This is a genomic window from Rhodanobacter sp. UC4443_H10 (assembly GCF_052978325.1).
On the sequence record NZ_CM129668.1, the window covers coordinates 3,179,302 to 3,235,688 of the forward strand.

Genomic DNA, 56,387 nt, shown 5'->3' on the forward strand with positions numbered 1-56,387 from the left:
CAGGCGATGATCGACAAGGAACAGGCGGCGAAGGGCCAGCCCACGTTCGCGCTGCAGCCGTGGGATTGGGCCTACTACACGGAGAAGGTCCGCGCCGACAAATACAATTTCGACGAGAGCCAGCTCAAGCCCTACTTCGAGATGAAGAACGTGCTGGAGAACGGCGTGTTCTACGCCGCCGGCCAGCTCTACGGACTCAAGTTCAAGCAGCGCACCGACCTGCCGGTCTACAACCCCGACGTGCTGGTGTACGACGTCTACAATGAAGACGGCAGCCAGCTGGCGATCTTCCTGGCCGACATGTACGCGCGCCCGTCCAAGCGCGGCGGTGCCTGGATGAACTCCTACGTGGACCAGTCCGGGCTCACCGGCAACCTGCCGGTGGTGGCCAACCACCTCAACATCACCAAGCCGACCAGCGGCCCGACCCTGCTGACCTGGGACGAGGTGACCACGGCGTTCCACGAGTTCGGCCACGCATTGCACGGCATGTTCTCCAACGTGAAGTACCCGCGCTTCAGCGGTACCAGCGTGCCGCGCGACTTCGTCGAGTTCCCCTCGCAGGTGAACGAGATGTGGGCCGACTGGCCCAGCGTGCTGGCCAACTACGCCAGGCACTACCAGACCGGCGCGCCGATGCCCAAGGCGCTGCTGGACAAGGTGCTGGCCACCTCGAAGTTCAACCAGGGCTTTGCCACCACCGAGTATCTGGGCGCGGCGATGCTCGACCAGAGCTGGCACCAGCTCGGCGCGGACAAGATCCCCGACGCCGGCGGCGTGATGGCGTTCGAGGCGGCCGCGCTGAAGGCCAACGGCACCGATTACGCGCCGGTGCCGCCGCGCTACCGCACGCCGTACTTCAGCCACATCATGGGCGGCTACGCGGCCGGCTACTACGCCTACATCTGGTCCGAGGTGCTGGATGCGAACACGGTCGAGTGGATCAAGAGCCACGGCGGCCTGACCCGGGCCAACGGCGACCGCTTCCGCGCGACCCTGCTGTCGCAGGGCGGCAGCAAGGATGCACTGCAGCTGTTCCGCGATTTCGCCGGCCACGAGCCGCGGATCGAACCGCTGCTGGAGCGTCGCGGACTGGACGGCAGCGCCGAGTGACCGGCGTCGCCTGAGGGCGGCATGACGAAGCCGCCCGGAGCGATCCGGGCGGCTTTTTCGTGGCGGCAGCCGCCGAAACTGCGGTCGCGTGCGTGGCCGATTCAGATGCGGACTGCTACGGTGGCCACACGATGTGCCGACCCGCGAGCCGATTGCCGCCCCGTATGTCCGCTGCCTCCCACCACGCTGACGAAACGCTGCGCCTGGCGACGCTGCGCGCCATGGGTGCGCTGGATACTCGCGCCGAGCCGCTGTTCGATGCGCTCGTACGCAGCGCCGCGGCGGCGAGCGGGCGGGCGCTGGCGCTGATCGTGCTGGTCGATGCCGACGGCCGCGGGCTCGCCGTGCATGGGCCGGCGGCGGATATCGACGAGCCGAGCGTGCTGCGGGTGCTGGCCAAGGCGAGTTCCGGCGTGCTGGCGATTCCCGACGCACGGCTCGATCCGCGCTGCGCCGACGATCCTCTGGTTGCCGGCGTGGCGGGCATCCGTTGCTTCGTTGCCGTGCCGATCAGACCGGGCGAGAGCGCGAAGGCGGGCGCATTGTGCGTGCTCGATCGCGTGCCGGGTACGCTCGACGAGCGGCAACACGAGACGCTGCGGCAACTGGCCCGCGCGGTGGCACAGGTGCTGGAAACGCGGCCGGTCGCGCACCGGAACAAGCCCGCACCGGTCGGCGCGGCACCGTCGCTGCGGCAGCCGCCGGAGTCGGCCCGCGAGACGGAACCGAAGCGGCGCACCCACGCAGCGCTGCTCGAACGCACCGGATGCCTGCTCGGCGCCGGTGGCTGGGAGCTGGACCTGGCCACCAAGGCGATCACCTGGTCGGACCAGACCTGCCGCCTGCACGACGTGCCGCCGGGTTTCCACCCGAGCCTGGAAGAAGCGGTGAGCTTCTACGATGCGGGGGCGCGGCCGGTGATCGACGCGGCCGTGCGCAAGAGCATCGACACCGGCGAGGGATGGGATCTGCAACTGCCACTGACCACCGCCACTGGCCGGAGGATCTGGGTGCGCGCGGTCGGCATCGTGGAACGCGCCGAGGATGGCACCCCGCTGCGGCTGGCCGGCGCTTTCCAGGACATCACCCTGCAGCGGCGCGCGATCGCGGCGTTGGAGGCCAGCGACCGCCGCTACCGCAAGCTGTTCCAGTACAGCCCCGGCCTGATCTGCACGCACGACCACGAGGGCGTGCTGCTGTCGGTGAACCCGGCGGCGGCCAAGTCGCTGGGCTATTCGGTGGGCGAGATGATCGGCCGCCCGCTGACCGATTTCATGCGCGCCGAACAGCGCCCGCGGTTCGCCGAATATCTGCTGCGCATCATGCGCAAGGACAGCGACACGGGCATGCTGCAGGTGATCGCCAAGGACGGCAGCGAACACGTGTGGCAGTACCACAACGTGCTGGACGACGACGTCGAAGGCGACGATCCCTACGTGCTGGGCCATGCGCTGGACGTCACCGAGCGCTTCCGCCAGGAGAGCCAGTTGCGCGAGTGGTCGATCCACGACGCACTGACCGGTTGCTTCAATCGCCGCTACCTGGCCGAGCTGACGGCCGGCCCGGCCGCGGGCTGGGGCTGCATCGTGTTCGACCTGGACCATTTCAAGCAGGTCAACGACACCCATGGCCACGCGCGCGGCGATGAGGTGCTGGTGGCCATGGCGACGTTCCTGCGCAACCATGTGCGGCCGCAGGATGCAGTGATCCGCCTCGGCGGCGACGAGTTCCTGGTGTTGCTGCGCGGTGCCGGCGAGGAGCTGACGCAAGGCGTGGTCGACCGGCTCGATGCCGATCGCGCCGCTGCGCCGATCGGCTTCACCATGGGCGCGACCACGGTGGTGCCGGGCGCCTCGCTGGAAGCCGCGCTGGGCGAAGCCGACCGGCGTCTGTACAAGGCCCGCGAAGGCCGGCCGAAGCGCGCAACGTGAAGTCGTCCGATCGCGGGCAGCCGGCGGAACAGGGCGGTGGACACGACCCGCACCCCGCGCATCCCCGCCACACCGGTCTGGTGCGCTGGCTGCTGCTCATCGCCGGCGGAGTGGCGTTGTTGCTGGGGCTGATCGGCCTGATGCTGCCGGTGATGCCGACCGTGCCGTTCCTGCTGCTGACGGCCGCGTGCTGGTCGCGCGCCTCGCCGCGCTGGCATCGCTGGCTGCTCTCGCTGCCCCGGTTGGGTCCGGCGATCGCGCGGTGGGAGCGCGATCGCAGCATTTCGCGGCGCGCGCGCTGGATGGCGCTGGGCCTGGTCACGCTGTCGATGGCCGGCACGATCTGGTGGTTCCGCGGGCACGCCTGGTTGCCGTGGCTGCTGGCCGCGCTGGTGGTGCTGCTGTGGCTGCTGATCCTGCGCCTGCCGGTGACGCCGGACGAGGGCGGCGCGAGCCTGCGGCAGACTCGCGAGTGAGAGTTTCCCGCCGCGCGCTCCGCGGGGAGGGCAACCGTGCGGATGGATCAAGGCGCGCCGAGCGCGGGCGTCATCGCCAGTCCGCCGCTGCACTTGAGGTAGGGCGAGGCGCCCAGCCACCTGGCATCGGGATAATAGGAGAACACGTACTGGCCGCCCTTGAGCGCGTCGATCAGCGGTCGCGCGATCGCGCTGCGCACCGCCGGGCAACCGTAGCTGCGACCGATGCGGCCTTGCTCGCGGGCCAGTGCCGGGTTGACGTAAGCCGCACCGTGGATCACCAGCGCGCGCGCCAGTGCGCGGTCGTTGGTGCCCGGCTCCAGCCCTTGCAGGCGCAGCGAGTAGCCGTTGCGGCCGGCGTAGGTGTCCAGCGTGCGGAACAGGCCCAGGCTGGATTGCCGGCTTTCCGGCGCGTTGGAGAACCTGCTCGCCAGGTTCTCGCCGGTGTTGCGCCCGTGCGCCACCAGTTCCTGATACAGCAGCTTGCGCCGGGCCAGGTCGAACACCCACAGCCGCGGCTCGGTGGATGGCCGGGAATAGTCGATCACCGCCAGTCGCGCGGGCGGCGGCTGGCCTTGCGCCGCGGCGCAGTCGGTGGCCGCCAGCGCCAGCGCGATCACCTGCGGATTCGCCTGCGGCGCGAGTTTGCTGAGCGTGTCGCGCAGTGTCGGCGCGGTCGCGTGCGCCGTACCACAGAGCGGTAGCAGCAGGATGGCAAGGAGGCGCAGTCGACTCATCGGGACGGCTTGGGCTTGGGGCGCGAACAGGCGTCGATGCTAGCAGTCGATCGTTAAGAACCTGTCCCGTGCGACCGGTCGCCGCGCCCGCCTGCGCCGGCCGGCGGTTGTGCTATGACTGGTCGCATCCTCCCGCACAGGACTTTCCATGCCGTCCGGCTTTTCCCGCGCCGTTTGCGCTGCCGCCTTGCTGGGCTGGCTGGCGGTCGCCGCGGCGCCTGCACAGCCGGCCGCAGTCGAGTCGGTCGGCATGGAACAAGCCGTGGCCCCGCCGCCGGGCCCGGTGGCCGAGCAGATCCGCGAACGGATCGAGCAATGGCGCGTCGCCCAGGCCGATGGCGCGACGGCCGCGGCGCCGGTCGCCGCGGTGGCGGCGTTCTACGAGCAGAACCGGTTCGCGCCGGCATGGACGCGACCGGACGACCTCGACCAGTTGCTGGCCGCGCTGCGCGGCATGGCCGCCGACGGCCTCGACCCGCAGGACTACGCGCTGGACGAACTGCAACGTCGGCGCCACGTGCTGGACGACCCGCAGGCCACCGCGCAGCAACGCGCGCAGTTCGACCTGCTGGCCACCGACGCCTGTTTCACCGCGTTGCTGCACCTGTATCGCGGCAAGGTCGATCCGGCCACGCTGGACACGCACTGGAACTTCGACCCGCGCCAGCTCGATCGGGCGCGGGGCCTGCAGGCGGTGCGCGAGGCGCTGGCGCAGGGCACGATCGGCGAGCTGTTCGCGCGGGCGCGGCCGCAGCACCCGTACTACGCCCAGCTGCGTGCGGCGCTGGCGAAGTTGCGCGGGGTGGCGGCGCAGGGCGGCTGGCCCGTGATCGCCGACGGCCCCACGCTGAAACCGGGCAGCCACGATCCGCGCGTGCCGACGCTGCGCCAGCGCCTGCAACGGGTCGGCTTTGCGGTGGGCGATGGCATGGATGACCTGTACGCCCCGGTGCTGGAAGCTGCGCTGAAACAATTCCAGCGCGAACATTACCTCGCCGCGGACGGCCACCTGGGCAAGGCCACCCTGGCCGCGTTGAACGTGCCGGTCACCACGCGCATCGAGCAGCTGCGCGCGAACCTGGAGCGCGCGCGCTGGCTGCTGCACCAGCTGCAGGGCGAGTTCGTGGTGGTCGACATCGCCGGCTACCAGGTCGCCTACTACAAGGACGGCAAGCCGGTATGGCGTTCGCGCGTGCAGGTGGGCAAGCCGTATCGCAGCACGCCGGTGTTCAAGTCGAAGATCACCTACCTCACGCTCAACCCGACCTGGACGGTGCCGCCGACCATCCTGAAGAACGACATCCTGCCGAAGCTGCGCAGGAACCCGGGCTACCTCGCCGCCAACCGCATCCGCGTGCTGGACAGCCAGGGCCGCGAGCTGTCGCCGGCCAGCGTGAACTGGGCCAACCCGCGCGGCATCGTGCTGCGCCAGGACGCCGGCCCGGGCAATTCGCTGGGCCGGCTGGTGATCCGCTTCCCCAACGACTACGCGGTGTACATGCACGACACGCCGCACCAGGAACTGTTCGCCAGCGAGCAGCGCACGTACAGCTCCGGCTGCATCCGGGTGGAACATCCGCGCGAACTGGCCGAGCTGCTGCTGGACGATCCGGTGCAGTGGAATCGCGCGGGCATCGACCGCGCGATCGACACGCTGAAGACGCAGACCGTGATGCTGCCCAGGCCGGTGCCGCTGCTGCTGGCGTACTGGACGGTGGACCTGCGCGAGGACGGCCGGGTCGGCTTCCGCCCCGACGTCTACCGGCGCGACCCGCCACTGCTCGCCGCGCTGGCGCGCCCGCGCGTGTCGCCGTGGTTGCCGGCGGCCGCGACGCCGCCCTGAAAAAAAATGCCGCGCCGACGGGGGTGCCGGGCGCGGCCAAGGTCTGAACCGATCCACTGCCAATGCATCGGGCGCCGGCGACGGAGCGAGCCGCGCCGGCCCGGGCAGTTTGCCGGGCGCAGGTCTCACCGGCTGGGATTGCCCTGATCCCGGTCAGGGCGCGCGGCCGTGCCGGCCGCCATCATCGCCCCCGGCGGATGTGCCGCCTCTCAACCCTGGAGACCGTACCGATGCTGTTTCAAGTGAAGGATCTTGCCGGTGACACCGGCGCCATCGCCGCCATCCTGCGTGCCCATGACGCCAACGCGCAGGTCACCGGCGATCCCGTCGCGGGACAGATCGACGTGGCGGCGCAGTTGACCTCCGGTCAGGTCATCACCGCCCTGCAGGAGGCCGGTTACGAGGCCAGCCGCGTGTCCGAGCCGCGGCAGATCCACGTCAGCGGCGGCAGCACCTGCTGCGGCAGCTGCTCATGAGCCGCTGACGTCCCCGCCGCGCGGCCGCGTGCGCGGCTTGCGCGGCCCCGGCGCGGAATGCCGGCCCTGCGCCGCGTCGATCGCGTCGATCCAGCCCGCGCGTGAACCCGGAAACGCATCCGCGTACGGCACGTACGGCTTGATGTCGAGGATCGGCGTGCCGTCCAGCAGGTCGACGCCGCGCACGCGCAACGCGCCTTCCTCCACCGCCACCAGCTCCACTGCCGACAGCCCGATCGCATTCGGTCGGTGTGGCGAGCGCGTGGCCAGCACGCTGCGCTTGCCGCCGCCGCGCGGCGGGCGCACCTCGGCCTTCCAGCCCTCGCTGCGGTGGAACGCGAACAGCAACCAGATCCGCTCGAAGCCGGCCAGGTCGCGCCAGGCCGCCGCCGGAAAATCCGCCACGAACGCGATCACCGCGTTGGCTGCGGCCCCGCTTTCGGTGCCGGCCACCACGGTGGGCTGGTGCGGCGCGTCGATGCGCTGCGCGTAGGGCGAACGCACGAAGGCGATCGGCCGGCAGGACAATTCGCTGAAGGTATCGGCGCGGGTGTTCATTGCGGCATTATCCCTCTTCGCCCCGCCTTCCCCGCCGAGGACGCCATGAAATATCTCGTGATGATCTATTGCGACGACCAGCTGCTGGACGCGCTGCCCGAGGGCGAGTTCGACAGCCGCATGAAAAGCTGTTTCGGCAAGGCCGACGCGTTGCGCGCGCAGGGACAGTTGCTCGATTCGCAGCAGCTGGAAGCGCCGGGGACCGCGCGCACCGTGCGCGTGCGCGACGGCCGCACCAGCGTGGTCGACGGTCCGTATGCGGAGACCAAGGAATACCTGGGCGGCTTCAACCTGATCGAGGCGGCCGACATGGACGAGGCGGTGCGCATCGCGCAGTCGTTCCCGTGGTCGCAAACCGGCGCCATCGAGATCCGCCCGGTGCGCGACATGGATGCGGTACGCACGCGGGTGGGCGCCTGATGCTGCAACTGGTCGGCTTCGACGGCGACGACACGCTGTGGCACAGCGAGGGCTACTACCGCCAGGCTGGCGAGGCGTTCGCGGCGATCATGGCGCGCTACGTGGACGTGGCCGATCGCGATGTGCACGAGCGCATGCTGGCTACCGAGCAGCGCAACCTCAAGCTGTTCGGCTACGGCGCCAAGGGCATGGCGCTGTCGATGGTGGAAACCGCCATTGCGGTCTCGGACGGGCGCATCGGCGCGGCCGACATCCACGCCTTGATCGAGCTGGGCAAGACCGTGCTGCAGCATCCGGTGGAACTGCTGCCGGGCATCCGCGCCGCGGTCGAGGCGGTGGCGCAGCAGTACGAGGTGGTGCTGATCACCAAGGGCGACCTGTTCCACCAGGAGAAGAAGGTGGCGCAATCGGGCCTGGCCGACCTGTTTCGCCGCATCGAGATCGTCTCGGAGAAGGACGCCGCCGCCTACCGCCGCGTGCTCGGCGAGTTCGACCTGCAGCCGGCGCAGTTCGCGATGGTCGGCAACTCGCTGCGCTCGGACATCGAGCCGGTATTGCGCCTGGGCGGCTGGGGCGTGCACATGCCCTACCACGTGACCTGGGCGCATGAACTGGAAAACGGCCTGGCCGCCGACGAGCCGCGCATGCTCACCGTCGATGCGCCCGCGGCCATCCCCGCCGCGGTGGAACGGCTGCGCGCCCTGGCCGCCGCGGCGTAGGGCGGGCACCACCCGCCGTCCATCGCCACGAGCCGGTCCGGCCCGCCTAATCGTCGAAGCCGGTGTAGTCCTCGGGAAAGATCGGCGTGCCGTCCGCCTCCAGCCCGGTCATGTCGGCCAGCGCCTTCGCCGCGGCGGCTTCGGCCACGTCCTTGTCGCGGAAGCTGCGGTTCTCGCAGATCGCGTAATACACCGGAAAGCCGTGGCGGCGCGGCGTGATCGCCAGCCACGCCGCGTAGCGCGAGCCTTCCAGGGTGGCGCCGGAGCGGGCCAGGTAGTCGTCGAACGCGCGCTCGGCCATGGTCGTCGGTTCCGCTCGGAAAGCCCGCATTGTATCGGCTGGGTCCGGGTTTGCCGCCGATCCCGGCGCTTCCCGCGCCTCAGCGGTTGCGCGTGCCGTTCGCGGCGCGGATCTGGTCGATGCTCAACGCTTCGCTTTCGCCCGGGGGCGGCAGGCCGATCCTTTCGCAGAAGGCGATGAAGCGCGGATCGTCGCGCAGGTTCAGGATGAACGGATCGGTCGGCAGGAACAGGAGATCGGCGGCCGAAGCATGCTGCAACCATTCCACGGCGTGGCCGGCATCGCCGCGCAAGGCGTAGATCTGCGCGATCAGATGCGGATCGGCGTTCGCCTCGGCCTTGCCGGCGAGGGCGTTCGCCAGCGCGGTGTCCGCGGCGGCGCGATCCGGCCCGATCTGGGCCGCCAGCGCCGTGTACGGGTCGCGGTACTTCGCGGGCATTTGCAGCGCGCTGCCCATGGCCTTGACCGCGTCGCCACGCGCCAGGGCAACCGCCATCCGCAGGAACAAGGATGAGTAGCGCCAGTGCGCGTTCGTCTGCGGCAGGCTTTCGGCGGTGCCAAGGTATTTCTCCGCTTCGTCCAGCCGGCCGGACGCCAGCAACAGCTTCGCGTACTGCTGGTAATTGATGATGTACAGCGGCTCGATTGAAAGCAGATGCTGCCTCGACCGGATTGCCTCGCGCAGTTTCCCGACCTGGGCAAACACATAACCGCAGCCATTGAGGACGGTCCCGTCCTCCGGCGCCAGTTGCACGGCGCGACGGCATTCGGCCAGGGCGCCGCGATGGTCGAAGCTGTAGACCATCAGGTAGGCGCGGGCCGCGTGGGCCGCCCCCAGCCCGGGCGCCAATTGCAACGCCTGATCCGCTGCGCGCCTTGCCTCGTCCATGTGCTGGCGGGCGGCCTCGACGGGCTCGTTCGAGAACGTGGCGACGGTGCTCAGCGATCCCGACAGGTGTGCCCATGCCATCGCATAGCCGGGGTCGAGTTGCACGGCCTTGGCCATGTATTCGGATGCCCGGCGGAAATCCTCGTCGTGCCAATGCTTCAGGCCCTGCAGATAGGCGTTGTAGGCTTCGATGCTGCCGCTGGGCGGCCGGTCGTCATGCCTGACGGATTCGCCGGGCGACAGCAGCTTCACCTGCAACGCACCGATGACCGCGGACGCGATTTCGTCCTGCAGGGCAAACAGGTTCCGGTACGGGCGATCGTAGTGCTCGGCCCACAGCGTGCTGCCGTCGGCGGCCCTGGTCAGCGCGGCGTTGATGCGCACGACGTCGCCCACGTGCTGCACGCTGCCGCTGAGCAGGTAGGACACACCCAGCTTGCGGCCGATGGTGCGGCTGTCGTCCCTGCTGCCGCGGAACTGGAAAGCGGAATCGCGACCGATCACTTTCAGCCCGCCGAAGCGGGAAAGGGAGTTGATCAGGCTTTCCGACAAGCCGTCGGAAAAGAACTGCTGTCCCTTGTCGTTGCTCGCGTTGACCAGCGGCAGCACCGCGATGCTGCGCTCCGGCGCCGGCTTCGGCGCGCTCGGCGCATGCGGCCACCACTGCCAGCCGGCCACCGCGAGCAGCGCCAGCAGCGGCAGCAGCCACCACATGGCGCGCGGCATGCCGTGCCGGTCGCCGGCGCGCCGCCGGGCCATCGGAGGATGTGACGCGGCGGGCAGCACCGGCACCGGCATCGTCGGCGCTTGCGACGCGGGGACCGGGATGGCCCGTGACGGCGCGTCGGGCGTGGCTTCGGGAAGGTCGAAGCGGTAGCCCACGCCATGCACGGTGTGCAGGTAGCGCGCCACTTTCGCGTCCTCGCCAAGCGCATGCCGCAGCAGGGTCATCAGCCGGTTCAGCACCCCGGGGGTGACGTGGCGGTGGCCCCAGACCGCGTCGAGTATCTCGTCGCGGGTGAATACCCGGCCGGGCGTGCCGGCGAGCAGCGCCAGCACGGCGAAGGCCTTCGGTTCCAGCGGCTGCCCGATGCCCCCGCGCAACAGACGCCGGCCGGCGAAGTCGATCGTGCAGTCGTCGAAGGCGAGCGGGGCGGGCGTTGACGGGTCCATGGCGTCCTGTGGCGGGTAGCGCACGAGAGTGGACGAAAACCGGTGCTGCGGGCGACCCCAATGTTTTCCCAAGGAATCCAAGCAAAGTCCAGTCTTTCCCGAGCGGCCGCCTCAAGACCCGCCGCGCCACACCCCCGAAGCTGGGCGCGCCGGCCCTCGCCGGCACGCTCGCGTGCAGTCGCGATGCCCGCGCCTGCACAGGGTGAGCGACGCGTCGCCATGGCGCAACCAGTCCGCGGGGAAGGGTTTTCTCCGCGGTCGTCCACACCCATGCAAGGAGAGACCCATGAACCGCAAGTACCCACAGTGCGCACTGGCCATCGCCGCCATCCTGTCCGCCAATGTCTACGCGCAGCACTACGGCGCGTGGAGCAACGCGCAGCTTGCGCCCGGCGTCAACACCGCGGCCGCCGAAGGCTGTCCGATCGAGTCGCCGGACGGGGACAACCTGTACTTCATGTCCACCCGCAATGGCGGCCTGGACAACTGGCGCGCAACGTGGAATGTCGCGATGCGCAGCTGGGACCACGTCACCAACCTCGGCGCACCGGCGAATTCGCCCACGGCCGCCGACTACTGTCCCACGCCGTTGCCCGGCAAGTGGCTGCTGTTCGTCAGCTCGCGGCAGAACGCCGAGGATTGCACCGGCTGCAAGGCGATGCCGCCGCCGCCGCCCGGCAGCCCGCCGGCCGGCGACATCTTCCTGACCCGCGAGAATCCCGCGCACGGCTGGGCGACGCCGGTGGATCTGGGCGGCTATGCGGACGGTGGCCCGAACACCAAGGGTTCGGAATACAGCCCGTCGGTAGTGAAAACCGCCCAGGGTACCTTCCTGTACTTCTCCAGCGACGGCTATCCGGACAGCAAGGGCCATGACATCTACATGAGCCGCCAGCGTGCCGACGGCAGCTTCGGGCCCGGCGTGCGCGTGGCCGAGCTGAGTACCGATGCCGCCGACCTGATGCCCAACGTGCGCAGGGACGGGCTGGAAATCGTGTTCAGCAGCAACCGGGCCAGCGCCGATCCGCGCAACCAGGACATCTGGTACGCCACGCGCCCGAACACCGCTTCGCCATGGACGGTGCGCGGCCGGATCGAGAATCCCGCGGTCAACACGGCGGACGGCGCGGAAACCCGCGCCACGCTGTCCAGCGACGGCACCCGCCTGTACTTCGGCCGCAAGCACTTCGCCCAGGTGCCGGCCGACCCGGGCGATGTCTACGTCAGCACGCGCGTCAGGTTGACGTGGGGACGCGGCCACGACGAGCACCACGGGCGCGGCCGGTCCCACGATCACCACGGACACGGCACGCACTGAACCCTGCGTCGGCGGGACGGAACATGCGGTCGCGGCGGTGGTCGTCGCCGCGACCGCATGCGCAGCCGGAGCCCGCTCGTCCGTGCCGCGGGGGAGGCATCACGTGCATCGCGTGACCCGCTTGCCGCATCATGTGCCGATGATCGCCGCATTCCCGAACGTGCCCCGTGTGGTGCTCGACACCAACGTGTGCCTGGACATCTTCCTGTTCCACGATGCGCAGTCCGCCGCGCTGCACGTGGCGATGCGCGAGGGCCGCATCCAGGCGGTGACGCGCGCCGACTGCCGCGCCGAATGGCTGCGCGTGCTGCACTATCCGCAGGTGCCGCTCACCGCCGAAGCACGGCCCGGCGTCGAGGCCGCGTTCGATGCCCTGGTGCACTGCCTGCCCGACGATCAGGCCACGGCGTCGCCCGAGATGCCGCTTCCGCGCTGCGGGGATCCGGACGATCAGAAATTCCTGGAACTGGCACAGGCCGCGGGTGCGCGCTGGCTGGTCAGCAAGGACAACGAGTTGCTGAAGCTGGCCCCGCGCTGCAAGCGCGACGCGCTGTTCTGGATCGGCCTGCCGCAGGCGTGGTCGTTGCGCCACGCTTGACGATCGCGTCACCCGGAGCCGTGCTTCACTGGCCCGGCCATCCGCGGAGACACGCCATGCTCACGCCCCACACCATCGACTGCCCGTACTGCGGCGAACCCGTCGAAATCCTGCTCGACGCATCGATCCCCAGCCAGCAATACATCGAGGACTGCCAGGTATGCTGCCGCCCGATCACGCTGACGGTGGACGTGGACGACGACGGCGCGATCGCGGTGCGCGCCCGCGGCGAGAACGACGCCTGAGCGAACTTCATGCCAGCGCGCTCCTCGCGCGATGCTCTTGCGAATCCCGAATCCGTGGGAAGAGCATCGCGCACAGGGCGCTCCTACAGGGCGTCGATGTCCTGCGCGAGCAATGCGGCGCGGGTGGCTTCGTCGCTGGCCGAGGTGACCGGGCGGGTGAGCTCCCACAGCATGCGCGCGCGAAAGCCCAGCGCCACGGCGTCCTGCGCGGTCCACAGCACGCACACGTCGCGCGCCAGTCCGCACACCACCACCTCGTCCACGCCGCGCTCGCGCAGCCAGCCGGCCAGGCCGGTGCTGGGGCGCTTGCCTTGCGGGCCGTGGTTTTCGCGAAAGCCGCTGTAGGAATCCACGCCCGGGTCGCTGCCCTTGCGGATCACCGCGTCCAGCGCCGACCAGTCCACCTGCGGATGCAGCGCGGCGCCCGCCGTGCCCTGCACGCAGTGATCCGGCCACAGGGTCTGCGGCTGGCCATGCAGGGTGATCTCGTCGAACGGCGCACGGCCCGGATGCGAGCTGGCGAACGACGCGTGGCCGCGCGGATGCCAGTCCTGCGTGGCCACCACATGGCGAAAGCGGCGCGCGCGCAGCAGCGCGTCGATGCCGTCGATGATCGCGTCGCCGTCGTGGCAGGCCAGCGCTCCGCCGGGCATGAAGTCGGGCTGCACGTCGACCACGATCAGGGCCGTCGTGGCGGAAACGGCGTGAGTCATGCAGACTGCTCCGGACAGGTGGAGCGGCAGTCTAGCGTGCGCGCGCGGCAGGCGGACACGCGCGCGGCATCCCGAAGGGGCAGCGCAGTGCATTACGACCAATCATGGATGGGCAGTGGCATCGTCGGCGGCCTGCAGGCCGGCGCGATCTCGGCAGCGGCCGGGCTACTGCTGTTCCTGGCGCTGCACTGGCTGGGCCGACGCCGCGGCTGGAGCGCCGCGCGCAAGATCGGCTGGGCGTTCCTGCTGGCCTGCGTGCTCACCGTCAGCGGCGACCTGTGGGACATGTTCTATCTCAACTACGCCAACCTGCAGTCGCTCGCCCTGCTGCAAGCGGTGCTGGCCGGCATGCACGATCCGGAGCACCTCGGCCTGCGCGTGCTGTGCGAGTTGCTCGGCGTGTCGCTGGGCATCGGCGTGGGGTACGCATCGTGCGGTGGGGATCGACGCGGCCGTGGCGGCAGCGACGCACGGACGTGATGGCGAGTTGACCGTCTTTCTCCGGATGGCGAGCCTCGCTCTCGCGCGGTGGACTCAAGCCGTCGGCTGCACCCGATTTGCAAGTGATCGACGCGCCGATGGCACTCGTCATCCGGGAGTCGCCTCCGTGCGCCGGTGCGCGACGCCAGCGCCATCGCATCGCCGTCCGGGAGCATTTCATGCCGACTTCAGCGCCAGTCCTGGCCAGGATCGCCTAGAGCGACAGCATGGTTGACCCGTAGCATGGCGCTCGGTTCGTCGGTGCGTCGGGAGCGCACTCCATGCGCATCCAATGCGTGATGAACCAGGCCACGGGGGGCCTTTGCTGGAGGGGAACATGAATACTTGCGCACGCAAATCGCGTCCGCGATGCGCCAGCCTGTCGCTGTTGACGCCCGGATGCAGTCTGCCGCGCTATGCGGCACCGACAAAGGCCCGGAAAAAGGCACCGGCACCCGCCGCGACTGCCTTGCGCACCACCAGCTTGTTGCCGACGGTACGGCATCAGCAGGCCCGCCCACTCAAGCCGAGCGGGCGCCCGCCGCAATCGTCGTCGAAGGCTCACCTGTACACCGACTACGGTCGCCCGGAGCGCAATCCGTCGGCTTCGCTGCGCATGAGCGTGGCGGCCGCCGCCACCCATGATGTCAACGCGTTTGCGTCGGCCGGCGGCAGCAGCCTGGTCACCTTGGTACGCAACTCGTCGGTGGACGCTTGCATCGACACCTTGTTCAGCGTGACTGGTGCCAGCGCCGGCCAGGTGTTCAACCAGGCGAAGATGGTCACCATTGCCAACGCACTGCAATCCGGCGCACCCGGTCACACGAAATGCGGACGCGCTTCGCCGGCTTTTTGGCGTATTCGCTACTCCACGCGGGCGTTTCCGCCTATCTCCGCACACCCGACCGGTTCAATCTTTCGCAGGTCCAGAGCCGCTGGGGGTGGGCGCGGCGAAGTCGGAGATCGCCGGGAACAGGCCCTGGACAGTTTGATCTGCATGCAGGATCGGCACTCGAGATCCTGTGCTGGAGCGCGAGCGTCACCGTCTCTTGGGGAGGTGGCGTGAATGACATCCGTTCACGCCGGCGAATTCGCAGGAGTGACCGAATCCCCGCGAAATCCATCCCGGTGGCGCGCAGCAACACCAGAAGGATCAGATTTTCGTCAGTCGCCGTTGTTTGTTCCCTCACAGAGCTGGAGCAGGCTTCGAATGTCTGCTCCTCCAAGGAGATTTCAGCATGAACCGTACGCGACCCCCGACTTTCAAGACGACGTTAAAGACATCGTCACTTGCCCTTCTCTTGGTCTTGTTCTCGCAAAGTGTCTTGGCATCGGGCGTGAGCCAGCACAAGCGTTCGATGCGACCCGCTCCGGCGGCAAATGCCAATGCGGTGAAGGCGATCGTGCACGCCAAGTCCGGTACTCCCGACTTCCGCCCCAGGCCGCCTGTCGGCGCTCGGCTCCCTGAACGCTATCTGGACTACGACCACAGCCCACAGACCTCATCCGCACGGTTCATCGTCGACAACTCGACCCAGGCAAAGCATTTCGCGCAGCTCGACACCAGGAGCCATACCGCTGCAGTTGCCGCTGCAGTTGCCAGTTGCGACACGAATGCCTTCGCCAGTGCCTCGAGCAGCACGATGGGCGAGTTGGTCCGGACCTCTACACTCGATTGCCTCAATACGCTCTTCAGCGTTTCGGGAAGTACCGGCGCCTCGGTGTTCTCGGCGAGCAAGATGAGCGCGGTGGCGAACTACGCCGCCGCGTATGCCGCGTCGTATCCGGGCGATGACACCACCGGCGTGCAGCAATTCGCGTTGTATCTCCGCGCTGGATATTACGTCCAGTATTACAACTCGAGCTCGATCCCCACGTACCCGTCCAGTGTCACTTCAGGCGTGACTGCGTATCTGGATGCCTTCTTTGCCAGCTCGCACAGTTACGACGTGAATGACGCCCACGGCGCGGTGTTGAATGAGGTCATTACCCTGACGGCCAGCTCAAATCAGGAAGCCCGCTACGCAAGCAGGTACAAGGCGCTGTTGAACGATTACAACAGCAGCTACAACGCCTATTACAACATGCAGGCGGCGATGGATTCGGTTCTGACTGCATATTTCCAGGGTGCCTGGCAGCCGGACTGGGTCAGCACGGTGAACTCCGATACTTCGATGGTCACCACGTTGTACGACTTCGTCACCCATAGCAGCTTCAACGCCAACACTTCCAACGAATGGTTGACGCGTGACGCTGCCGGCGAACTGGCGCACTTCCTCGACAACACCGTCTACGCGGCCAATGTCGTCAGTACGGCCAAGCCCTTGGTGGCCGGCGTCATCTCCAGCTACAACTACACCAACAACGGTCCGTCGATCTTCATTGCCGCGGTGTCCGGTCAGGATTACTACGACAGCGCGAACTGCAGCTATTACGGGACCTGCAACACCAAGGCGGACGTCAAGGCGTATGTGCAAGGGCAGACGTATCAGTGCCCCGGCGATGCGATCAAGATCGTTTCACAGGGCATGACGGCACAACAGTTCAGCGATTCCTGCGCCACGCTCCACAATGAGGTCGCCTATATTCATGGCCTCATGCAAGACTCCGGCGCGGTTGCCGGCGACAACACGATCGGCCTCGAAATCGACGAGTTCAACTCTTCAGCTGATTACGCGACCTACGCCGGCTACCTGTATGGCATCAGCACCAACAATGGCGGCTTGAGCATGGAGGGTGACCCCTCGCAGCCCGGCAATGTCGCTCATTTCTACTGCTATCACGCCGATTGGATCACGGCCGACTGGGAGATCTGGAATCTCTGGCACGAGTTCACGCACTACATGGATGCCAAGTACGACCTGGCGGGGGATTTTTCCGCTGCACCGACGTCGAATGCCGACCTTCCTTATTCGACCGTGTGGTGGATCGAAGGCTTCGCGGAGTACGTCAGTTATTCGTATCGCAATCTGGTTGATTCGGGGGCCGTCAGCACCGCCACGAATCACTCCTACACTCTCCCGACGCTGTTCGACAATACGTACGACATGTCCAACTATGAGGACAGGACGTATCCGGGCGGCTATCTCGCTGTCAACTTCATGATCAACAACCATCGTGCGGACATCGACACGATGTTGGGGATCTTCCGCGCGGGTGCATACGGCACCAGCTACCACACGTTCATGGACGGTATTCGCAACAGCTACAGCTCGGAGTTCGAAGCGTTCGAAACCTGCTTCGCGAACAACGGTGGTACCGGCGGCTGTGGCGGCGGTGGCGGTGGCGGTGGCCCGACGGCATCGCTCAGCTCGGGCAGCCTGACCTTTGGCAGCACGAATGTGGGGTCCACGAGTGCGGCCCAGAACGTGTCGTTGATCAACAACGGTCCTGGCACGCTTTCGGTCAGCTCGGTGTCGATATCGGGCGACTACTTGCAAACCAACAATTGCAACTCCGCGCTGCCGAGCGGATCAAGCTGCACCGTTTCCGTGACTTTCAAGCCGACAGCAAGCGGAACGCGGACGGGCAGCTTGACCGTCAGCGACAATGCAACCAACGGTCCGCAGACGGCCAGTCTCACGGGCACCGGGGCCAGCAGCTCCGGCAGCGTGCTGACGAATGGTGTGGGCGTGGCGATTTCAGATGCGTCAGCCAACCATCCGCAGAACTGGACGATGGTGGTGCCTGCAGGAGCCACGAACCTGGTGTTCTCGATATCGGGAGGCACGGGCGATGCAGACCTGTACGTGAAGTTCGGTTCTGCGGCAACCACGAACAGCTACGATTGCCGCCCGTATATCAGTGGCAACAACGAAACCTGCACGATTGCCAATGTGCAAGCGGGTACCTACTCCGTGATGGTGAATGGGTATTCGGCGTACTCGGGCGTGACGCTGAAGGGTAGCTATGCCGGCGGCGGTACCGGGGGCGGTGGCAACATCAGCTTCGCGGGAACCGTCGCTACGCAGGGCGGTTACGCCTATACCCCTCAATTCACGAGTGGGGCGGGGAACGCGACGGCGACGCTCAGTGTTCCGTCGGGTACCCAATGGAGATTCGATGTGATCGACAACAGCGCCAACCAGGTGCTGAAGGAAAAGAGCGGTAGCGGCCCACTGAATCTCACGTTCACGGCGACCGCGGGGCATAGTTACAGCTTCTTCGTGGAATCCACCTTGGGATCGGGCGCTTGGTCGATTACGGGATCGCATCCTTAATCTTCGAAAGCGTATCGCTCTAAGCTCTCAAATGGATGACAGGGCCGGCCCCGCAACGGGGCCGGCCCCCTCGGCCAGCGGAAGACGCAGGTGTACTGGAGTTGACGCAACGAGCAGCGCGTCGATGACGCGCGCCCGGGGTAGCCAGTTCACCGATCGCTTCACCCGCAAGGCCAAAGCACGGACCGGCCAGCACGCGTTCGATCGCGAGTGCGCCTTGTTCGGCATCCAGCGCCGCCTGATCACCGCGCGCCATCCTCAGAACAACGGCATGGTCGAGCACTTCAGCGAGCGCATCAGCGACATACTGGCGACCACGCGCTTTCGCTCGCGTGAGAATCTCCACGCCACGATCGAGTGCCACCAGACGCTTTATAACGACCGCCTGCCGCGGCCTGAAGTGACGTAACGTCTTCGGCTTCCATACATGTCGGTTGACTACAATTTGTGTGGGGTCGTACACGGTTTTTGCTATTTCCGACGGTTACCGTCGAATCGGGCAAATCGGGGTGGGGAATGCGGGACAGATGGGAGTGGCAGGCGACCTTTCTGGGTCGCATTGCATCGCAGGGTTATGTCGAGGGCTTGTTCGATCGCCTTGCCGACATCGTGTATTCGATCAAGGATCGCCAGGGACGCTACGTATTGATGAGTGCCGCAGCGGTCGCGCGTTGCCATTTGCCGAGCAAGGCGCATGCGGTCGGCCTGACTGCTTTCGACCTGTTTCCGGCACCCATGGCCGAGCGCTACGCGCGACAGGACGAGCAGGTTTTCCGCACGGGCAAACCAGTGCTCGACAGCCTCGACCTTACGCTGTATCCGGATCACGCCACTGGCTGGTGCATTTCCACCAAGATGCCGTTGCACGACAGTGCCGGCCAAGTGGTCGGCCTCGCATGCGTCTCGCGCGATCTGCACGAACCGGGACGTTCGGCGATGATCGATAGCGCCTTCGCCGATGCCGTCGAGTACATGCACGCGCACCTGTGCGAGCCGTTGCGCGAGATGCAGTTGGAGCGTCTGAGCGGATTGACCGCCGCCCAGTTCGAGCGGCGCATGCGCAAGCTGTTCCAGCTTTCGCCAGCGCGCTATTTGCTCAAGTTGCGCATTGATTCGGCCGCCCAGTGGCTGGTTCGCACCGACAAACCCATCGGCGAGATCGCCCAGCTCACTGGCTTCTGCGACCAGAGCGGTTTGTCGCGGCACTTCCGCAATCTTACCGGCCTCACTCCTCGCCAATACCGCCAGCTTAACCGCCCCGGGATTTGAGGGGCTCCAACTCCTGAGGGGATGGAGCCATGAGCAAGTCCATGAAGTATTCCCCCGAACTTCGCGGGCGCGCGGCCCGCATGGCGCAGGAGCACCGCGGAGATTACCCATCGCCGTGAACCGCGGTGGAGTCGATGGCGCCGAAGATCGGCTGTGTGCCGGCAACCTTGCTGGGCTAGGCGCAGCGGCATGAGGTCGACACCCGTGTCCGCGGCGTCGTACCCGCGGCTGAGGCGCAGCGAGTGAAAGAACTCGAGCGTGAGGTCAAGCAGCTGCGTCGGGCCAACGAGATCCTGAAGTTGGCGACATCCCTGTGCTCTGCCGCTGAATTCAACGCACGCCATGCACCAAGCGATTGATGAGCGGCGAAATCAGCAGCAGGATACCCGCGCCGGCAAGAAGCCGGAAACTGATCGGTGCCCGTGGCGAGCTGATTCCCAAGTGTCTGATAGTCCGGTTGCCGGTTCCAAGGTCTTGGCGTCAATGCTCATGCGCGCCCTCGGCAGCGCTGGAGGCCGTCGTGCAGCAAACGCCGGACAGGTGCGCCATGTGGCGGGCGCTCAGTCGTCATCGCGGCCCAGGTCGAGCAAGTGGGCCGGCAGTCCGCTGCGCGCGCCCCAGTGGTAGATGAGCAGCGCCACGACGGTGGCGGCCAGCGAATCCCAGGGATGGCCGAGGAGGTTGCGGCCGCCGAAGCTGCCCAGGCAGGACAACGCAATGAGCAGCGCGTAGTAGGCGACCAGCCACCACGACGAATACACCTCCTGGCGCAGCCTGGAGCGGCCTTCGGGCGACGGCAGCCTGCACAGGACATGGATCGCGAACAGCACGATCTGCAGGCCCAGCAGCCATGACACGGTTTGCCAGCTCGACCAGTACACGATCAGGGTAGCCACCATGAAGGAGAGCGGCCCGAGCAGACCGAAGCCACGTACCAGGAACGGTCGCGGCAGTTCCGGTGCGGTGCGGCGCAGGGCGGCCACGGTGATCGGCGCCACGGCATAGCTCAGCACCAGGGCCGCCGACACCACGCTGATCAGTGCTTCCCACGAAGGAAACGGCAAGGTCCAGAACACCGACAGCGCAAAGCTCAGCCACAGCGCGGGGCGCGGGATGCCGGAGTCGGCATCGACGCGCGCGAACAGCTTGAAGAACGAGCCACTGCGTGCCCAGCCGTAGACCACGCGAGGCGTGGCGTTCATGTAGATGTTGCCGGTGCCGCTGGGCGAGATCGCCGCATCGCATACCACCAGCGCAGCCAGCCAGCCGATGCCCAGGGTGATGGCGATATCGTGGTAGGGCAGCGAGAACATCGCACCGATCCCGCCCCAGCCCTGCGCCAGCATGTGCGTGGGGATGCTGCCCAGAAAGGCCACCTGCAGCAGCAGGTAGATCGCCGTGGACAGGAGCACCGAGAGGATCAGCGCGATCGGGATCGTGCGCTGCGGGTCGCGTACCTCGCTGGCCACCGAGATGATCGGGGTCAGTCCCAGGTAGGCGAAGATGACGCCGCCGGCGGAGACCGCCCCCTCCACGCCACTGAAGCCGTAAGGCGCAAAACCGTGCAGGCTCATGTTCTGTGGCTGGAAGTGGGACAGCAGCACCACGATGACCAGCAGGGGCACCAGGAACTTGAAGATGCTGACGAGGTTGTTGGCCCGGGCAAAGGTCTTCACGCTGAAATAGTTGAGCGCAAAGAACAGCGTCAGCAGCGCCAGCTGCACCAGCCAGCCCAGCAGGGTGGGGGCGCCGCTTGCGTCCCGATTCAAGGCGGGAAACCAGGCGGCCGCATATTGGCGGCAGGCCACGGTCTCGATGGCGATGAGGCTGGAGAACGCGATCAGGGTGATGAAGCCCATCAGCGAACCCAGCAACCGGCCGTGCGAGTATTCCGGATAGCGCACCACGCCCCCGGCGCGCGGCAACGCCGCACCCAGCTCGCAGTACACCAGGCCCAGCAGCAGCACCGCCGCACCGCCGATCAGCCAGGACAATATCCCGGCCGGTCCGGCGATGGCCGAGACATGGCTGGCCGCGAACAACCAGCCTGAGCCGAAGATGGCACCCAGGCCGATAAAGGTGAGGTCGGTGAGGCTCAGCTGTCGATGAAACTTTCCGGTCGAGGACATGGGGCGTGATCCGGCAACGGCTTGGAGGGGCCTGCGACCGCAACGCACGGGTACAGGGAAGTGAGTGCGGGCGTGGGCGCTGCGTTGGCCTGCGGCCGCGCAGCACCGCGGTGGTCAGGGCGACTTGCAGGGCTTTTCGTCGGCGTAGGGCGACTTGCCGCCTTCGGCGATGAAATGGTCGACCTGCTGCTGCAACACCGGCAGCGGCACCGAACCGAGCGCCAGGACGGTGTCGTGGAAGGCACGCAGGTCGAAGCGCTCGCCCAGCGCCTTTCCGGCGCGCGCACGTGCATCCACGATGGCCATTTCGCCAAGGTAGTAAGCCAGCGCCTGGCCCGGCCACGCGATGTAGCGATCCACTTCTGTTTCGATCTCGTGTTCGCCCAGCGCGGTGTACTCGCGCAGGTAGTCGAGTGCCTGTTCGCGACTCCATTGCAGATGGTGGATGCCGGTATCGACCACCAGCCGGCAGGCGCGCCACATCTGGTAGCCGAGGTAGCCGAAGCGCTCCCACGGCGTGTCGTACAAACCCATTTCCACGCCGAGCCGTTCCGAGTACAGCGCCCAGCCTTCGGTATAGGCGGAGAGGTGGTTGCTGCGGCGGAATGCCGGCAAATCCTCCTGCTCGGCCGCCAGCGGCATCTGCAGGGCATGGCCGGGAGAGGATTCGTGCAGGGTCAGTGCGGTGAGGGCATACAGCGGGCGCGAGGGCAGGTCGCCGGTGTTGACCATGTAGTAGCCGGCGCCCCCGCGGCCGCCGGTATAGAACGGCGCCAGATCCGCCGGCACCGGCTCGATCACGAAGCGCTGGCGTGGCAGCCGACCGATGTACTGGCCGATTTTTCCATTGACCCGGTTGGCGATCCAGGCGGCCTGCCTGAGCAGCTCGTCGGCGCTCTTCGGGTAGAACTTCGGATCGGTGCGCAGGTCATGCAGGAACGCAGCGAAGCTCCCCTGGAAGCCGGTCTCGCGGATGGCCTGTTCCATCTCCGCGTGCAGGCGCGCCACCTCGCGCAGACCCAGCGCATGGATCGCATCGGGGCTCATGTCCAGCGTGGTGAACTTGCGGACCTGCGCGCGGTAGAACGCCTCGCCGTCCGGCATCGCCTCGGCGGCGAGGCTGTCGCGCGCCTGCTTCATGTACACGTTGCGCATGAAGTCGAGCAGCCGCGCGTGAGCCGGCGCCACGGCATCATGGATGGCCGCCAGGCCGGCGGCGCGCAGGCGCGCCTGTTCGTCCGCCGGCATGTTTGCGGGCATCTGCCGGAACGGCGTGTAGAACAGGCTGTCCACGCCTCGTGCATCGACCACCGCGGCGATCGCCTGATCGCGTCCGGCCAGGGCCACCCGCGGCACGCTGAAGCCGCGCGCAAGGCCGGCGCGCATGTTCGCGATCTGCTCGTCGAAGTAGCGCGGGATGTCGCGCAGCAGTCCGATGTAGCGGCGGTAGTCGGCGACGTTGCGCAGCGGCCGACGCGCGGTGAAGCCGAGGTTGGCCCAGAACGATGTGTCGCTGTTGAACGGCATCTGCCAGGTGCGGAAACGCTGGTCGGCCAGCAGGGTTTCGACCTGGTTGCGGTAGACCAGGTAACTGACCTGCTCGTCGCGGTGCAATGCATCGACGGGGATGGCGTCGAGCTGGTTCAGCACATCGGTCCAACAGCGTTCGCGCAGGGACTGGGTGGCGGCGTCGACGCGCGGCAGGTGATCGGCCAGTTGCGCCTGGACGTCTTCTTCGTCGGCGCCGGCGAACTGGGCCTGCCGCCACGTCCATTCCTGAGAGGAGAGCGCGCGGAAGCGTCCGGCGTGATCATGGCTCGCCGCGGTGGCGATGGAGGCGATGCCGGGGCGGTCGGTCAAGTCGGACATGGCGGCGCTCCGATGGCGTGGATCAGGGCATGCGGGTCAGGCAAACGGCTGGTCGATGGCGGGCGACAGTTCGGTGAACCAGGCGGCGCCGTCGGCGGTGACGTGGAAATGGTCTTCCAGGCGGATGCCGAAGCGGTCGGGCAGCACGATCATCGGTTCGTTGCTGCAGCACATGCCCGGCTCCAGCGCGGTGGTGTCGCCGCGCACCAGGTAGGGCGTCTCGTGGATGCTGAGGCCGCAGCCGTGGCCGGTGCGGTGGGGGATGCCGGGTAACCGGTAATCCGGCCCAAGGCCTGCACGCTCCACCACCGCGCGCGCGGCGGCGTCCACTGCCTCGCACGGCACGCCGGGGCGTACCGCGTCGAACGCGGCGCGTTGTGCGGCCTGTTCCAGCGACCAGATCCGCGCCTGCTCGGCGGTCGGGCGGCCGTACACGTAGCAGCGGGTGATGTCGGAGTTGTAGCCCTGCACTGCGCAGCCGGTATCGATCAGCACCAGCTCGTTCGCGGTCAGCCGCTGCTCGCCGGGAATACCGTGCGGGTAGGCGGTGGCCTGGCCGAACTGCACGATGCAGAAGGTGGAGCCGTTGTCGGCGCCCAGTGCACGATGCGCCTCGTCGATGAAGCGCACCAGCTCCTGGTTGCTGATGCCTTCGTGCAGCACGCCCGCCGCCAGTCGCTGCACCTGCAGCGTCATCGCGGTGGCTTGCTGCATCAGGGCCAGCTCGGCGGCGGACTTGCGCATGCGGCAGCCATCGATGATCGGGCTGGCGTCGGCGAGGCGATGCTCGCCCAGTACGGCCTGCAGGCGCGTGGCGACGGTGTACGCCGCGGCCGGGTCGAGCGCCAGATTGCCGGCGCCGCGCTCGCGCAGCGCTGCCGCCACCAGGGCATGCGGGTTTTCGTGTTCCTCCCACGCGCGCAGTTCGGCGTCGATTTGCAGCACGTGCTCGAGCGAGCCGGTCTCGAACCCGGGGCAGACCAGAATGGGCTTGCCGCGCGTCGTCAGCAGCAAGCCGACCAGTCGCTCGCTGGCGCCCCAGGCGATGCCCGTGAAGTAGCGCAGCGACGCGCCGGCGGTGACCAGCAGCGCATCGGCGCCATGCTCGCGCATCAGCAGGCGCGCGTGCAGAAGGCGCTGCTGGTACTCGTCGCGACCGATCGAAGCGGCGACGACCGGCCAGCGCGTCAGGCCGGCGCGTGCCCGGGCGAGGTCGAGGCCGCCGATCTGTCGATGGGTGTGCGCATGCGTCATGGTGCAGGACTCCGTTCGGGCTCCAGGTCGTCGTTGCGCCAGCAGCCGTCCACCTGTCGCGCGACGCCGCCGGGGTTGCGATCACGCAGCTCCGGCGGCAGCAGCGCATCGGCGACGTTGTCGTAGCAGTGCAGCGCGGCGAAGCGGCGGATCGCGGCCGGCATGCCCACCGCGGTGAAGCCCGGGTGGCTGGTGCTCGGGTATGGCCCGCCGTGGTTCATCGCGGCGCTCACGGCGACGCCCGTAGGCATGCGGTTGGCGATCAGGCGGCCGACGCGCGGGCGCAGGACTCGCGCCAGCGGTGCCATGTCGTCGCTGCCATCGGTGGCGCCGTAAAGCGTGCCGGTAAGGTTGCCTTCGAGGCTTGCCGCCAAGGCCAGCATCTCGTCGGCATCGCGTGTGCGCACCAGCAGGCTGGCCGGACCGAACGCCTCGCGCTGGAACTCGGCGGGATGCTTGAGGAACGAGCGTGCGCTGATCTGCAGCAAGGTGGGTCGGTAGCGGTAGCCCGGCCCGGCCGAAGCGCCGCCGACGAGGCAAGTGGCGCCCCAGTCGCGCAGCGCGCCCACTGCCTGGTCGAGTTGCTCCAGCACGCCACGGGAGAACAGCACGCCCGGCGGTGCGGCATGGAACAGCGCGAGGGCGGTGCTGACGAAAGCGTCGCCGGCGGCATCCTCCGGCACCACGACGAGCCCCGGGTTGGTGCAGAACTGCCCGCTGCCCGTCGTGCACGAGGCGAAAAATTCCTGCGCCAGCGCGGCACCGCGTTCGGCCAGCGCGCCTGGCAACAGGAACACCGGATTGATGCTGGACATTTCCATGTACGCCGGAATGCCCGCCTGGTCGGCGGCGGCCTTCAGGGCAAGGCCTCCCTTGCGGCTGCCGGTGAAGCCGATCGCCCCCAACCGCGCGTCGCCAGCCAGGCGCCGGCCCAGGCACTGGTCGAAGTGGTAAAGCATCTGCACCGACGCGGCGGGCAGGCCAGCCCGCAGCAAGGCCCGATGGGCGAGCTCGGCCAGTCGCTCGCTGGTCGCCGGATGCGACGGGTGTGCCTTGGCGATCACCGGGTTGCGCGCCGCGATGGCCGAGGCGAAGTCGCTGCCGGCGACGGCGTTGAACGCCAGCGGAAAGTTGTTGGGGCCGAAGATCAGCACCGGTCTGTGCAGGGGAGCGTAATGCGCGCGCAGGCCGGCGGCGGTATCGATCACCGGCTGTGTCCAGGCGAAGCTGCGCACCGCCCGTGCCGCCAGCCGCAGCTGCCGGCTGGTGCGCGGCAGTTCCACCTTGGCCAGCCGGGTGTCCGCCGGCAGCGCCGTCTCCGCATGCGCCAGCGCAACCAATGTCGTCGCGTCGTCGTCAATGGCCTGGGCGTAGCCGTCGAGAAAATCCGCGATGCCCGACGGCGGCGCCCCGGCGAGCTCGTCGGCCACCGCGCAGGCGCTGGTCAACGCTGCTTGCAGATCGCTTTCGCCACTGACCGGGAAGGCCGGCCCGATCGCTTCGCCGCTGGATGGGTCGATGGCGCGGAAGCTTTCGGCTGATTCGCGTGCGGCGCGCCATTCGCCGGCGATCAGCAACGGCTGGACATCCATCTCAGCGCCCCGGGCGGTTGGCGACGGCGGCACGGATCTCGCGCAACGCGGCTTCGCGCTCGGCGCCTTCCAGCACGAGGCGCGGCGCGCGCACGCGCTCGCTGCCCAGGCCCACCACTTCCTGCGCGAGTTTGATCAGCTGCACGAACTTGGGCACGGTGTCCATGCGCAGCGTCGGCAGGAACCAGGCGTAGAGGTCGGCGGTGTTTTCCACACCGCCCGGCTGGCTGGCGCGCTCGAACAACTGCACCGATTCCCGCGGGAACGCGTTGACCATGCCGGCGATCCAGCCGGTTGCACCCATCTGCAGGCTCTCCACGATGATGTCGTCGACGCCGACCAGGATCTCCAGGCGATCGCCGAGCAGCGCCTTGAGGCCGGCGATGCGACGCACGTCGCCGGAGGATTCCTTCACCGCCTGCACGTTGGGGTGGTCGGCCGCCAGCGCCGCCAGCTGCGCGGGCGAGAAGTCGGTCTTGTAGGCCAGCGGATTGTTGTAGATCATGCACGGCAGATCGGTGGCCGCGATCACCGCCGAGACGTGCGCGCCCATTTCACGCCAGTCGGTGGAATACACGTACGGCGGCAGCACCATCAGCCCGGCGCAGCCGGCCGCCTTGGCCGCGCGCGCCAGTTGCACGGCCTCGCCGGTGGACAGCGCGGCGATGCCGGGGACAACCGGCGCGCCGTCCGATGCCTCGACCAGGGTGCGCATGATCGCGACCTTCTCGTCGAAACTCAGCGTGGCGCCTTCGCCCAGCGAGCCCAGCGGCACAATGCCGGTGCAGCCGGCGTCAAGCATGATGCGAGCGTGCTTGGCGAGGAAGGCGTGGTCGACCTTGCCATCGACCGCGAAAGGCGTGGTGATGGCAGGAATGACGCCACGCCAGATGGACTGCTTGCTCATGCGGAAAAGCCTCGTTGGTAGTCAGGGGGTAGACGGATCGCCGGTGGCCAGCGTGGCCAGCCGTGCGGGAAACAGCGGCGGACGGGTGCCGCCGTGCGGGAAACGGTCGAGTTCGGCCAATGTCGTGCCGCAGATGCGGCCCTGGCATGCGCCCATGCCGCAGCGCGTGGCGAGCCTGGCGGCGCGAGCGTCGGTGAAGCCGTCCAGCGCCGCGAGCGTCACGTCTTCGCAGCGGCAGATGATGGTGTCGGCGCCGGCCAGCGTGCGCGTGCGCGCATCGAGCGCGAAGTGCTGCGCCAGCAGGTCCGCAAAGCGGCGTGCGCGTTGGCGCGAAGGGAGCAGGGCAGTTGCTGCTGCCGGGAATCCAGCCGCGGCATGGCCGGCCATGCTGCCCTCGATGCGTGCAGCGGCAAGCCCGGCGATGCCGCACGACTCACCCGCTGCGTACACATTCGCGGTACTGGTGCGCAGCAAGGTGTCCACCCGCACGCAGGGGTGGATCCGGGTGTGATCCAGCGCGCAGCCGAGCATGCTGGCCAGCTCGACGTTGGGTACCAGGCCGTAGCCGACGGCGAGCAAGTCGCAGGGGATGTGCAATGGACCGTGCGGATCATCGACGTCGACACCGCATAGCGCGTCGCGGCCATGCGCCATGCGGACGAACGAGCCGCAGCGATAGGGAATGCCGGCCAGTCGCGTGCGCAGAACCGCGGCCTGCGCCGCGCGCGCCGGCCAGCGCCACAGCTGCATCGCAAATGCGGCTACCGCCGCCGCCGGAGCCTGCTCGCAGATGCCGAGCACGCGAGCGCCATGCCGACGCAACGTGGCGGCGGCGGCCAGCAGCAGCGGACCGCTTCCCGCCACCACGACGCGCTTGCCGCGGACAGGCCAGCCCTGCTTGGCCAGCGCCTGGATGCCTCCGGCACCCGTCACGCCAGGCAGGGTCCAGCCCGGAAACGGCAAGAGCAGTTCGCGCGCGCCGGTCGCCAGCACCATCGAACCGCAGGACAGTCGAACCGCTGCGCGCGGCGTTTCCACCAGCAGCGTTCGATGGTCGGCGGATATCACCTGATGCTGTGGCAGCCATTCCACGTGCCCGCGGGTACGGGCAAGCAGGTCGAAGGCTATCCGTGCAGGCCGTGGCGTGCCGTGGAGCACGTCGTGGCGCCAGACCTGGCCGCCATGACGGGCCTGCGCGTCGAGCAGGCCGACCCGTGCACCATGACTGGCGGCGGCCCGCGCTGCCGCCAGCCCCGCCGGGCCGGCGCCGACGACCAGCACGTCGTAGCGCTCAGTCATCGGTGCTCACCTGCATGCCCTCCCGCGCCGGCGTCATGCACGCGCGCTGATGGGGCGTGTCGTCGATCCGCACGCGACATTCGAAGCACACGCCCATGCCGCACACCGCTGCGCGCGGCTCGCCGCGCACCGAACGCCGGAAGCGGGCCGCGGCGACGCTGGCCACCGCGGCAGCCACGCTGCTGCCGGCCGGTACGGCGACCGGCTCGCCATCCACGCTGAGCCGCACGGTGCCGGCCGCGCTCATGCGAGCGCTCTCGCCGGCGCGTAGGGCGCCGGGTCGATGGCCGGTGGACGTCCCTGCAACAGGTCGAGCATCAACCGGGCGCTGCCCAGCGCGGTGGTGACGCCCAGTCCCTCGTGGCCGGCGGCGACCCACAGGTCGGTGCTGTCCGGAACGGCGCCGAGATAGGGACGTCCATCCGGCGTGGTGGGGCGGAACCCGGTCCAGGCGCGGATCGCCTGCAGCCCGCGCAGGGCCGGCATGAAGTCGAAAGCGCGCTGCAGCATGCGCTGCAGCATCGGTCCGGAGACGGCCGGATCGGTCACGTCGAATTCGCGCGAGGAGCCGATCAGGATCTGCCCGGTTGGACGCGGCTGCACGTTGAAGGCGACGCTGCTGCCGGCCGTGCCGTGCGCGCTGCTGGCGTAGCCCAGTTCGAGCACCTGGTGATGCAGCAGCCCTGGATAGCGGTCGGTGATGAGCAGGTGCCCCTTGCGCGGGCGCAGCGGCAGTTGCGGCAGCAGTTCGGGCAGCGCGCAACCGGTGGCGACCAGGGTCGGGCCGGCCAGCACGGTGCCGTCGTCCAGCGTCACCGTGGCCCTGCCCAACCGGCGCACGGCGCGGCCGGCATACAGACTTGCGCCGCGTTGCCGGGCGCGACGCACCAGGTGCAGCGCCACCCGCGGCGGATACACCACGGCCTCGCGCGGCGCCAGCATGCCGCCGCACAGGCCGGGCGCCAGTGCCGGTTCGAGCCGATACAGTGCCTGCGCGTCGACGGCCTCCGCTTCGCCGCCGGAGGCTTCGAGCCGTGCGACGCGCTGCGCGATGCCTGCGGCTTCGGTTTCGTTGCGGGCAACCCACAAGGTGCCGCAGCGGCTGAATTCGGCTTCGGCGAGATCGGCATGATCCTCCCAGCGGCGCAGCGAATATCGCGCCAGCGCGAGTTCGGCGGGATCGTCGTCCATCGCCACGAGATGGCCCATTCCGCATGCGGTGGCACCGCCGCCGATGGGGCCAGGTTCCACGATGGCGACACGAAGACCGGCCGTCGCTGCCTCATCGGCGCAGCTGGCGCCGACGATGCCGGCGCCGACAACGATGAGGTCGTAGTGGCTCATTACGCACTGCTGCCCCAGGCAAACGGGTCGTTGTCGTCGATCAGCAGCGTCGACCGCGCTGTGACGTGCGCCGTCCCGGTGATCTGCGGCAGCACGCCTCGCCCGTCCGTCGTGTAGCGCGCTTCGAACACGCTCCCGAGGATGCTTTCCTGTCGCCAGAGTTGCCCGGGCGCCAGCTTGCCGTCGGCGGCAAGGCAGGCCAGCTTGGCACTGGTGCCGGTGCCGCAGGGCGAACGGTCGTACTCCATGCCGGGGCAGAGCACGAAGTTGCGCGCGTCGACGCCCGGGGTGGCGGATGGAGCATTGATCTCGATATGGTCGATCTCGTCGCCGTTTGCGCCGCGGATGGCTGCGGCCTCCAGCGTGTGGCGGATGGCTTCGGCGTAGGCCGCCAGCGCGCGTTGATGGCGAAGCTCCAGCGGCAAGGGCGTATCGCGGGTGATGAAGAACCAGTTGCCGCCCCAGGCGACATCGCCACGCACCGTGCCATAGCCCGGCACGTCGATGCGCAAGTCGGCCGCGTGCCGGTGGCTTCTGACATTGTCCAGGGAAACACGCCCGTCCTCGTGCAGCTCCACCCCGACCTTGCCCACGGGAGTGTCCAGGTAGTGCCTGCCGGGGGCGATTTGGCCCAGATGCGCCAACGTGCGGACGACCCCGATGGTGCCGTGCCCGCACATGCCGAGGTAGCCGACGTTGTTGAAGAAGATCACGCCGGTGCATGCGTCGGCGCTTTGCGCGGGGCGCAGCAGGGCGCCCACCATGGCGCTCGAGCCGCGCGGCTCGCAGGTCACCGCGCGTCGCCACGCGTCGTGGTTGTCGCGAAAACGCTGGCGTTGTTCGCTCAGGCTGCCCTCGCCCAGGCAGGGCAGTCCGCCGAGGACGACGCGGGTCGGCTCGCCGCCGGTGTGCGAATCGATGACGTGGATGGTGTGCATGTGCTCATGTTCGCGGCACCCCATCGGAGCGTCTAGGCAAGTCCAGCGCCACGCCATGCGGAATTGAGCACAATTGATGCGCGGCGAACAACTGCTTGCTACTGTCCAGAGCGTCATCGCACAACCTCTCGATCACGACTCGGGGAGTACGACGTATGGACGTTAAGATTCCTGCGGGCGAACTGCAGACACTGTTCGATGTCCTTCCGGATGCGGTGTTCTTCGTGAAAGATCGTCTCGGCCGCTATACGCACGCCAACATGACCTTGGTGCGGCGGCTGGGCCTCAAGCGACGCGACGAGGTGATCGGCCACGCCGTGACCGAGCTGTTTCCGCGCGTGCTGGGGGTCTCCTATGCATCGCAGGACAGCCGCGTTCTGGCCGGCGAGGCGATCGAGAACCAGCTGGAGGTGCACATACTCCCCAATCGCGTGCCGGGATGGTGCCTCACCTGCAAGTATCCGTTCCGTTCGCGCGGCGAAGTGTGTGGCGTGATCGGCATATCGCGGGATCTGCGCAAGCCTGACGGGCGGCACCCGACCTACGCACGCCTCATCCATGTGATGGAGTACATGCAGGCCCACTATGCGGAGAATGTGCGCGTGGCCACCCTGGCCGAGCTCGCGCAGGTTTCGGTGGCCCAGCTCGAGCGGCATTTCCGACGGGTGTTCCAGATCACGCCGCAGCAGGCCATGACCAAGCTGCGCATCGAAGCGGCGATGCAGATGCTGCCTGGCAAGGACAGTGTGGCAACCGTGGGGCTGGCGTGCGGCTTCACCGACCAGAGCGCTTTCGCGCGACAGTTCAAGGCGACTGTGGGCATGACCCCGCGCGCGTACCGCGCCCTGCGCGGCGGCGATCGCGCGTAGGCAGATCGGCACCGGCCGGTTTCGAGCGGCGGCATGCCGCATTGGCAGTTGTGCCGAACTCAGCGTGCGGACGACCGAAACCGATCAAGACGTGCCCACGCGACGTCTACATCATGAGGCCGGGTTCTTGGTGCGGCCATCGCTTTCGATCAATCGCCGTTGCGATGAACGGCGTCGAGGTGGGGCCCGTCCGGCAGCGGTCGGATGGGGGGAGGGCGACAGGGGGAGCAAGTCGCCATAAGCCGAATCGAAGGGCTCCAGAAACGGCAACCGCCGCCGGGCCGGCGCGTCCGTCCATGACGAATGCGGGGGCACGGCATTGGAATGATCTGGAGAAACTACTGATGAGCAAGCATGTGACGCGAGCGGCGTTGTGCCGTCGCAACGTCCTGGCCTTGGCCCTGTTCGCGGGGCTGGCCGTTTCCACCGGTGCGATCGGCCAAGCCACGACCGGCAGCATCTTCGGCCAGGCGCCGGTGGCGTCCGGCGAGACGGTTTCCGTGAGCAATGCCGCAGGCCTGACCCGCAGCGTGACGGTCGGCGCGCAGGGCCGCTACACCTTCGACAACCTGCCGCTGGGCACCTATACCGTCACCTTGATGAAGGATGGCGCGACGGTGGACTCGCGTTCGAACGTCACCCTGCGCGTGGGCGGCGGAACGGAAGTTTCCTTCGTGGCGCCAGGCGTGAAGAATCTCGATGTGGTCACCGTGAGCGCCAACTCGCTGCCTGCCATCGACGTTACCGGCGTCGACTCGCGCACGGTGATCACCGCCGAGCAACTGGCCAGGCTGCCGTTGGCGCGCAGTGCCGAGGCCATTGCGCTGCTCGCACCGGGCGTGGTCGAAGGCAGCGGCTATTTTGACGGCCCTACCGGCGGCTCGGTGATTTCCTTCGGCGGCTCCTCGGTCACCGAGAACGCCTATTACATCAATGGATTCAACACGACCGACCCCTTGAGCAACTTCGGCGGCTTTGCGTTGCCCTACGGATCGATCGACCAGCAGGAAATTCTCAGTGGTGGCTACGGCGCCGCCTACGGACGCTCCGATGGCGGCGTGATCAGTCAGGTCGGCAAGCGAGGCACCAACGCCTGGCACTTCGGTGGCCAGGTGTTGTGGACGCCCGCATTCGCCCGCGGCGACCAGAAGGACATCTATTTCGTCAGCGGCTCAGACAAGGGCAAGTTGTATGACCGCAACGCCCAGGACAAGTCGTGGACCACGGTGGCCAGTGCCTACGCCGGTGGCCCGCTGATCGAGGACAAGCTGTTCCTGTTTGCCTCGGTGGAGGCCGAGCGGCGACAAGGCAACAGCATCGGCAGCACCGATTCGCCGTATGACACCAGGTACCGCAATGATTACCCCAAGTGGTACGCCAAGCTCGACTGGAACATCAACGACAGCAATATCCTGGAGCTGACGGGTGCTTCCACCAAGCGCTCCTATTCGGCGGACCGCCTCGCATACGACTACGACACCGGCAAGACGGGCGCCCTTGCCAACCGCGCCATCCCCACCAAGACCGGCGCGGATCTCTATGTCGCAAAGTTCACCAGCTACCTCACCGACGACCTGACCTTGTCGGCCATGTACGGGCGCATGGACGGTACCTACTTCAACCAGGTGACCAATCTGTACCCGGACATCGCACGCCTCTACAGCGCCAGCAAGCAGAACCCGGCGCTGAACGGCGGCACGACCATCATCAGCCCGCAGACTCTGGGCGCGGTTGACGATCCGACCCATACATCGCGCAATACCAACCTGCGTCTCGATCTGAGCTATCGACTCGGCAGCCATACCCTTTCGGCTGGTATCGACAACCAGACCATCGAGGACAACAACGACGGCAACAGGATGGCCGATCCGGGCTATGCCTGGGAGTACAACAAGGGCGCCGCGGGCACCCCGATCATCGGTGTGCCCGGCGCTGATCCGTACGTTGCTGCACCGGGTACCTACCCGGGTGGCGCAACCGGCTACTACGTGGCGAAGTACCGCCGCTACGGCGGTGGTTCGGTACGCGTGGAACAGCGTGCGCAATACATCGAAGACAGCTGGCAGGTCAGCGACCGCTGGTTGTTCAAGCTGGGCCTGCGCAACGATCAGTTCACTAACTACAACCCGGACGGTCAGGCCTATCTGCGCCTGACCAAGCCGCAATGGGCGCCGCGCGTGGGCTTCAGCTGGGACGTCAATGGCGATTCCAGCTTCAAGGTCTACGGCAACGCCGGCCGCTATTTCCTCGCGCTGCCCGCTACCGTGGCGATGCGCCAGGCCGGCGCGCCGCTGTACACGCGTGAATATTTCACCTACACCGGCATCGATTCCAACGGCCAGCCGACCGGGCTCACGCCGATTGATACCAGTCGTGGCCCGGGGGCACCGATCTCGGCCAACCGCGAGTATGGTCAGTCGCACGACCCCAAGATGGTGACGGCCACCAATCTGAAGTCGGAGTACCAGGACGAGTTCATCGTGGGATTCGACAAGAAACTCGGTGATACCTGGGTCTACGGTGCCAAGGCTAGTTACCGGAACCTGCGCACCGCCATCGACGATTACAGCGATTCCGGCGCCATCGCGGCCAAGATGGATCGCATGGGCATCGACCCCGGTACCTATGACGCCAACCTGATTTCCGGCGCCTATCTGTTCAACCCGGGGCGCACCAATATTCTCAAGGTACAGAAGTACGACGGCAGCTACTACTCGGTGCCGATGACCACGGCGGATTTCGGTTTCTCGTCCGGAATCAAGCGTCATTACTACGGACTGGAGTTGTTCCTCGAGCATCCGTTTGACGGCAAGTGGTTCGGCAAGGTCGACTACCTGTTCTCGCGCAACTACGGCAACAGCGAGGGCCAGGTGCGTTCGGATATCGGTCAGGTGGACGTATCCGCCACGGTGGACTGGGATTACGCGCAGGTCATGGAGTACGCCAACGGCGAACTCTCCAACAGCCGTCGCCATCAGATCAAGGCGTATGGCTCCTACCAGCTGACGCCTGAGTGGATGTTGTCCGGCAACCTGGCCATCATTTCCGGTGCGCCGCGCAGTTGTCTTGGCATGTACGGCCTGGACGAGACCAACCCGGGACTTGGCTACGGCGCCTATTACCACTGGTGTGCCGGCAAGGTGTCGCGACCGGGCGACGCCGGCCACAACCCGTGGCAGTACACCGTCAGCCTGAGCGCCGAATACCGACCCTTGTGGGCCGACAAGAAGCTGGGCTTCAACGTGATGGTCTACAACTTGCTCAACAATCGGGTAACCACGCAGACCGACCCGTTCTACGGCGCGACCGGTGGCGAATACACCACCTACCGCATGGCAGTATCCCAGTCCCAGCCTCGTTACGTGCGCCTTGGCGTCAGTTACGACTTCTGACGGCGCGTGGCGCCGGCAGCATGGCTTGGCGGTATCGACAGGCCCGGCGCGTCGGACACTCCTCGGGAGCCCATGGAAAGGCGCTCCCGACACTCACGGTACGAAATGCACGTCAAGCGCGGGTTGCCGCGACAGGCCACCCGGCCCGGAGACTTTCCCCGAGGCTAAGCCGGCACAGGATGTGCCGGCTTCTTTTTCCGGTCGCGCGACGCTGCAGCCGCTCCTACAGCAACGGATCGAACAGCCGCGCCACGTGCATCGCGACGCGGCGAAGATACGACGCGTCGCGATACTCGCGCTCGTCGATCGCCACGGCACGGCTGAAGTCCGTGCGCAGCATCGCTTCGACTTCGCCGGCGAACGCCCGGTCGACGACCAGCGCGCCGACTTCGAAGTTGAGTCGGAACGAGCGGCTGTCCAGATTCAGGCTGCCGATCGCGGCGGCATCGTCATCGATCAGCAGCGCCTTCTGGTGCAGGAAGCCCGGCTGGTAGCGGAACATGCCGATGCCGGCGCGCACCGCGTGGTAGGCATGCAGGGTGGAGGCGAGGAACACGGTGTGGTGATCCGGTCGCGACGGGATCAGCACGCGCACATCGACCCCGCGCAGCACCGCCAGCTGCAAAGCCGCGCGCACCGCGTGGTCGGGCACGAAGTACGGCGTGCTCAGCCACAGTCGCCGGCGTGCGGCGTGGATCGCCGCGGTGAAGAACAGCGAGCCGGTTTCCAGGCGGTCGGCGGGCCCGGCCGCGACCACCAGCGCGCTGGCGCGGCCTTCTTCCTGCGGTGCGTCCAGCAGCGGCGGCAGTTGCCCGGTGATCCATTGCCAGTCGTCGGCGAACACCTGTTGCAGGTCGGCCACCGCCGGCCCGCACAGTTCCAGCATGGTGTCGCGCCACGGCGACAGCGGCGGCTTGCGACCCAGGTATTCATCGCCGGCGTTGAGGCCGCCGACGAAGCCGCGTGCGCCGTCGACCACCACGATCTTGCGATGGTTGCGGAAGTTGAGCTGGAAGCGGTTGCGCAGGCGATGCGTGGCGAAGCGGTGGATCGCCACGCCGCCCTCGCGCAGCGCCTGCACGTAGCGGCGCGGCAGCGCATGGCTGCCGACGCCGTCGAACAGCACGCACACTTGCACGCCGGCGGCCGCGCGCTGCAGCAGCACCTGCTGCAGGCGCCGGCCCAGCGCGTCGTCGTGGATCACGAAAAACTGCACCAGCAGACAATGCTCGGCCGTTGCCATCGCGGCCAGCATCGCCGCGAAGGTGCCTTCGCCGTCGATCAGCAGGCGCAGGCGATGGCCGCTGCGGAACGGCCGCCGCTGCAGCGCGCTGATCGCGGCGAAGCGTGCGCAGGCCGGCTCGACGGTCGCGGCTTCCGTGTTCGCCGTCACCGGCTGCGACGTCGGCGCGCCGTGGCCGGCGTGGTAGCCGAAGAACCGGCTGGAGCCCAGGTAGAGATAGGGCAGCAAGGTCACGTACGGCAGCAGCAACAGGCCCAGCATCCAGCCGATCGCACCCTGCGGCGTGCGCGCGTGGCGGATCGCGTGCAAGGCCGACAGCGCGCCGAGCAGATGCAGTGCGACGATGCAGGCGGTGAGGACGCTGGCAGTCATGGTGACGGCCGCGCCGGTTCAGCCGGCCAGGATCTGGTCGGCCAGGTTGCGGGCCTGCTGGCGGATTTCCGGCATCGCGGTGGATTCCCACAAGGTGCCGCGCAGCAGGCTGCCGATGGCGAACAGGTGCGGCCACGGCTGGCCGTCATGATGCAGGCGGCCATCGCGGCTGGCCACCAGGCCGAGGCCGAGCGGATCGCCGGTGACGTGGGCATTGGTGAGCAACTGGCGCACCAGTCGATGACGGCTGTGCCGCACGTCGGTGGCCAGCCCGGTGGTCTGGATCGCCAGGTCGGCGTGCTGTACCTCGCTGTGCCCGGCGTGCCGGAACTGCAACTGCAGGCCCTGACCGCTCGGCTCAGCGGCCTGCAGGCGGCCGCGTCGGCGCTGCAGGCGACCTTGCTGTTCGAGCGCGACGATGGCCTCGTGCACCTGCGGCGGCATGCGGTGGCGCGCACGTTCCCACGCCCAGCGGGCATGCCGCATGAAGCGCGCGCGCTGCTCGGGCGGCAGCTCGCCCCACAGGTCCGGCAGGTGTGGGCGCAGACTGTCGACGACAGTGCGCCACTCGATGCCATGCGGCGCGATCGCTTCCCGCAACAGGTGCATCCAGCGGCGGATCTCCGGTCCGTCGCGCATGGCATCCACCAGCTCGGCGCTGTCGCCGGCAGGCGTGCCGGCATGGGCCAGGTGCGCCTCGGGCAGCAGGCCATGGCGCGAGGTGGCGACGAAGGCGGTGTGTGGCCAGCGCGCGGAGAGTTCCAGCAACACGTCGACCGCGGTGAGCCCCAGGCCGATCACCGCCACGGTACGCGGTGGCGGCACCGCGTCGAGCTGCGCCAGCCAGGGCCACGGGTCGACGATGTAGCGACCGCTGTCCAGCGCGGCCGCGCTCACGCCCTTCAGCGGCTGCGGCGGCAGTGCACCCAGCGCCAGCACGGCGGCATCGGCGCGATGGCTGCGTTCGCCGTGGATCACGGTGACGCCGTCGCGTTCGGGCACCAGCGCATCGACCTCGAACGGCACCACGTTGACGTGATGATGGCCGCGCGCCATGCCCTGCTGCAGTGCGCGGGCCACCTCGGCCTCCAGGTAGTCGCCGTAGCGCCGGCGCGGCAGGAAATCGGTGCCGCCGATCGCCGGGTCGTCGCGCTGCACGAAATCCAGGAAGCCCTGCGGCTTGCCGGCGAACATGCCCATCGACGCGGCGCGCACGTTCAGCAGGTGGCGCTCCGAGCCGGTGCCGTAGGCCACGCCGCGCACCGATTCGCCGGCGCCGGTGAACCAGTCCAGTTGCAGCGGCTGCGGCGGCTCGCGCTCCAGCAGCTCACTGAGCAGGCTGGCGGCCGCGGCGCCGCCGCCGATGATGGCGACCCGTCGAAACATGCGGTTTTCCTGTTCCCCTGGCGTGGCGTCGGTCAGGCCGGCCAGTGCCCGGCCACGGCGCAGTCGGTGGCCCGCGCGGTCAACGGCCCGGCGGGTGCGGTCTGCTCGTACGCCTGATAGTGGTTCAGTTCGCCGCCGTAGACGTGCAGGGTGAGCGCGGTCTCGTGCTGGGACAGATTGCGGCAGCGGTGCACGTGATTGGGGTCGCCCTCGAACCAGATGCCGTCGCCGGGGCCGAGCCAGTCGCGGCCCAGCGCGCGCAAGGTGCCCGAGCCCGGGTCGCGGCGCCACGACTGCACTTCCAGCGCACCGACCAGGGCCAGCTCCAGCCCCCACAGGCCGGCATGATCGTGCACCGGCGTGCAATGGTTTGCCGGCCACGCCATCACCAGCATGCTGACCGGCGGCTGGTTGCGCTGCGCCAGCTGCCAGCGACCGAGGCCTTGCCCGCGCCGCGGCAGGCGCGCCAGCCGCGCAGCGATCGCCGCGTTGTCGCGGTGCACCAGCTGCCCCAGCTCGCGTGCCATCGAAGCCAGGTCCGGGTGCGCCACGCTTGCGTGCTCCAGCGCGATCTCGCGCAACAGCTTCAAGGTTCGCCGTGGTCTGCCCATGCGGGCCTCCCAGCAGGATAAAGGGGCGCCAGTGGATCATGCGCCCGGTTAAAGTGGCGTAAGCCGGCCGGGGCGACAGGTGGCTCCCGGGCTTCCCCGCCGTCCTGCCGGCCAATCCGGCTGAGCGTGGCCGCGCAGCGGCGAAGTCGGAGCCCTCGCCACAGACGATCTTCGACTCCGCCGCTGCGCGGCTGCGCCCAGCGTGATCGGTGCGTACCGGGCGGGCGGGTCCGGCCGCCGCGGTCAGCCGCGCAGGGTGAACGTGACCGGCACGCTGGCCCAGGCGCGCGTCGCGTGCCCGTTGACGATGGCCGGCTGGAAGCGCCAGTGCGCCAGGACCTGCTCGCGGGCGCTGCGGTCGAGTTCCGCGTGGCCGCTGCTGCGCAGCACGCCGACTTCGAGCGGCTTGCCGGTCTCGTCCACCAGGACGCGCAGCACCACCGTACCCTCCAGATGCCCGCGCAAGGCATGCGCCGGGTAAGTGATGGGGTGGGCCAGGTAGGCGAGGCTGGCTTCGACCGCGGCGACGGGTGCCGGGGTGCCGCTGTCCGTTGCCGCAGCCGGCGCCGCGTCTTGCACGGGCGCGGCGAGCTGGCCGTCGGCGACCGGCATCGACGGTACACGGGCCACCACCGGATGCGGCATCACCTGCGGCGTGGGCAGCGCCTGGGGCAGCGGCTTGAGTTCCACCGGCGGCGGTGCCGGCGGCTGCGGGGACGGCGATATCAGGCGCACCAGCGCCGGCGGCGGGACGAGTCGGGGCAGGGTCGGCAGCGACACCGGCAGCGGCCGTGCGGCGATCAGGATCACGGCAAGGTTCAGTGCGATGGCCGCACTGAGCGCGGCGATGCGGGCGGGTTCCGGGCGGGCTTGGGCAAGCGGCAGGCTGATGGAAGACATGACGACCTCCTGGCTGCATGGCGGGAGCGGCAGCCACGCGGCTCGCGCCGGGGGATCGTGCTGTCGCGCCTGCAGCCTATGCCTGTTGCGCCGACGCGCGCAAGTGGACGGCTGGACGTCCATCTGCCGCCAGGCCTCGCGTACGGCGATCGGCGAACGACGCAGGTGGCATCGGGCGCAACCTCTGCGACAATCGTCCCGCGGCGACGGGCCGATTCCACGGGAGCCAAGGCATGCGCATGAACATCTGGTGGGCCGCGGGTCTGCTGGCGGCGGCGTCGATGCTGTCGGTATCGACGGCGCGGGCGGGCGACATCTCGTGCAAGATGACGTTCCAGCTGTCCGGCTGGTCGGTGTTCTACAAGACTGCCAAGGGCACCGGCACGGTCCGTTGCAGCAACGGCCAGAGCCTGCAGGTGAAGCTGCGCGCCAAGGGCGGCGGGCTGACCTTCGGCAAGACGAAGATCACCGACGGCATCGGCAAGTTCACTGGCGTCAGCAACGTGCGCGACGTGCTGGGCCACTATGCCGAAGCGGTGGCGCACGCAGGCGCGGAGAAGTCGGCGGCGGCGCAGGTGCTGACCAAGGGCAATGTCTCGCTGGCGCTCAGCGGCAAGGGCGAGGGCTGGAACCTCGGCGTGGCGTTCGGCGCGTTCATCATCGAATAGCGACACCGCGCGTGCGACCCTGTGCCAAGGCATGCAGGGGCGCACGTGCGCGATCAAGGTGTGTCGGCGCACCCCGCGCCACCGGAGGTTTCCGATGTCCGCCACGTCCGGCGCAGTCATTCCCAGCTACAGCTTCGGCGACGAGCTGGCCAGCAGCATCATCCACGGGCTGGGCATCGTGCTCAGCATCGCCGGGCTGGCCACCCTGGTCGCGTTCGCGGCGCTGCACGGCAATGCAGTGGCGGTGGTCGCCTGCGCGGTGTTCGGCGCATCGCTGGTGCTGCTGTACACCGCCTCCACGCTCTACCACTCGATCCCCGCGGCGGGTGCCAAGCCCACCCTGCGCGCACTCGACCACATCGCTATCTACGTGCTGATCGCCGGCACCTACACGCCGTTTACCCTGATCGCCCTGCCGGCCACATGGGGCTGGAGCCTGTTCGCGGCGGTATGGGCGCTGGCGCTGGCCGGCAGCGCGCTGGAGCTGGGCCTGCTCAAGCGCTACCACAAGCTGGCGGTGCTGCTGTACGTGGGCATGGGCTGGATCGGGATGGTCGCGTTCAAGCCGCTCAGCGAACACCTGCAGGCCGGCGGCACCGCGCTGCTGCTGGCCGGCGGGCTGGCCTACACGCTGGGCGTGCCGTTCTACCTGTGGCGGCGGCTGCCGTTTCACCACGCGCTCTGGCACCTGTTCGTGCTGACCGGCAGCGTGCTGCATTTCCTTGCGGTGTTGCTGTACGTGATCCCCGGCCCGCAGCGCTGAGAGGCGTGTTCAGCCCAGCAGCATGGCCAGGCCGAACAGGCCGACCATCAGGAACGACAGCACCAGCTTGAGCAGCGTGCCGAACAGGAGCCCGAGCCAGGTACCCACGCCCACGTGGGTCGCGCGCAGCACGCTGTTGCCCGAGGACAACTCGCCCAGCAGCGCCCCCACGAACGGCCCCAGGACCAGGCCGGGGATGCCGAAGAACATGCCCACCACGGTGCCGATGCCGGCGCCCCACAACGCGCGCCGGCTGGCGCCGACGCGCTTGGCGCCCAGCGCGCTGGCGACGAAATCGACGACCACCCCGACCGCGCCGATCGCGCCGATGGCCAGCAGCCACCACAGCCCGAGATGGCGGTAGCCATCCACCGCCGCCGCCAGCCAGATCCCGCCGAACACCATCGGAATGCCCGGCAGCACCGGCAACACCGAGCCGGCCAGACCGCCGAGCATCAGCAGGGCGGCGAGGATGTAGAGGGCAATGTCCATCGCGGAGTTCCGTTGGCGCGGTCACGCGGGAGTCACGGCCGCACGGCCATGGGGGTGGGGACACTATGGCATGCAACCGCGCGCCGTTCGCACCATTCGCGGCCGTGGCCGGTCATCGGCGAACTGCAGGAACGCACCGTGTGCGCGATGCTTGCTTTTACGTGACGACCAGGTTGCGCACAGGGTGCGCTCCCGCAGCTATTTCTCGACGAAGGCGCGTTCGACCACGTAATCGCCCGGCTCGCGCGTGCGCGGCGAAGCTTCGAAACCGCGGCCGTCGAGCAGGGTGCTGAGGTCGTCGAGCATGGCCGGGCTGCCGCACAGCATCACGCGGTCGGTTTTCGGGTTGAGCGGCGGCAGCCCGGTGGCCGCGCTCAGCGCGCCGTCGACGATCGCATCGGTGATGCGGCCGTGGTGGCGGAACGGCTCGCGCGTGACGGTGGGGTAGTAGATCAGCTTCTCGCGTACCAGCTCGCCCAGGTATTCGTGCTGCGGCAACTCGTGCTCCAGGTAGTGCGCGTAGGCGAGATCGTCGACGCGGCGCACGCCGTGGGCCAGCACGATCCGTTCGAAGCGCTCGTAGGTGTGCGGGTCGCGAATGATGCTGAGGAACGGCGCCAGGCCGGTGCCGGTGCCGAGCAGGTACAGGTTGCGGCCGGGCTTGAGGTCGCCGAGCACCAGCGTGCCGGTGGGCTTGCGCGTGACGATCAGCGGGTCGCCGGGCTTGAGGTGCTGCAGGCGCGAGGTCAGCGGGCCGTCGGCGACCTTGATCGAGAAGAACTCCAGGTGTTCCTCCCAGCTGGCGCTGGCGATGGAATAGGCGCGCATCAGCGGGCGGGTTTCCGCCTCCAGGCCGATCATCACGAACTGGCCGCTGTCGAAGCGGAAGCCGGGGTCGCGGGTGGTGCGGAAGCTGAACAGCGTGTCGTTCCAGTGCTGCACGTCGATCACGTGCTCGGTTGCCATGGCCACCATCAGGGGGTTTCTCGTCCGGGTGATCGGCGGCGCAGGGCGCCGGCCGTCGGGTTGCAGGAGGTCGTGGCCGCGGCCATGCAGCGGGGCGCGAAGCGCGCGGCGGTCAACCTGCAAGGATACGCCAGCACCCCGGTGATCGCCGAATCGGATTCCGTGACGGGTTGCCGCATCCCCCGTGCGGGCATCGTGTATCAGGTGATCGTAGGTCGCCGCCTACATCCTTGGCCTCCCGCGGATGGCAGCAGACGCGTTCTTGAACTACAGCCGCCGGCTGCGCATACTGCGACCGTTGCTCCGATCCGGCGGCGCCAGGCCGGACGGGAAGGAAGCCAGGGGGATTCCTAGGCACGCCGATCACGGCGCGGCGGGGTTTTCTTGAGGTCGACTTCGGGAGCTGATGATGCCGATCATGATCGGCCAATCCCAGGCAATCGTCGCGGTGCGCGCGCAGTTGCAGCGCTTTGCCGCCTGCGACGTGCAGGTGCTGATCGAGGGCGAAACCGGCACCGGCAAGGAAGTCGCCGCGCGCGAAATCCACTACGCCAGCGCTCGCCGGGATTTTCCCTTCGTGCCGGTCAATTGCGGCGCCATCCCGGACAGCCTGATCGAGAGCGAACTGTTCGGCCATGGCCGCGGCGCCTTCACCGACGCCAAGGTGGCCCAGCCCGGCCTGGTCGACCATGCGCGCGGCGGCACCCTGTTCCTGGATGAGGTCGATGCGCTCTCGGCCAAGGGCCAGGTGACCTTGCTGCGCTTCCTGCAGGACAGCGAGTACCGCCCGGTCGGCGGCGGTGCCATGCGCACTTCGGATGCGCGCATCATCGCCGCCACCAACAGCTGCCTGGCGCGGCAGGTGGAGGCCTGCCGCTTCCGGCGGGATCTGCAGTACCGGCTCAATGCGCTGTACCTGCAGTTGCCGCCGCTGCGCGAGCGAGAGGGAGACGTTGCCCTGTTGGCGCAGCATTTCCTGCACGCGGTGGCGATTCGCCTGCACGGCCCCTTCAAGCACTGGAGCGAGCCGGCGATGGCGGCGCTGCAGGCACATGCCTGGCCGGGCAACGTGCGCGAGCTGGACAACGTCGCGCTGCGTGCCTACATGTGCAGCGACGACGCCATCGTCGGCCTGACCGCGCTGGCCGCAGCCGATCCGGCCTTCATCGGTCCGCGACCGCAGCCGCGGCGGCGGGCGAACGAACCGGAGCTCGGCTTCCGCGTGGCCAAGACCCGTGCGATCCACCAGTTCGAGCACGACTACCTGGTGCAGCTGATGCAACGTGCCAGCGGCAACATCAGCGCCGCCGCGCGGCTGTCCGGCACCGAGCGTCGCCAGCTCGGCAAGCTGCTGGTCAAGCACGGCATCGGCATCAAGGCTTTCCGCACCCGCCAGTGAATTTCCGAGGCCGCCGCGGCCGCGGGTGCGCCGTTACCCATGGCGCGCGCGGAACGGGTCAGCACTGCCCCGGCATCGAGCCGCGGAATCGTTCGCGCCCACCTGCCGCGCCATTTTTCGTCCTCCGTTCCATGGCATGCCTGTTGCCAGTCCAGCGATGGACTGGCGCCGCGGGGAGGTGACGAATCCCGCCGAGCCGGCCCCGCGTCGCGATCGTGGCTTCCGGGCCGCGCAAGGCGCGCCACCTGGCCGGGGAGAACGAGATGGCAACGTCGAAAACCAGCAAGTCGAAAACCGCATCCAGCCGACCCCCTGCGCGGTCGGCATCGGCCCGTGCGCGCACCGCCGCGGCCAGCGGGGGACAAGGGCAGAACTGCGCGGTGATCAACCCCTACGCACTGGCCGAGCTGGTCGCCGGCCAGCCGATTCCGTGGAACGAGGTTCCCGATGTGCCCCGCGTGCTGGAACAGGTGCTGGCCACGCCCTACGAGGAGCTGTTCGATCCCAAGTTCGGCGGCCCGCTCTACATCGGCATGGCACTGGACGCGAACCTCAAGCTGGTGCCGCAGCGCTCGCCGCTGCTCGACCTGCCACCGCGCGGCGAAGGCAACGACGCCACCGGCGGTGGCCTGGAGAGCGTCGACCAGTACGCCACGCTGGCCGCGCTGGCCAGGGCGGGCGCGCTGAAATCCATCCTGGACTGGCCGATCCTGTGCGCCGACCTGTCGCGCTTCGCGCGACTGCAAGTGGTGCTGCGATTGCCGCCGGCGCTGCGCGACTCGCAGCTGGGCAACGCGCTGTCCGCCGACGTGGTGCGTGCGATCACCGTCGACACCCACCTCGTCAAGCAACTGGCCGTCACTGGCTGGACGCCGCCGGGCGCGCACTGGGCCGCATCGGGCGACTTCTTCAACGAGACTGCCGAGTTCTTCGATCCGGTGCAGGGCGCCGTGGCCAATTGCTATTACATCGCGGCGCTGTCGGCGGTGGCCTGGGCCACGCCGTTCCGGCTGGCGCACCAGACCCGCGCCACCGGCCCCAGCCAGGCGCAGTTCAACGACCAGATCAGTTTCTGCGAGCCCGACTCCGGTGGCACCCTGGACCGCGCGATCCAGGTGACCGAAGCGGTGCCGTTGACCGCGGGCGGCTACCCGATCTACTGCCGCTCCAGCGAAAGCGGCGAGAGCTGGCCGGCCATCTACGAGAAGGCCTACGCCAAGCTCAAGACCGGCACCGCCACCGACATGCCCGACATCACCCAGACCGCCTGGGGCGATTGCGTGTGGGCCACCGCCCAACTCAACGGCGGCACGCGTCACTACTACAACACCGCCGACCACAGCGCCGACGAGCTGTGGCAACTGCTGCGCTCCAACTGCCTGTCGTATCGCACCTTCAATCCGATGACGGCGTGGACTTACTCGACCGGCGATGCGGCGCCCGACCATGTCGACTACGCCAGCGCCCACGTGGTGGGCTCGCACTGCTACACCGTGCTCGGCTGGGCGTACGCCCGGTGCCGGCGCTGGATCGTGCTGCGCAACCCCTGGGGCAACACCGAGGCCACCGCCAGCGTGCTGGACGCCACCATCTCGATGTACGACGTGAGCTGGTGGCGGCCAATCACGCTGAAGACCACCGATGGCGTGTTCGCGATGGAGATCGGCGCGTTCAAGAAATACTTCGCCGGTTTCGGCACCGCCCATTGAACGCGCCGTGGCCGCCCTCCGCACCAGTCCGAAGCCTGCGCCGCATCTGCCCCGTGGCAAGCGGCGCGGGAGAAGCAACCGGGCAAACCGGGTGCAATCGTTCGCGCTGCGCCTCGGGGCCGGGTCAGTCCTGACCCGGTCGCAGCGCAGCCGGCGGGGCCGCGGCCCGGCGCCATGCCGTTTTCACGCCGGCGGCCACTGGCACACTCGTTGCCAGAGTCGACGCAGATGCGGGATGTCGCCATGACCAAGCCCTCGACTAGCGGGTCCCCGGCAAGCGATGACGACGAGATTCGCCATTCGGTGCTGGCGTATCTGCAGGATCACCCGCGCGCGGCAGACACCTTGCGCGGCGTCGTCAACTGGTGGTTGCCGCAGCAGCGCTACGAGAACAGCCGCCAGCGCATCGAACAGGTGCTGGCGGCGCTGGTGGCGGAGGGCCTGCTGCATCGCGACCGGCTCCCCGATGGCGAGGTGTTGTACGCGTTGAACGAGCACCGGCGACCGCCGCCGCATTGATCGCCACAGGGGTTTTCACTTTCGGAGGACCGATCCCATGCCATCTGCGCTCACCTATCCGGGCGTCTACATCGAGGAAATTCCCAGCGGCGTGCGCACCATCACGGGGGTGGCCACGTCGATCGCGGCGTTCGCCGGCTGGGCGCCGCGCGGGCCGACCGGGCGCGCCGCCCTGGTGCTCGGCTACGCCGACTTCGCGCGCCAGTTCGGCGGCATCGACAGCCGCAGCCTGCTCGGCTACGCGGTCAACCAGTTCTTCGCCAACGGCGGCCAGCAGGCTTACATCGTGCGCCTGGTCGACGCCAGCGCGAAGGCGGCCAAGGTCACCCTCGACGGCAAGCTGCTGCTTGCCGCGAGCAGCGAAGGTCTCTGGGCCAACGACTTCGCCGTGGTCATACGGAAATCGAGCTTCGACGCCAGCCGGTTCCGCCTGAGCGTGGTGAACTGGCAGCTCGACCCTGCCGGCGTGGCGGTGGAGACGTTCGACAACCTGTCGATGAGGGCCGACGACGCCCGCTTCGTCACCAGCGTGCTGGCCGCGCAGTCCGCCTACGTCACGGCTGCGGTGCAGGGTGGAGCCACCGATCCGCCCGCGGATACCGCGGCCGGCAACATTCCCGACGGCGCGAAGCTGGCCGGCGGCGCCGACGGCACGGTGCTGGCGCCGAACGACCCCGCGTTCGAGACCGCCCTGCTGCCGCTGTCCGGCACCGGTGGTCTGTACCAGCTCGATCGCGTCGACCTGTTCAACCTGCTGTGCGTGCCCGGCGAAACCGGTACCGGCACGATCTCCGCCTTGCAGAAATTCTGCCGCGATCGCCGCGCGTTCCTGATCGCCGACAGCGCCGATGGCACCACCTTCGACACGCAGAAGGACGGCCCCGGCGACATCACCGGCGACGACGCGATCAACGCCGCGTTCTACTACCCGTGGATCATCGCCGCCGATCCGCTGCAGCAAAACCGGCCGCGCGCGTTCCCGCCCAGCGGCTTCGTGGCCGGCATCTACGCGCGCACCGACGCAGCGCGCGGCGTGTGGAAGGCGCCCGCCGGCAGCGAGGCCAGCGTGACCGGCGCGCTCGGCGTCGGCACCGTGCTCACCGATGGCGAAAACGGCGTGCTCAATCCGCGGGCGATCAACTGCATCCGCAACTTCCCGGTCTACGGCACCGTGGTGTGGGGCGCACGCACCCTGCAGGGCAACGACGAACGCGGCTCGGAGTGGAAGTACGTGCCGGTGCGGCGCACCGCACTGTTCATCGAGGAGAGCCTGTATCGCGGCACCCAGTGGGTGGTGTTCGAGCCGAACGACGAACCGCTGTGGTCGCAGATCCGCCTCAACGTGGGCGCCTTCATGCAGAACCTGTTCCGCCAGGGCGCGTTCCAGGGCAGGACGCCGGCCGATGCGTACTTCGTCAAGTGCGACAAGGAAACCACCACGCAGAACGACATCAACCTCGGCATCGTCAACATCGTGGTCGGCTTCGCGCCGCTAAAGCCCGCCGAGTTCGTGGTCATCCAGCTGCAGCAGATGGCCGGCCAGATCCAGTCTTGAGGATATCTCCATGGCTCAGTTCAGCGTCAATGCGCAGCGCTTCGATCCGTACAAGAACTTCAAGTTCCGGGTGAAGTGGGATGGCCGCTACGTGGCCGGCGTCAGCAAGGTGTCGGGCCTGAAGCGCACCACCGAGGTGGTCAAGCACCGCGAGGGCGGCGACCCCAGCAGCACGCGCAAGTCGCCCGGGCGCACCGAGTACGAGGCGATCACCATCGAGCGCGGCGTCACCCACGACACCGAGTTCGAGAAGTGGGCGAACAAGGTGTGGAACTTCGGCGCCGGGCTCGGCGCGGAAGTCTCGCTGAAGGACTTCCGCAAGGACCTGATCCTCGAGGTCTACAACGAGGCCGGCCAGCTCGCGCTGGCGTACAAGCTGTACCGCTGCTGGGTCTCGGAGTACCAGGCGATGCCCGACCTGGACGCGAACGCGAACGCGGTGGCGATCCAGCACCTGAAGCTGGAGAACGAGGGCTGGGAGCGCGATGTCGGTGTGTCGGAGCCGGCCGAGCCGAGCTTCACCGTACCCGCCGGCTGAGCGCCATGCACACGCCCACCCCCGCGCAGCTGCTGCAGGTCTGGGAACGCGGGGGCGACCCGTCCGCCGCGGCACGCGGACTGTTGCTGCTCGGCTGCAGCTGCGACGAATACTCCGCCGAAACGCAGGCGGCCTTGCCGCTGGGCCGGCGCGATGCGCTGCTGCTCGAATTGCGCGAGCGCCTGTTCGGCGCCGCGATCGACGCGGTGGCGGCGTGCCCGCAATGCGCGGCCACGGTCGAGGCGACGTTCCGCTGCGATGACCTGCGGCTGCCGGATGCGGACGCCGCCGCCTCCACGCTGGAGCACGCCGCGCACGGCATCCGCGTGCAGTTCCGCCTGCCCGACAGCCGCGACCTGCTGGCGCTGGAAAGCTGCGGCGACGCCGGGGCTGCGCGCGCCATGCTGCTCGAACGTTGCGTGCTCGCCGCGCAGCATGGCGGCGAATCGCTCGAGCCTCGCGGTTTGCCGCACGAGATGCAGGCGCAGATCGCGCAGGCGATGGCGCAGGCCGATCCGCAGGCCGACCTGCAACTCGCGTTGCGCTGCCCGGACTGCGGCCACGAATGGCAACCGTTGTTCGACGTCGCCCGCTTCCTGTGGCAGGAGCTGCACGCCTGGGCGCTGCACATGCTGCGCGAGGTGGACACGCTGGCCGCCAGTTACCACTGGGCCGAGGCCGACATCCTCGCGCTGAGCCCACGCCGCCGCCAGGCCTACCTGGAGCTGTGCGCGCCATGAACGATTTCCTCGACCGGCTGGCGGCACGCGCGATCGGCAGCGAAACCACGCTGGCGCCACGGCTGCCGTCGCTGTTCGAACCGCTGCAGCGCGCGCCGGTCATGCCGCCGGCCGACGAGAGCGAGGCACCCGCGCGCGCTCGCGAGGCGAGCCCGGCAGTGCCGCCAGTGCCGGATGTCGCACCGCCACCGCGCGCGCCGACCCATGCGCGCGAGTCGATCGAGTCACGTGCCGCCCGCGTCGCGCCGGTGGAACGCCCGGCGTTGCCGACGACGGCAGGCACCGCCGCCGATGTACCGCACGCGCCGATGCCGTCGCCACCGCGCGCGGCCTCGCCGGTGCGCGCCATCGGCGCCGAACAGGCCAGCACGCCGCCCACGCCGGAACGTCCGGCGGTCACTCCTTCACTCGCCTTCCCGCGCCCGCCGCGCGTGGCGCGCACTCGCCGGGAAGCCGCATCGGCGCCCGCACCGAACGGCGTCTTGTTGGCCGCACCAGCGCCGGTGTTTGCCGCAACCGGCGCGGCATCCACGCGATCCGAACGCACCGTCGCCGCGCGGGTCGCTGCCGCGCGAGCCGAAGGCAAGGCCGATGCAGCGCGCGAGCCGGTGGTACACGTCAGCATCGGCCGGCTCGAAGTGCGCGCCGCGCCGGCGGCTGCCGCGCCGCCGCGTCGTCGCGACGGCCCGCAGCCCGGCAGCCTCGACGACTACCTGCGCCAGCGCGGCAAGGCCTCGCCATGAGCAACGTGCTGGCCATCGCCGCGACCACGCGCACGCTGCGCAACCTGCTGCTGGCGCAGATGCCCGTGCTGGATGCGGAACTGAGCGACCTGGAGGTGACCCTGCAGCCGCCCGACGTGGCGCGCAAGGGGATCAGCAAGGCGCAGCTCAACCTGTTCCTGTACCAGGTGGTCGCCAATGCCGCCTGGCGCAACCTCGACCTGCCGGGGCAAGTGCGTCCCGGCGAGACCGCGCCGCCGCCGCTCGCGCTGAACCTGCATTACGTGATCACCGCCTGGGGTCGCGGCGAGAACGACAACGACGCGCTCAGCCACCGCGTGCTCGCCGCCGCGATGAGCACCCTGCACGACCGCGGCGTGCTCGACGGCAACGACATCCGCAACGCGCTGCCGGACAACGACCTGGCCGGCCAGATCGAGCGCGTGCGCGTCACCCCGCTGCCGCAGAGTGTGGACGAGTTGTCCCGGCTGTGGACCGCGTTCCAGACCAACTACCGTGCCTCGGCCGTCTACGAGGCGGCGGTGGTGTTGATCGACAGCCAGGCGGCGATGCGCGCGCCGCTGCCGGTGCTGCGGCGCGGCCCGCAGGATCGCGGCGTGATCGCCACCGCGTCCGCCGCCGCGGTGCTGGACGCGCTCGACTACCCGCGCCATCAGGCTGCCGTGCGCCTTGGCGAGGACATCGTGCTGAACGGTCGCCAGCTCGCGACGGATCATGCGCTGGCCCGCTTCAGCAGCCTGCGCCTGGACGCGCCGATCGATCTCGCGCCGCAACCCGGCGACGCGGCCGGCACGTTGCGCGTGCATCTCGCCGACACCGCCGACGATGCCGACGCCGTCGCGCGCTGGGCGCCGGGCATCTACACCGTGGCCCTGCTGGCGCAGCCGCCGGGACTGCCGCCGCTGCTCAGCAACGAGCTGCCGCTGGTGCTGGCGCCGCGCATCACGCTCGGCTCGCTCGCCGCCGCGGCCGGCGACTTCGCCTTGAACCTGACCTGCACGCCGCGCATCCGCGACGGCCAGCGCGTGTTCCTGCTGTTCGGCGATCGCCTGCTGGCGCCGACCAGCCTCGGCAACCCGGCCGACACGCACCAGCCGACCGCGCTGGTCTTCCAGCTCACCGGCGTGGCCGCGGGCACGTACACCGTGCGCCTGCGCGTGGACGGCGCCGACAGCATCCCGGTCGACTTCAGCGGCAGCGTGCCCGCGTTCGCCGCGGACCAGCAGGTGGTCGTGTCATGAACGACTACGCGCCGTGGCTGGAAGCGAACGACCGCTACCTCGCCGGTGCGCTGGCCGAGCTGCGCGCGCGGCTGGAGCGCGCCGCGCAACGGCACGACACGCCGCCAGCGGCACCGGCGGCGGCCACCGCGCTGATGGAATCCGCGCCGGCGGTGAGCGCGCCGGCCGGGCCCAAGCATTCCTGGGTCGCGCGGATCTTCAGCGGCCAGCACGCACCGCCGCCGCTCGCAGCGGCGAATGCCGACGAACCGCCCGCCGCCCGACCGCTCGTCGCCGCGGTGCCGGACGACGGCGTGGCCGCTGCCGCACCGGACGACGACGAGGGCGGCCACACCCCGGCGCTGGCCGTGCTCGCGAACCGCCTCGACCTGTCCGCGTTCGAGCGCGACGTGCTCCTGCTGTGCATCGGCATGGAACTGGACACGCGTTTCCCCGCGCTGTGCGCGCAGGCCCAGCACGATCCGGCGCGGCCGTATCCCACCTTCGCGCTGGCCTTCGCCGTGCTCGATGCGCCGAACTGGGATGCGCTGTCGCCGCAGCGGCCGCTGCGCTACTGGCGCCTGCTCGAGATCCACCAGCCCGGCGCGCAGCCGCTGATCGGCGCGGCGCTCAGCGCCGACGAGCGCGTGGTGAATTTCGTCAAGGGCATGAACTACCTGGACGACCGGCTGACGCCGCTGCTCACCGCCTTGCCGCCGGCCACGCTGCCGCCGTCGCAGCAGGCGGTCGCCGATCAGCTGCTGGACAGCCTGCACCACGTGCCGCCGGGCGAGCCGCTGCCGCTGGTGCAACTGCTCGGCAGCGACAGCGTCAGCAAGCAGGCGATCGCGCAGGCCATTGCCGCCGCGTTCGGCGCGCAGGCCTATCGCCTGTCGGCCGAGCTGCTGCCGGCCGCGGTCGCCGAACAGGAAACCCTGCTGCGGCTGTGGCAGCGCGAAAGCCAGCTGCTGCCGCTGGCGCTGTACCTCGACGCGGCCGAGGTCGAACACGGCGACGCCTCTGCCGCATGGGTCAGGCGTTTCCTCGCGCGCACCGGCGGGCTCGCCTTCGTCGACGCGCGCGAGCCGTGGGCGGGTGCGGCCACGCAGGCGCTCAGCGTCGACGTGGCCAAGCCCACCGCGGTCGAGCAGCGTTCGCTGTGGCAGCGCCTGCTCGGCGACGCCGCCGGCGCGCAGCCGCAGCAGCTGGCCGGCCATTTCGATTTCAACCTGGGCCGGATCGAGCAGATCGCGCACGGTGCGCTGGCGGCGGCCGAGGGCAAGCCAGCCGCGCTGGCGCAGACGCTGTGGCAGGGCGCGCTGGCGCATACGCGACCGGCATTGGATCAGCTCGCCCAGCGGATCGAGCCGAAGGCCAGCTGGGACGACCTGAAACTGCCGGACAGCGAGAAGGCCCTGCTGCGCCAGATCGCCGACCAGGTTGCCCAGCGCACCACCGTCTACGACGACTGGGGTTTCCGCCAGCGGATGAATCGCGGGCTGTCGATCAGCGCGTTGTTCACCGGCGAGAGCGGCACCGGCAAGACCATGGCGGCGGAAGTGCTGGCGCGCGAACTGGGCCTGTCGCTGTACCGCATCGACCTGTCGGCAGTGGTCAGCAAGTACATCGGCGAGACCGAGAAGAACCTGCGCAAGCTGTTCGATGCGGCCGAGGGCGGCGGCGCGATCCTGTTCTTCGACGAGGCCGACGCGCTGTTCGGCAAGCGCAGCGAAGTGAAGGACAGCCACGACCGCTACGCCAACATCGAGGTGAACTACCTGCTGCAGCGGCTGGAGTCGTTCAGCGGCCTGGCGATCCTGGCCACCAACATAAAGGGCGCGCTGGACAGCGCGTTCCTGCGCCGGCTGCGCTTCGTCATCAACTTCCCGTTCCCCGGCACGGCCGAACGCCGCGCGATCTGGGCCTCGGTGTTCCCGGCGCAGGCGGCGGTAGGCACGCTGGACTTCGACCGGCTGGCGCGGCTCGCACTCACCGGCGGCAGCATCCAGGGCATCGCGCTCAACGCGGCATTCATGGCGGCCAGCAGCGGCGTGTCGATCGGCATGCCGCTGCTGCTGGATGCCGTGCGCACCGAATACCGCAAGCTGGACAAGCCGATCAACGAAGCGGACTTCCGCTGGCTCGAAAGCGCCGGAGGCAAGCCGTGAACATCGAGCTGCACATCGAGCGGCTGGTGCTGGACGAGGCGCTGCTCGGCGGCGAACGCGCGGGCAACGTGCGTGCCGCGCTCGAAGGCGAGCTGGCCCGCTTGCTGACGCGGCCAGGCGCCGTCGACGCGCTGCGCGGTCTCGGCGCCGTGGCCACGCTGCCGGCGGCGACGCTGCCGGCGGCCAGCCATCCGCACGAGCGCCTCGGCGTGCGCATCGCCACGGCGGTGCAGCACGGCCTCGGCATCACGCCCGCCGCGCGCGTCGCGGGCAAGGAGCATTGACATGAAAGCGATCCCCAAACCCCGTCCCGACGGCATCGTGCGTTTCGGCAAACGGAAGGCCAGACGCGACGACCGCAACCTGATGTTCGCCGCCTTGCTGAAGGCACCGCCCGCGCTGCCGGCCGAATACGACTTCGACGTGGTCCACCACGGCATCCCCACGCCGATGTTCGGCAACGACCAGTACGGCGACTGCGTGATCGCCGGCCGCGCGCACCAGACCCTGCGCTTCGAGAAGGCCGAGCAGAACAAGCTGATCGCGATCAGCGACAACGACGTGCTGCACGAATACTTCGGTGAAACCGGTGGAGCGGACAGCGGCCTGGTCGTGCTCGATTCGCTGAAGGAATGGCGCAGCAAGGGCTGGCTCGCGGCGAAGCGGCGCTACAGGATCAAGGCCTTCGCGCAGATCGACCAGGCCAGGCGCAACGAGGTCAAGCGCGCGGTGTTCATGGACATCGGCGTCGGCCTCGGCTTCAGCCTGCCCGATGCGGCGCTGACCCAGTTCTATGCCGGCAAGCCGTGGGCGGTGGTGAGCGGCAAGGCCGGCCAGCCGAATCCGCGCAACGGCCACTACGTCTACGTGCCCGGCTACACCCGGAGCGGCCCGGTCTGCGTCACCTGGGGCCGCAAGCAGCAGATGAGCTGGGCCTTCCTCGTCAAGTACTGCGACGAAGCCTACGCGGTCATCGACGCGATCGACACCGCGAAGAAGAAGCGCGGACTGGATGCGGGCAAGCTCGACGCCTTCCTCGCCGGGTTGCGCAATACGAAGCGGGCGGCGAAGAGCGCGGCTACGCGCACCGGAGGCGGACGTGGCTGAGCGCAGCGCCAGTATGGCGGCGGCGCAGGTGGCCCCGGCGGCCGCCTTCGTGCTGCAGCGGAAGTGCGGCTGTGGCCGGCATGTGCCGGGCGGCGGAACCTGCGCCGAATGCGCCCGCAAGCGCCATCCCTTGCAACGCAAGGCCGGGCCATCCCTCGCGTCCGGCGCCCAGGTACCGGACGCGGTGCTGGCCGTGTTGCGTTCGCCCGGAACGCCGCTCGATCCGGCCGCCCGCCAGTACATGGAGCCGCGGTTCGGCCGCGATTTCTCCGCGATACGCGTGCATGCCGACGACAGTGCGGCGGCTTCGGCCAGGGCCGTGGGCGCGCTGGCATACACCGTGGGGCAGCACATCGTGTTTGCCGAGGGGCAGCTCGCCCCGCGCTCCGCCGCGGGGCGCCACCTGCTGGCGCACGAGCTGACGCATACCATCCAGCAGGGCACGTCACCGGCGTCGTTGAGTCCCCGGCTCGCCGTCGGTGCAGTGGATTCGAGCGCCGAAATCGAGGCGGATCGCGTTGCCGACCGGGTGGTGACCGGTGCCGCCGTGCCAGCCGTACGCGCCGCGCCTTCCGCCGCCTTGCAGCGCAAGCCCGGGCCGACCCTGGTCGACGCGCCCGCTCCCACCGACGCGGAACCGGATTTCAAATCGCCGCAGATGCGAGGTGGCCGAGGGCGTGCTGCCAGCGTCGATGGCGGAAAGCGTGGCGATGACCAGGTCGTCATTCGCATCATCCGCTATCTGTGTGCCTGCGCCGGACGCAACGTCACGCGCACCAGGGCATCCGCGCAGCTGACCCCGAATCCCGGCGTGACGCTGGAGATCTGCAGCGGCAAGGTCACCGCGCGGGTCACTGGCGACATCGTTCCCAAGACTCTCACGACGGGTACGGCGAAAGTCGGCGTGGACGTCAACGTTGCCGACAAAGTGAATGTCGGAGTCCAGGGGCAGGTTCAGAACATCGGCAAAGAACCGCAGGCCGGCGGTTCGGCGGACCTCCGCATCAAGCTGCCCAACGGCGGCCAGATCGGCGGCAGCGGCGGAGTCCTGAAGGGGACGCAGACAGGGAAAGTGGACTTGCAGGCGGGGGCCGGCTACGAAATGCCGGGTGGCACCAGGATCGGCGTTCAAGTAACCGATACGCCGGGCGGTCCCTTCACGATCACCGGTGGCGTGGGCGGAAATCTTCCCGGCCAAACCGTCAGCGACCAGACCTGCCGCGAATGCCGCTGCCCGGTTTCCTACCAGTGCTACGAGGACATTCCACCGCGCGATGTCCAGGAGCCGGTCACCGTGGATGTCGTGCAGCGCGGCCGGTTGCGCTACTACTTCAGTCTGGACAGCGACCGCGACACGCTTGATCCGCAGTTGAAGGGAGAGTCGAAGCACACCCTCGATGAGGTAGCGCAGCAGGTCGCGGCGGGAAGCCAGGTCAATTCCATCAGTGGCTATGCCTCGCCGGAAGACAACCGCGAAAAGCCCGAGCCGAACCAGAAGCTCTCGCTGTCGCGCGCACGGCGCCTGCGCGACCTGCTGGCCCAACGGCTCGGTACGCGCGTCCCGCTGCCGGCGCCGATGGCCGGCGGCGAACTGCTCGGGCGCGTGCCGACGATCGCGCCGGGCAGCAGCCTTGCCGACGCCATGCGCGACGTGGGCTTCGGCGATGCGGAAGACGTCACCCAGTTCCTGGTCGGCGGCGACATCCCCAACCCCCGGCTTGCTGATCAGTTCCTTGGCCTGCTCGATCGCGTCACCGACCCGGGTGAGCGGTTGAAGCTGTTCGGCGTGGCCGCCGATTCACCGGCGGCACCGAAGCTGCTGGCCGCGATCGAACAATTCCGCAAGAACCGGGGCCGGGGGCGTCGCCCATGGGAAGGCATCTTCGGCTACCTGCGCTACGCGACGGTCGAACTCGGCACCACGCACAAGGAACAGCACATGGAGCAGCACCGGACCAGCGGCTCGCTCACCCCCATGAACGAGGCGGCCTGCAAGCCCTATTCGCGCCAGGCGGAGGACGCGGGCAAGTTCGGCCCGGCCGAGAGGGAGCCGGACAGGAATGCCGATTGTCCCCTGGGCGAACCACGCAACCAGCCGGAGACCGCAAAGCAATGCAACTACGACTGATTCTGCATGGGCCGGGCCGGCTGGACCGCTTGCCTGGCTGCGGCGGCCAGCCATGAGCACCTTCCCCGGCTCCCCGCGCATTCTCAAG

The 56,387-nt window shown here is 68.6% G+C and carries 52 protein-coding genes and 1 pseudogene (2 of these 53 only partly in view); 33 read left to right on the forward strand and 20 right to left on the reverse strand.

Annotation, left to right across the window (positions count from 1 at the left end):
- From ACVCMB_RS14385 to ACVCMB_RS14395, 3 genes are all read left to right on the forward strand, one after another.
- On the forward strand, positions 1–1,113 hold the 3' portion of the coding sequence (locus ACVCMB_RS14385; RefSeq protein ID WP_447105469.1) for a M3 family metallopeptidase. It extends 1,077 nt beyond the left edge of the window; only the last 1,113 of its 2,190 coding nucleotides appear in the window; its start codon lies beyond the left edge, outside the window; the stop codon is at positions 1,111–1,113.
- 164 nt (positions 1,114–1,277) lie between these two features.
- Positions 1,278–3,044, forward strand: coding sequence for a sensor domain-containing diguanylate cyclase (locus tag ACVCMB_RS14390; RefSeq protein ID WP_447105470.1), 1,767 nt, complete (start codon positions 1,278–1,280; stop codon positions 3,042–3,044).
- Positions 3,041–3,520 (forward strand): YbaN family protein, encoded by a 480-nt coding sequence (locus tag ACVCMB_RS14395; protein WP_395116096.1) that lies wholly within the window; start codon positions 3,041–3,043, stop codon positions 3,518–3,520. The genes ACVCMB_RS14390 and ACVCMB_RS14395 overlap by 4 nt, the downstream gene beginning before the upstream one ends.
- A gap of 47 nt (positions 3,521–3,567) precedes the next feature.
- Here the strand turns inward: ACVCMB_RS14395 and ACVCMB_RS14400 are convergent, their stop codons facing one another.
- Positions 3,568–4,257: a murein L,D-transpeptidase catalytic domain family protein gene (locus tag ACVCMB_RS14400; RefSeq protein WP_395116098.1), complete on the reverse strand. Its 690-nt coding sequence runs from the start codon at positions 4,255–4,257 to the stop codon at positions 3,568–3,570.
- Between the two features lie 148 nt (positions 4,258–4,405).
- Here ACVCMB_RS14400 and ACVCMB_RS14405 point away from each other — a divergent pair, with 148 nt between their 5' ends.
- Positions 4,406–6,100 carry a L,D-transpeptidase family protein gene (locus ACVCMB_RS14405; protein ID WP_447105471.1) on the forward strand — a complete coding sequence of 565 codons (1,695 nt, stop codon included), beginning with the start codon at positions 4,406–4,408 and terminating at the stop codon, positions 6,098–6,100.
- 230 nt (positions 6,101–6,330) lie between these two features.
- A complete protein-coding gene (locus ACVCMB_RS14410) occupies positions 6,331–6,576 on the forward strand; it encodes a hypothetical protein (RefSeq protein ID WP_395116102.1) in 246 nt (81 codons plus the stop codon).
- On the opposite strand, the gene tsaA is transcribed toward ACVCMB_RS14410, so the two are convergent.
- On the reverse strand, positions 6,571–7,134 hold the full coding sequence (gene tsaA / locus ACVCMB_RS14415) for a tRNA (N6-threonylcarbamoyladenosine(37)-N6)-methyltransferase TrmO (protein WP_447105472.1): 564 nt from the start codon (positions 7,132–7,134) through the stop codon (positions 6,571–6,573). The two genes, ACVCMB_RS14410 and tsaA, sit on opposite strands and share 6 nt — an antisense overlap.
- Before the next feature lie 45 nt (positions 7,135–7,179).
- Here tsaA and ACVCMB_RS14420 point away from each other — a divergent pair, with 45 nt between their 5' ends.
- Both ACVCMB_RS14420 and ACVCMB_RS14425 read left to right on the forward strand, forming a co-directional pair.
- Positions 7,180–7,554: a YciI family protein gene (locus tag ACVCMB_RS14420; RefSeq protein WP_447101035.1), complete on the forward strand. Its 375-nt coding sequence runs from the start codon at positions 7,180–7,182 to the stop codon at positions 7,552–7,554.
- Positions 7,554–8,273 (forward strand): HAD family hydrolase, encoded by a 720-nt coding sequence (locus tag ACVCMB_RS14425; RefSeq protein ID WP_447097387.1) that lies wholly within the window; start codon positions 7,554–7,556, stop codon positions 8,271–8,273. The genes ACVCMB_RS14420 and ACVCMB_RS14425 overlap by 1 nt, the downstream gene beginning before the upstream one ends.
- Before the next feature lie 46 nt (positions 8,274–8,319).
- Here ACVCMB_RS14425 and ACVCMB_RS14430 read toward each other — a convergent pair whose 3' ends face one another.
- Positions 8,320–8,574 (reverse strand): hypothetical protein, encoded by a 255-nt coding sequence (locus ACVCMB_RS14430; RefSeq protein WP_395116110.1) that lies wholly within the window; start codon positions 8,572–8,574, stop codon positions 8,320–8,322.
- A 79-nt stretch (positions 8,575–8,653) separates the two neighbouring features.
- Positions 8,654–10,636 (reverse strand): winged helix-turn-helix domain-containing tetratricopeptide repeat protein, encoded by a 1,983-nt coding sequence (locus ACVCMB_RS14435; protein ID WP_447105473.1) that lies wholly within the window; start codon positions 10,634–10,636, stop codon positions 8,654–8,656.
- Positions 10,637–10,922: 286 nt separating this feature from the next.
- Between ACVCMB_RS14435 and ACVCMB_RS14440 the strand changes: the two genes are divergently transcribed.
- The 3 genes from ACVCMB_RS14440 (at position 10,923) to ACVCMB_RS14450 (ending at position 12,797) form a co-directional block, all read left to right on the forward strand.
- Positions 10,923–11,954 (forward strand): hypothetical protein, encoded by a 1,032-nt coding sequence (locus ACVCMB_RS14440; protein WP_447105474.1) that lies wholly within the window; start codon positions 10,923–10,925, stop codon positions 11,952–11,954.
- 139 nt (positions 11,955–12,093) lie between these two features.
- Complete coding sequence (locus tag ACVCMB_RS14445; RefSeq protein ID WP_447107180.1) at positions 12,094–12,552, forward strand: putative toxin-antitoxin system toxin component, PIN family; 459 nt, start codon at positions 12,094–12,096, stop codon at positions 12,550–12,552.
- Between the two features lie 56 nt (positions 12,553–12,608).
- Entirely contained in the window at positions 12,609–12,797 is a 189-nt protein-coding gene (locus tag ACVCMB_RS14450) for a CPXCG motif-containing cysteine-rich protein (RefSeq protein WP_395116116.1), read from the forward strand.
- Positions 12,798–12,880: 83 nt separating this feature from the next.
- Here the strand turns inward: ACVCMB_RS14450 and pncA are convergent, their stop codons facing one another.
- Positions 12,881–13,510, reverse strand: a complete 630-nt coding sequence (gene pncA, locus ACVCMB_RS14455; RefSeq protein ID WP_447105475.1) for a bifunctional nicotinamidase/pyrazinamidase — start codon at positions 13,508–13,510, stop codon at positions 12,881–12,883.
- 108 nt (positions 13,511–13,618) lie between these two features.
- Between pncA and ACVCMB_RS14460 the strand changes: the two genes are divergently transcribed.
- The 6 genes and pseudogenes from ACVCMB_RS14460 to ACVCMB_RS14485 form a co-directional block, all read left to right on the forward strand.
- Positions 13,619–13,990, forward strand: coding sequence for a hypothetical protein (locus tag ACVCMB_RS14460; protein WP_447105476.1), 372 nt, complete (start codon positions 13,619–13,621; stop codon positions 13,988–13,990).
- Positions 13,991–14,327: 337 nt separating this feature from the next.
- Positions 14,328–15,056: a M9 family metallopeptidase N-terminal domain-containing protein gene (locus ACVCMB_RS14465; RefSeq protein ID WP_447105477.1), complete on the forward strand. Its 729-nt coding sequence runs from the start codon at positions 14,328–14,330 to the stop codon at positions 15,054–15,056.
- 271 nt (positions 15,057–15,327) lie between these two features.
- Positions 15,328–18,210 carry a collagenase gene (locus ACVCMB_RS14470; protein ID WP_447105478.1) on the forward strand — a complete coding sequence of 961 codons (2,883 nt, stop codon included), beginning with the start codon at positions 15,328–15,330 and terminating at the stop codon, positions 18,208–18,210.
- Between the two features lie 124 nt (positions 18,211–18,334).
- Complete coding sequence (locus ACVCMB_RS14475; RefSeq protein WP_447105479.1) at positions 18,335–18,619, forward strand: hypothetical protein; 285 nt, start codon at positions 18,335–18,337, stop codon at positions 18,617–18,619.
- A gap of 176 nt (positions 18,620–18,795) precedes the next feature.
- On the forward strand, positions 18,796–19,479 hold the full coding sequence (locus tag ACVCMB_RS14480) for a helix-turn-helix domain-containing protein (protein WP_447110571.1): 684 nt from the start codon (positions 18,796–18,798) through the stop codon (positions 19,477–19,479).
- A 29-nt stretch (positions 19,480–19,508) separates the two neighbouring features.
- Positions 19,509–19,790 (forward strand): annotated as a pseudogene (locus ACVCMB_RS14485) (IS3 family transposase); the annotation flags it as partial.
- A gap of 249 nt (positions 19,791–20,039) precedes the next feature.
- On the opposite strand, the gene ACVCMB_RS14490 reads toward ACVCMB_RS14485, so the two are convergent.
- The 9 genes from ACVCMB_RS14490 to ACVCMB_RS14530 form a co-directional block, all read right to left on the reverse strand.
- Positions 20,040–21,608: an APC family permease gene (locus tag ACVCMB_RS14490; RefSeq protein ID WP_447105480.1), complete on the reverse strand. Its 1,569-nt coding sequence runs from the start codon at positions 21,606–21,608 to the stop codon at positions 20,040–20,042.
- A gap of 114 nt (positions 21,609–21,722) precedes the next feature.
- On the reverse strand, positions 21,723–23,477 hold the full coding sequence (locus ACVCMB_RS14495; protein WP_447105481.1) for a DUF885 domain-containing protein: 1,755 nt from the start codon (positions 23,475–23,477) through the stop codon (positions 21,723–21,725).
- A gap of 36 nt (positions 23,478–23,513) precedes the next feature.
- Positions 23,514–24,731, reverse strand: a complete 1,218-nt coding sequence (locus ACVCMB_RS14500; protein ID WP_447105482.1) for a M24 family metallopeptidase — start codon at positions 24,729–24,731, stop codon at positions 23,514–23,516.
- On the reverse strand, positions 24,728–26,323 hold the full coding sequence (locus ACVCMB_RS14505) for an aldehyde dehydrogenase (NADP(+)) (protein WP_447105483.1): 1,596 nt from the start codon (positions 26,321–26,323) through the stop codon (positions 24,728–24,730). The genes ACVCMB_RS14500 and ACVCMB_RS14505 overlap by 4 nt, the downstream gene beginning before the upstream one ends.
- Position 26,324: 1 nt before the next feature.
- Positions 26,325–27,230 (reverse strand): dihydrodipicolinate synthase family protein, encoded by a 906-nt coding sequence (locus tag ACVCMB_RS14510; RefSeq protein ID WP_447105484.1) that lies wholly within the window; start codon positions 27,228–27,230, stop codon positions 26,325–26,327.
- A gap of 21 nt (positions 27,231–27,251) precedes the next feature.
- Positions 27,252–28,529 carry an FAD-dependent oxidoreductase gene (locus ACVCMB_RS14515; RefSeq protein ID WP_447105485.1) on the reverse strand — a complete coding sequence of 426 codons (1,278 nt, stop codon included), beginning with the start codon at positions 28,527–28,529 and terminating at the stop codon, positions 27,252–27,254.
- A complete protein-coding gene (locus ACVCMB_RS14520; protein ID WP_395116142.1) occupies positions 28,522–28,776 on the reverse strand; it encodes a (2Fe-2S)-binding protein in 255 nt (84 codons plus the stop codon). Before ACVCMB_RS14520 ends, ACVCMB_RS14515 begins: the two co-directional genes overlap by 8 nt.
- Complete coding sequence (locus ACVCMB_RS14525) at positions 28,773–29,873, reverse strand: NAD(P)/FAD-dependent oxidoreductase (protein WP_447105486.1); 1,101 nt, start codon at positions 29,871–29,873, stop codon at positions 28,773–28,775. The genes ACVCMB_RS14520 and ACVCMB_RS14525 overlap by 4 nt, the downstream gene beginning before the upstream one ends.
- Positions 29,873–30,811, reverse strand: coding sequence for a proline racemase family protein (locus ACVCMB_RS14530; RefSeq protein WP_447105487.1), 939 nt, complete (start codon positions 30,809–30,811; stop codon positions 29,873–29,875). Before ACVCMB_RS14530 ends, ACVCMB_RS14525 begins: the two co-directional genes overlap by 1 nt.
- 155 nt (positions 30,812–30,966) lie before the next feature.
- On the opposite strand from ACVCMB_RS14530, the gene ACVCMB_RS14535 reads away from it, so the two are divergent.
- The gene (locus ACVCMB_RS14535) at positions 30,967–31,680 is read left to right on the forward strand and encodes a helix-turn-helix domain-containing protein (protein ID WP_447105488.1); all 714 of its coding nucleotides are present in this window, start codon (positions 30,967–30,969) and stop codon (positions 31,678–31,680) included.
- 344 nt (positions 31,681–32,024) lie between these two features.
- Positions 32,025–35,072 carry a TonB-dependent receptor gene (locus ACVCMB_RS14540; RefSeq protein ID WP_447105489.1) on the forward strand — a complete coding sequence of 1,016 codons (3,048 nt, stop codon included), beginning with the start codon at positions 32,025–32,027 and terminating at the stop codon, positions 35,070–35,072.
- A gap of 223 nt (positions 35,073–35,295) precedes the next feature.
- On the opposite strand, the gene cls is transcribed toward ACVCMB_RS14540, so the two are convergent.
- The 4 genes from cls to ACVCMB_RS14560 form a co-directional block, all read right to left on the reverse strand.
- The gene (gene cls / locus ACVCMB_RS14545) at positions 35,296–36,687 is read right to left on the reverse strand and encodes a cardiolipin synthase (protein WP_447105490.1); all 1,392 of its coding nucleotides are present in this window, start codon (positions 36,685–36,687) and stop codon (positions 35,296–35,298) included.
- A gap of 18 nt (positions 36,688–36,705) precedes the next feature.
- A complete protein-coding gene (locus ACVCMB_RS14550; RefSeq protein ID WP_395116152.1) occupies positions 36,706–38,073 on the reverse strand; it encodes an FAD/NAD(P)-binding protein in 1,368 nt (455 codons plus the stop codon).
- 32 nt (positions 38,074–38,105) lie between these two features.
- A complete protein-coding gene (locus ACVCMB_RS14555) occupies positions 38,106–38,684 on the reverse strand; it encodes a cysteine dioxygenase (protein WP_447105491.1) in 579 nt (192 codons plus the stop codon).
- Between the two features lie 243 nt (positions 38,685–38,927).
- Positions 38,928–39,584, reverse strand: coding sequence for an energy transducer TonB (locus ACVCMB_RS14560; RefSeq protein ID WP_395116156.1), 657 nt, complete (start codon positions 39,582–39,584; stop codon positions 38,928–38,930).
- Positions 39,585–39,823: 239 nt separating this feature from the next.
- Here ACVCMB_RS14560 and ACVCMB_RS14565 point away from each other — a divergent pair, with 239 nt between their 5' ends.
- Entirely contained in the window at positions 39,824–40,252 is a 429-nt protein-coding gene (locus ACVCMB_RS14565; protein ID WP_395121327.1) for a hypothetical protein, read from the forward strand.
- Positions 40,253–40,346: 94 nt separating this feature from the next.
- Positions 40,347–41,015: a PAQR family membrane homeostasis protein TrhA gene (gene trhA, locus ACVCMB_RS14570; RefSeq protein ID WP_395116158.1), complete on the forward strand. Its 669-nt coding sequence runs from the start codon at positions 40,347–40,349 to the stop codon at positions 41,013–41,015.
- A 9-nt stretch (positions 41,016–41,024) separates the two neighbouring features.
- On the opposite strand, the gene ACVCMB_RS14575 is transcribed toward trhA, so the two are convergent.
- On the reverse strand, positions 41,025–41,507 hold the full coding sequence (locus ACVCMB_RS14575) for a DUF456 domain-containing protein (RefSeq protein ID WP_447105492.1): 483 nt from the start codon (positions 41,505–41,507) through the stop codon (positions 41,025–41,027).
- A 198-nt stretch (positions 41,508–41,705) separates the two neighbouring features.
- Positions 41,706–42,482 carry a ferredoxin--NADP reductase gene (locus ACVCMB_RS14580; RefSeq protein WP_447105493.1) on the reverse strand — a complete coding sequence of 259 codons (777 nt, stop codon included), beginning with the start codon at positions 42,480–42,482 and terminating at the stop codon, positions 41,706–41,708.
- Between the two features lie 409 nt (positions 42,483–42,891).
- Between ACVCMB_RS14580 and ACVCMB_RS14585 the strand changes: the two genes are divergently transcribed.
- The 13 genes from ACVCMB_RS14585 to ACVCMB_RS14645 all read left to right on the forward strand — a co-directional run.
- Positions 42,892–43,872: a sigma 54-interacting transcriptional regulator gene (locus ACVCMB_RS14585; RefSeq protein ID WP_447105494.1), complete on the forward strand. Its 981-nt coding sequence runs from the start codon at positions 42,892–42,894 to the stop codon at positions 43,870–43,872.
- A gap of 263 nt (positions 43,873–44,135) precedes the next feature.
- Positions 44,136–45,581, forward strand: coding sequence for a C2 family cysteine protease (locus tag ACVCMB_RS14590; RefSeq protein ID WP_395116166.1), 1,446 nt, complete (start codon positions 44,136–44,138; stop codon positions 45,579–45,581).
- Positions 45,582–45,824: 243 nt separating this feature from the next.
- Positions 45,825–46,100: a hypothetical protein gene (locus ACVCMB_RS14595; protein ID WP_447101027.1), complete on the forward strand. Its 276-nt coding sequence runs from the start codon at positions 45,825–45,827 to the stop codon at positions 46,098–46,100.
- A gap of 37 nt (positions 46,101–46,137) precedes the next feature.
- On the forward strand, positions 46,138–47,655 hold the full coding sequence (locus tag ACVCMB_RS14600; protein ID WP_447105495.1) for a phage tail sheath family protein: 1,518 nt from the start codon (positions 46,138–46,140) through the stop codon (positions 47,653–47,655).
- A 10-nt stretch (positions 47,656–47,665) separates the two neighbouring features.
- Entirely contained in the window at positions 47,666–48,193 is a 528-nt protein-coding gene (locus tag ACVCMB_RS14605; RefSeq protein ID WP_395116172.1) for a phage tail protein, read from the forward strand.
- Between the two features lie 5 nt (positions 48,194–48,198).
- Entirely contained in the window at positions 48,199–48,933 is a 735-nt protein-coding gene (locus ACVCMB_RS14610) for a T4 family baseplate hub assembly chaperone (RefSeq protein WP_447105496.1), read from the forward strand.
- A complete protein-coding gene (locus ACVCMB_RS14615; protein WP_447105497.1) occupies positions 48,930–49,676 on the forward strand; it encodes a hypothetical protein in 747 nt (248 codons plus the stop codon). Before ACVCMB_RS14610 ends, ACVCMB_RS14615 begins: the two co-directional genes overlap by 4 nt.
- A complete protein-coding gene (locus tag ACVCMB_RS14620; protein WP_447105498.1) occupies positions 49,673–50,917 on the forward strand; it encodes a DUF4255 domain-containing protein in 1,245 nt (414 codons plus the stop codon). Before ACVCMB_RS14615 ends, ACVCMB_RS14620 begins: the two co-directional genes overlap by 4 nt.
- The gene (locus ACVCMB_RS14625) at positions 50,914–53,064 is read left to right on the forward strand and encodes an ATP-binding protein (RefSeq protein WP_447105499.1); all 2,151 of its coding nucleotides are present in this window, start codon (positions 50,914–50,916) and stop codon (positions 53,062–53,064) included. The genes ACVCMB_RS14620 and ACVCMB_RS14625 overlap by 4 nt, the downstream gene beginning before the upstream one ends.
- Entirely contained in the window at positions 53,061–53,348 is a 288-nt protein-coding gene (locus tag ACVCMB_RS14630) for a hypothetical protein (protein ID WP_447105500.1), read from the forward strand. Before ACVCMB_RS14625 ends, ACVCMB_RS14630 begins: the two co-directional genes overlap by 4 nt.
- 1 nt (position 53,349) lies before the next feature.
- A complete protein-coding gene (locus ACVCMB_RS14635) occupies positions 53,350–54,171 on the forward strand; it encodes a hypothetical protein (RefSeq protein WP_395116184.1) in 822 nt (273 codons plus the stop codon).
- The gene (locus ACVCMB_RS14640) at positions 54,164–56,299 is read left to right on the forward strand and encodes an eCIS core domain-containing protein (protein ID WP_447105501.1); all 2,136 of its coding nucleotides are present in this window, start codon (positions 54,164–54,166) and stop codon (positions 56,297–56,299) included. The genes ACVCMB_RS14635 and ACVCMB_RS14640 overlap by 8 nt, the downstream gene beginning before the upstream one ends.
- 52 nt (positions 56,300–56,351) lie before the next feature.
- Positions 56,352–56,387, forward strand: partial view of a hypothetical protein gene (locus ACVCMB_RS14645; protein WP_447105502.1) — the beginning only. It continues 621 nt past the right edge of the window; 36 of the gene's 657 nt are visible here — the first part of the coding sequence; it begins with the start codon at positions 56,352–56,354; its stop codon lies beyond the right edge, outside the window.

Coding starts and splice junctions, on each gene's coding strand:
- ACVCMB_RS14390 (WP_447105470.1), top strand. CDS start 1,278: ATGTCCGCTGCCTCCCACCACGCTGACGAAACGCTGCGCCTGGCGACG.
- ACVCMB_RS14400 (WP_395116098.1), bottom strand. CDS start 4,257: ATGAGTCGACTGCGCCTCCTTGCCATCCTGCTGCTACCGCTCTGTGGT.
- ACVCMB_RS14405 (WP_447105471.1), top strand. CDS start 4,406: ATGCCGTCCGGCTTTTCCCGCGCCGTTTGCGCTGCCGCCTTGCTGGGC.
- ACVCMB_RS14410 (WP_395116102.1), top strand. CDS start 6,331: ATGCTGTTTCAAGTGAAGGATCTTGCCGGTGACACCGGCGCCATCGCC.
- tsaA (WP_447105472.1), bottom strand. CDS start 7,134: ATGAACACCCGCGCCGATACCTTCAGCGAATTGTCCTGCCGGCCGATC.
- ACVCMB_RS14420 (WP_447101035.1), top strand. CDS start 7,180: ATGAAATATCTCGTGATGATCTATTGCGACGACCAGCTGCTGGACGCG.
- ACVCMB_RS14425 (WP_447097387.1), top strand. CDS start 7,554: ATGCTGCAACTGGTCGGCTTCGACGGCGACGACACGCTGTGGCACAGC.
- ACVCMB_RS14430 (WP_395116110.1), bottom strand. CDS start 8,574: ATGGCCGAGCGCGCGTTCGACGACTACCTGGCCCGCTCCGGCGCCACC.
- ACVCMB_RS14435 (WP_447105473.1), bottom strand. CDS start 10,636: ATGGACCCGTCAACGCCCGCCCCGCTCGCCTTCGACGACTGCACGATC.
- ACVCMB_RS14440 (WP_447105474.1), top strand. CDS start 10,923: ATGAACCGCAAGTACCCACAGTGCGCACTGGCCATCGCCGCCATCCTG.
- ACVCMB_RS14445 (WP_447107180.1), top strand. CDS start 12,094: ATGATCGCCGCATTCCCGAACGTGCCCCGTGTGGTGCTCGACACCAAC.
- ACVCMB_RS14450 (WP_395116116.1), top strand. CDS start 12,609: ATGCTCACGCCCCACACCATCGACTGCCCGTACTGCGGCGAACCCGTC.
- pncA (WP_447105475.1), bottom strand. CDS start 13,510: ATGACTCACGCCGTTTCCGCCACGACGGCCCTGATCGTGGTCGACGTG.
- ACVCMB_RS14460 (WP_447105476.1), top strand. CDS start 13,619: ATGGGCAGTGGCATCGTCGGCGGCCTGCAGGCCGGCGCGATCTCGGCA.
- ACVCMB_RS14465 (WP_447105477.1), top strand. CDS start 14,328: ATGAATACTTGCGCACGCAAATCGCGTCCGCGATGCGCCAGCCTGTCG.
- ACVCMB_RS14475 (WP_447105479.1), top strand. CDS start 18,335: ATGACGCGCGCCCGGGGTAGCCAGTTCACCGATCGCTTCACCCGCAAG.
- ACVCMB_RS14490 (WP_447105480.1), bottom strand. CDS start 21,608: ATGTCCTCGACCGGAAAGTTTCATCGACAGCTGAGCCTCACCGACCTC.
- ACVCMB_RS14495 (WP_447105481.1), bottom strand. CDS start 23,477: ATGTCCGACTTGACCGACCGCCCCGGCATCGCCTCCATCGCCACCGCG.
- ACVCMB_RS14500 (WP_447105482.1), bottom strand. CDS start 24,731: ATGACGCATGCGCACACCCATCGACAGATCGGCGGCCTCGACCTCGCC.
- ACVCMB_RS14505 (WP_447105483.1), bottom strand. CDS start 26,323: ATGGATGTCCAGCCGTTGCTGATCGCCGGCGAATGGCGCGCCGCACGC.
- ACVCMB_RS14510 (WP_447105484.1), bottom strand. CDS start 27,230: ATGAGCAAGCAGTCCATCTGGCGTGGCGTCATTCCTGCCATCACCACG.
- ACVCMB_RS14515 (WP_447105485.1), bottom strand. CDS start 28,529: ATGACTGAGCGCTACGACGTGCTGGTCGTCGGCGCCGGCCCGGCGGGG.
- ACVCMB_RS14520 (WP_395116142.1), bottom strand. CDS start 28,776: ATGAGCGCGGCCGGCACCGTGCGGCTCAGCGTGGATGGCGAGCCGGTC.
- ACVCMB_RS14525 (WP_447105486.1), bottom strand. CDS start 29,873: ATGAGCCACTACGACCTCATCGTTGTCGGCGCCGGCATCGTCGGCGCC.
- ACVCMB_RS14530 (WP_447105487.1), bottom strand. CDS start 30,811: ATGCACACCATCCACGTCATCGATTCGCACACCGGCGGCGAGCCGACC.
- ACVCMB_RS14535 (WP_447105488.1), top strand. CDS start 30,967: ATGGACGTTAAGATTCCTGCGGGCGAACTGCAGACACTGTTCGATGTC.
- ACVCMB_RS14540 (WP_447105489.1), top strand. CDS start 32,025: ATGAGCAAGCATGTGACGCGAGCGGCGTTGTGCCGTCGCAACGTCCTG.
- cls (WP_447105490.1), bottom strand. CDS start 36,687: ATGACTGCCAGCGTCCTCACCGCCTGCATCGTCGCACTGCATCTGCTC.
- ACVCMB_RS14550 (WP_395116152.1), bottom strand. CDS start 38,073: ATGTTTCGACGGGTCGCCATCATCGGCGGCGGCGCCGCGGCCGCCAGC.
- ACVCMB_RS14555 (WP_447105491.1), bottom strand. CDS start 38,684: ATGGGCAGACCACGGCGAACCTTGAAGCTGTTGCGCGAGATCGCGCTG.
- ACVCMB_RS14560 (WP_395116156.1), bottom strand. CDS start 39,584: ATGTCTTCCATCAGCCTGCCGCTTGCCCAAGCCCGCCCGGAACCCGCC.
- ACVCMB_RS14565 (WP_395121327.1), top strand. CDS start 39,824: ATGAACATCTGGTGGGCCGCGGGTCTGCTGGCGGCGGCGTCGATGCTG.
- trhA (WP_395116158.1), top strand. CDS start 40,347: ATGTCCGCCACGTCCGGCGCAGTCATTCCCAGCTACAGCTTCGGCGAC.
- ACVCMB_RS14575 (WP_447105492.1), bottom strand. CDS start 41,507: ATGGACATTGCCCTCTACATCCTCGCCGCCCTGCTGATGCTCGGCGGT.
- ACVCMB_RS14580 (WP_447105493.1), bottom strand. CDS start 42,482: ATGGTGGCCATGGCAACCGAGCACGTGATCGACGTGCAGCACTGGAAC.
- ACVCMB_RS14585 (WP_447105494.1), top strand. CDS start 42,892: ATGATCGGCCAATCCCAGGCAATCGTCGCGGTGCGCGCGCAGTTGCAG.
- ACVCMB_RS14590 (WP_395116166.1), top strand. CDS start 44,136: ATGGCAACGTCGAAAACCAGCAAGTCGAAAACCGCATCCAGCCGACCC.
- ACVCMB_RS14595 (WP_447101027.1), top strand. CDS start 45,825: ATGACCAAGCCCTCGACTAGCGGGTCCCCGGCAAGCGATGACGACGAG.
- ACVCMB_RS14600 (WP_447105495.1), top strand. CDS start 46,138: ATGCCATCTGCGCTCACCTATCCGGGCGTCTACATCGAGGAAATTCCC.
- ACVCMB_RS14605 (WP_395116172.1), top strand. CDS start 47,666: ATGGCTCAGTTCAGCGTCAATGCGCAGCGCTTCGATCCGTACAAGAAC.
- ACVCMB_RS14610 (WP_447105496.1), top strand. CDS start 48,199: ATGCACACGCCCACCCCCGCGCAGCTGCTGCAGGTCTGGGAACGCGGG.
- ACVCMB_RS14615 (WP_447105497.1), top strand. CDS start 48,930: ATGAACGATTTCCTCGACCGGCTGGCGGCACGCGCGATCGGCAGCGAA.
- ACVCMB_RS14620 (WP_447105498.1), top strand. CDS start 49,673: ATGAGCAACGTGCTGGCCATCGCCGCGACCACGCGCACGCTGCGCAAC.
- ACVCMB_RS14625 (WP_447105499.1), top strand. CDS start 50,914: ATGAACGACTACGCGCCGTGGCTGGAAGCGAACGACCGCTACCTCGCC.
- ACVCMB_RS14635 (WP_395116184.1), top strand. CDS start 53,350: ATGAAAGCGATCCCCAAACCCCGTCCCGACGGCATCGTGCGTTTCGGC.